This is a genomic window from Pseudoalteromonas sp. RWi3, assembly GCF_054960735.1.
In genome coordinates this window covers 1-57671 of sequence record NZ_JBHNYL010000013.1, presented here as the reverse complement: position 1 = coordinate 57671, position 57671 = coordinate 1, and the positions used below count along the sequence as shown (strand labels likewise).

At 39.6% G+C, this 57671-nt stretch carries 43 protein-coding genes and 1 tRNA gene; 11 read left to right on the top strand and 33 right to left on the bottom strand.

Annotated elements, in window-relative coordinates; translation table 11 throughout:
- Positions 1-15: 15 nt before the first annotated feature.
- From rpsA to gyrA, 5 genes are all read right to left on the bottom strand, one after another.
- Entirely contained in the window at positions 16-1683 is a 1668-nt protein-coding gene (gene rpsA, locus ACFI4Z_RS15015) for a 30S ribosomal protein S1 (RefSeq protein WP_058558687.1), read from the bottom strand.
- 98 nt (positions 1684-1781) lie between these two features.
- On the bottom strand, positions 1782-2492 hold the full coding sequence (gene cmk / locus ACFI4Z_RS15010) for a (d)CMP kinase (protein WP_462671294.1): 711 nt from the start codon (positions 2490-2492) through the stop codon (positions 1782-1784).
- A 106-nt stretch (positions 2493-2598) separates the two neighbouring features.
- Positions 2599-3876, bottom strand: a complete 1278-nt coding sequence (aroA, locus tag ACFI4Z_RS15005; protein ID WP_462671293.1) for a 3-phosphoshikimate 1-carboxyvinyltransferase — start codon at positions 3874-3876, stop codon at positions 2599-2601.
- Positions 3876-4958: a 3-phosphoserine/phosphohydroxythreonine transaminase gene (serC, locus tag ACFI4Z_RS15000; RefSeq protein WP_462671292.1), complete on the bottom strand. Its 1083-nt coding sequence runs from the start codon at positions 4956-4958 to the stop codon at positions 3876-3878. Before serC ends, aroA begins: the two co-directional genes overlap by 1 nt.
- 85 nt (positions 4959-5043) lie before the next feature.
- Entirely contained in the window at positions 5044-7740 is a 2697-nt protein-coding gene (gene gyrA / locus ACFI4Z_RS14995; protein ID WP_462671291.1) for a DNA topoisomerase (ATP-hydrolyzing) subunit A, read from the bottom strand.
- A gap of 188 nt (positions 7741-7928) precedes the next feature.
- On the opposite strand from gyrA, the gene ubiG reads away from it, so the two are divergent.
- The 5 genes from ubiG (at position 7929) to yfaE (ending at position 13458) form a co-directional block, all read left to right on the top strand.
- Complete coding sequence (gene ubiG / locus ACFI4Z_RS14990) at positions 7929-8639, top strand: bifunctional 2-polyprenyl-6-hydroxyphenol methylase/3-demethylubiquinol 3-O-methyltransferase UbiG (RefSeq protein WP_462671290.1); 711 nt, start codon at positions 7929-7931, stop codon at positions 8637-8639.
- Positions 8639-9322, top strand: a complete 684-nt coding sequence (locus tag ACFI4Z_RS14985) for an HAD family hydrolase (RefSeq protein WP_462671289.1) — start codon at positions 8639-8641, stop codon at positions 9320-9322. Before ubiG ends, ACFI4Z_RS14985 begins: the two co-directional genes overlap by 1 nt.
- Before the next feature lie 379 nt (positions 9323-9701).
- A complete protein-coding gene (nrdA, locus tag ACFI4Z_RS14980; RefSeq protein ID WP_462671288.1) occupies positions 9702-11987 on the top strand; it encodes a class 1a ribonucleoside-diphosphate reductase subunit alpha in 2286 nt (761 codons plus the stop codon).
- Between the two features lie 68 nt (positions 11988-12055).
- Positions 12056-13186: a class Ia ribonucleoside-diphosphate reductase subunit beta gene (nrdB, locus tag ACFI4Z_RS14975; protein ID WP_099295944.1), complete on the top strand. Its 1131-nt coding sequence runs from the start codon at positions 12056-12058 to the stop codon at positions 13184-13186.
- Positions 13186-13458 (top strand): class I ribonucleotide reductase maintenance protein YfaE, encoded by a 273-nt coding sequence (gene yfaE / locus ACFI4Z_RS14970; protein WP_462671287.1) that lies wholly within the window; start codon positions 13186-13188, stop codon positions 13456-13458. Before nrdB ends, yfaE begins: the two co-directional genes overlap by 1 nt.
- Positions 13459-13488: 30 nt before the next feature.
- On the opposite strand, the gene ACFI4Z_RS14965 is transcribed toward yfaE, so the two are convergent.
- A complete protein-coding gene (locus ACFI4Z_RS14965; protein ID WP_462671286.1) occupies positions 13489-14016 on the bottom strand; it encodes a YaeQ family protein in 528 nt (175 codons plus the stop codon).
- Positions 14017-14164: 148 nt separating this feature from the next.
- Between ACFI4Z_RS14965 and ACFI4Z_RS14960 the strand changes: the two genes are divergently transcribed.
- Positions 14165-16606, top strand: a complete 2442-nt coding sequence (locus tag ACFI4Z_RS14960; RefSeq protein WP_462671285.1) for a TonB-dependent receptor — start codon at positions 14165-14167, stop codon at positions 16604-16606.
- A gap of 125 nt (positions 16607-16731) precedes the next feature.
- Here the strand turns inward: ACFI4Z_RS14960 and ACFI4Z_RS14955 are convergent, their stop codons facing one another.
- From ACFI4Z_RS14955 to ACFI4Z_RS14935, 5 genes are all read right to left on the bottom strand, one after another.
- Positions 16732-17349 (bottom strand): FKBP-type peptidyl-prolyl cis-trans isomerase, encoded by a 618-nt coding sequence (locus ACFI4Z_RS14955; protein ID WP_394190720.1) that lies wholly within the window; start codon positions 17347-17349, stop codon positions 16732-16734.
- A 93-nt stretch (positions 17350-17442) separates the two neighbouring features.
- Positions 17443-17829: a hypothetical protein gene (locus ACFI4Z_RS14950; protein WP_462671284.1), complete on the bottom strand. Its 387-nt coding sequence runs from the start codon at positions 17827-17829 to the stop codon at positions 17443-17445.
- A 49-nt stretch (positions 17830-17878) separates the two neighbouring features.
- A tRNA-Ser gene (locus ACFI4Z_RS14945) sits at positions 17879-17969 on the bottom strand.
- 91 nt (positions 17970-18060) lie between these two features.
- Positions 18061-18438 carry a hypothetical protein gene (locus ACFI4Z_RS14940; RefSeq protein ID WP_462671283.1) on the bottom strand — a complete coding sequence of 126 codons (378 nt, stop codon included), beginning with the start codon at positions 18436-18438 and terminating at the stop codon, positions 18061-18063.
- Positions 18439-18632: 194 nt separating this feature from the next.
- Entirely contained in the window at positions 18633-19181 is a 549-nt protein-coding gene (locus tag ACFI4Z_RS14935; RefSeq protein WP_462671282.1) for an NAD(P)H nitroreductase, read from the bottom strand.
- A 206-nt stretch (positions 19182-19387) separates the two neighbouring features.
- On the opposite strand from ACFI4Z_RS14935, the gene ACFI4Z_RS14930 reads away from it, so the two are divergent.
- Entirely contained in the window at positions 19388-20905 is a 1518-nt protein-coding gene (locus tag ACFI4Z_RS14930; RefSeq protein WP_462671281.1) for a DUF3360 family protein, read from the top strand.
- 47 nt (positions 20906-20952) lie between these two features.
- Here ACFI4Z_RS14930 and ACFI4Z_RS14925 read toward each other — a convergent pair whose 3' ends face one another.
- The 3 genes from ACFI4Z_RS14925 to nhaD all read right to left on the bottom strand — a co-directional run bounded on the left by ACFI4Z_RS14925 (position 20953) and on the right by nhaD (position 24008).
- Positions 20953-21375 (bottom strand): MAPEG family protein, encoded by a 423-nt coding sequence (locus tag ACFI4Z_RS14925; RefSeq protein WP_394190710.1) that lies wholly within the window; start codon positions 21373-21375, stop codon positions 20953-20955.
- Positions 21376-21525: 150 nt separating this feature from the next.
- On the bottom strand, positions 21526-22104 hold the full coding sequence (locus ACFI4Z_RS14920) for an alpha/beta hydrolase (RefSeq protein ID WP_462671280.1): 579 nt from the start codon (positions 22102-22104) through the stop codon (positions 21526-21528).
- Positions 22105-22571: 467 nt separating this feature from the next.
- Positions 22572-24008 carry a sodium:proton antiporter NhaD gene (nhaD, locus tag ACFI4Z_RS14915; RefSeq protein WP_462671279.1) on the bottom strand — a complete coding sequence of 479 codons (1437 nt, stop codon included), beginning with the start codon at positions 24006-24008 and terminating at the stop codon, positions 22572-22574.
- A 500-nt stretch (positions 24009-24508) separates the two neighbouring features.
- On the opposite strand from nhaD, the gene ACFI4Z_RS14910 reads away from it, so the two are divergent.
- The gene (locus ACFI4Z_RS14910; protein ID WP_462671278.1) at positions 24509-25708 is read left to right on the top strand and encodes an Nramp family divalent metal transporter; all 1200 of its coding nucleotides are present in this window, start codon (positions 24509-24511) and stop codon (positions 25706-25708) included.
- Positions 25709-25776: 68 nt separating this feature from the next.
- On the opposite strand, the gene ACFI4Z_RS14905 is transcribed toward ACFI4Z_RS14910, so the two are convergent.
- Positions 25777-26241, bottom strand: a complete 465-nt coding sequence (locus tag ACFI4Z_RS14905) for a hypothetical protein (RefSeq protein WP_462671277.1) — start codon at positions 26239-26241, stop codon at positions 25777-25779.
- Between ACFI4Z_RS14905 and ACFI4Z_RS14900 the strand changes: the two genes are divergently transcribed.
- Positions 26226-27407, top strand: a complete 1182-nt coding sequence (locus tag ACFI4Z_RS14900; protein ID WP_462671318.1) for a PQQ-dependent sugar dehydrogenase — start codon at positions 26226-26228, stop codon at positions 27405-27407. The two genes, ACFI4Z_RS14905 and ACFI4Z_RS14900, sit on opposite strands and share 16 nt — an antisense overlap.
- A 57-nt stretch (positions 27408-27464) precedes the next feature.
- Here ACFI4Z_RS14900 and ACFI4Z_RS14895 read toward each other — a convergent pair whose 3' ends face one another.
- From ACFI4Z_RS14895 to ACFI4Z_RS14850, 10 genes are all read right to left on the bottom strand, one after another.
- Positions 27465-27968, bottom strand: a complete 504-nt coding sequence (locus tag ACFI4Z_RS14895; protein ID WP_462671276.1) for a GNAT family N-acetyltransferase — start codon at positions 27966-27968, stop codon at positions 27465-27467.
- 45 nt (positions 27969-28013) lie between these two features.
- Positions 28014-28550 (bottom strand): DUF924 family protein, encoded by a 537-nt coding sequence (locus ACFI4Z_RS14890; RefSeq protein ID WP_462671275.1) that lies wholly within the window; start codon positions 28548-28550, stop codon positions 28014-28016.
- Positions 28551-28684: 134 nt separating this feature from the next.
- The gene (gene recD / locus ACFI4Z_RS14885) at positions 28685-30628 is read right to left on the bottom strand and encodes an exodeoxyribonuclease V subunit alpha (protein WP_462671317.1); all 1944 of its coding nucleotides are present in this window, start codon (positions 30626-30628) and stop codon (positions 28685-28687) included.
- A 32-nt stretch (positions 30629-30660) separates the two neighbouring features.
- The gene (gene recB, locus ACFI4Z_RS14880) at positions 30661-34251 is read right to left on the bottom strand and encodes an exodeoxyribonuclease V subunit beta (protein WP_462671274.1); all 3591 of its coding nucleotides are present in this window, start codon (positions 34249-34251) and stop codon (positions 30661-30663) included.
- Positions 34238-37570 carry an exodeoxyribonuclease V subunit gamma gene (recC, locus tag ACFI4Z_RS14875; RefSeq protein ID WP_462671273.1) on the bottom strand — a complete coding sequence of 1111 codons (3333 nt, stop codon included), beginning with the start codon at positions 37568-37570 and terminating at the stop codon, positions 34238-34240. The genes recB and recC overlap by 14 nt, the downstream gene beginning before the upstream one ends.
- Positions 37571-37716: 146 nt before the next feature.
- Positions 37717-38769, bottom strand: coding sequence for an alkaline phosphatase D family protein (locus ACFI4Z_RS14870; protein ID WP_462671272.1), 1053 nt, complete (start codon positions 38767-38769; stop codon positions 37717-37719).
- Positions 38766-39893 carry an alkaline phosphatase family protein gene (locus ACFI4Z_RS14865; protein WP_462671271.1) on the bottom strand — a complete coding sequence of 376 codons (1128 nt, stop codon included), beginning with the start codon at positions 39891-39893 and terminating at the stop codon, positions 38766-38768. The genes ACFI4Z_RS14870 and ACFI4Z_RS14865 overlap by 4 nt, the downstream gene beginning before the upstream one ends.
- 61 nt (positions 39894-39954) lie before the next feature.
- On the bottom strand, positions 39955-42306 hold the full coding sequence (locus ACFI4Z_RS14860) for a TonB-dependent receptor domain-containing protein (RefSeq protein WP_462671270.1): 2352 nt from the start codon (positions 42304-42306) through the stop codon (positions 39955-39957).
- 123 nt (positions 42307-42429) lie between these two features.
- Positions 42430-44457 carry an EAL domain-containing protein gene (locus ACFI4Z_RS14855; RefSeq protein WP_462671269.1) on the bottom strand — a complete coding sequence of 676 codons (2028 nt, stop codon included), beginning with the start codon at positions 44455-44457 and terminating at the stop codon, positions 42430-42432.
- 148 nt (positions 44458-44605) lie between these two features.
- Positions 44606-45652: an alkene reductase gene (locus ACFI4Z_RS14850; protein WP_462671268.1), complete on the bottom strand. Its 1047-nt coding sequence runs from the start codon at positions 45650-45652 to the stop codon at positions 44606-44608.
- A gap of 138 nt (positions 45653-45790) precedes the next feature.
- Between ACFI4Z_RS14850 and ACFI4Z_RS14845 the strand changes: the two genes are divergently transcribed.
- Together ACFI4Z_RS14845 and ACFI4Z_RS14840 are read left to right on the top strand one after the other, a co-directional pair.
- The gene (locus ACFI4Z_RS14845; protein ID WP_462671267.1) at positions 45791-46372 is read left to right on the top strand and encodes a TetR/AcrR family transcriptional regulator; all 582 of its coding nucleotides are present in this window, start codon (positions 45791-45793) and stop codon (positions 46370-46372) included.
- A 77-nt stretch (positions 46373-46449) separates the two neighbouring features.
- Positions 46450-46845, top strand: a complete 396-nt coding sequence (locus ACFI4Z_RS14840) for a DUF2750 domain-containing protein (RefSeq protein ID WP_462671266.1) — start codon at positions 46450-46452, stop codon at positions 46843-46845.
- A gap of 169 nt (positions 46846-47014) precedes the next feature.
- On the opposite strand, the gene ACFI4Z_RS14835 is transcribed toward ACFI4Z_RS14840, so the two are convergent.
- From ACFI4Z_RS14835 to ACFI4Z_RS14800, 8 genes are all read right to left on the bottom strand, one after another.
- Positions 47015-47599, bottom strand: a complete 585-nt coding sequence (locus ACFI4Z_RS14835; protein WP_462671265.1) for a 4Fe-4S single cluster domain-containing protein — start codon at positions 47597-47599, stop codon at positions 47015-47017.
- Positions 47600-47602: 3 nt separating this feature from the next.
- The gene (locus ACFI4Z_RS14830) at positions 47603-48100 is read right to left on the bottom strand and encodes a hypothetical protein (RefSeq protein WP_462671264.1); all 498 of its coding nucleotides are present in this window, start codon (positions 48098-48100) and stop codon (positions 47603-47605) included.
- Positions 48100-48309 carry a DUF2997 domain-containing protein gene (locus ACFI4Z_RS14825; protein ID WP_462671263.1) on the bottom strand — a complete coding sequence of 70 codons (210 nt, stop codon included), beginning with the start codon at positions 48307-48309 and terminating at the stop codon, positions 48100-48102. Before ACFI4Z_RS14825 ends, ACFI4Z_RS14830 begins: the two co-directional genes overlap by 1 nt.
- Positions 48302-50476, bottom strand: coding sequence for a hypothetical protein (locus ACFI4Z_RS14820; RefSeq protein WP_462671262.1), 2175 nt, complete (start codon positions 50474-50476; stop codon positions 48302-48304). The genes ACFI4Z_RS14825 and ACFI4Z_RS14820 overlap by 8 nt, the downstream gene beginning before the upstream one ends.
- Positions 50473-52152: a hypothetical protein gene (locus ACFI4Z_RS14815; RefSeq protein WP_462671261.1), complete on the bottom strand. Its 1680-nt coding sequence runs from the start codon at positions 52150-52152 to the stop codon at positions 50473-50475. Before ACFI4Z_RS14815 ends, ACFI4Z_RS14820 begins: the two co-directional genes overlap by 4 nt.
- Complete coding sequence (locus ACFI4Z_RS14810; RefSeq protein ID WP_462671260.1) at positions 52149-55454, bottom strand: AAA domain-containing protein; 3306 nt, start codon at positions 55452-55454, stop codon at positions 52149-52151. The genes ACFI4Z_RS14815 and ACFI4Z_RS14810 overlap by 4 nt, the downstream gene beginning before the upstream one ends.
- Positions 55455-55460: 6 nt before the next feature.
- Complete coding sequence (locus ACFI4Z_RS14805) at positions 55461-57050, bottom strand: AAA family ATPase (protein ID WP_462671259.1); 1590 nt, start codon at positions 57048-57050, stop codon at positions 55461-55463.
- A 190-nt stretch (positions 57051-57240) separates the two neighbouring features.
- The coding region (locus ACFI4Z_RS14800) for a HEPN domain-containing protein (RefSeq protein WP_462671258.1) at positions 57241-57671 on the bottom strand (431 nt) is incomplete at its 5' end.

The following is a 57671-nucleotide window of genomic DNA, read 5'->3' as shown; positions in this document are numbered from 1 at the left end:
AATGAAGACTAATTATTAGTCTTTTTGTGCATTTGCGAATGCAGCAGCCATTGCGTTTTCGAACACTGGCTCTTCTTTCTTAAGCTTCTCTAATGCTTCTTTCTCTTCTGCTTCGAAAAGAGCTTTAACAGATAAGCTTAAAGTGCGGTTCTTACGATCAACACCAACATATTTCACTTCGATTTCGTCGCCTACAGAAACAACAGAAGTTGCATCTTCAACGCGCTCTTGAGCGATATCAGCTACACGGATGTAACCTTCAACGCCTTCGATAAGTTCAACAGTTGCGCCTTTCGCATCAACTTCAGTCACTTTACCTTTAACAATAGCACCTTTTTTGTTTGCATCAAGGTAGTTATTGAATGGGTCAGCTTCGATTTGCTTAACACCTAGAGAGATACGTTCGCGCTCTGGGTCAACTTGCAATACGATAGCAGTGATTTCGTCGCCTTTCTTGAATTCACGAACAGCGTCTTCGCCAGGTGTATTCCAAGAAATGTCTGAAAGGTGTACAAGACCATCAATACCACCGTCAAGACCGATAAAGATACCGAAGTCAGTGATTGATTTGATCTTACCAGTAACTTGGTCGCCTTTGTTTTGTAGACGAGCAAATTCCTGCCAAGGATTAGCAATACATTGCTTAAGACCAAGAGAAATACGACGACGTTCTTCGTCGATTTCAAGAACCATAACTTCAACAGTGTCACCTAGTGAAACAACTTTTGAAGGGTGGATGTTCTTGTTAGTCCAATCCATTTCAGAAACGTGTACTAGACCTTCAACGCCTTCTTCGATTTCTACGAAGCAACCGTAATCAGTAAGGTTAGTTACACGACCAGAAAGTTTAGAACCTTCTGGGTAACGACCAGCGATAGCTGCCCATGGATCTTCGCCAAGCTGTTTAAGGCCTAGAGATACACGAGTTTTATCTTTGTCGAATTTAAGAACTTTAACTGCGATTTCGTCGCCAACATTAACGATTTCTGAAGGGTGCTTAACACGCTTCCACGCCATATCAGTGATGTGTAGTAGACCATCAACACCGCCAAGGTCAACGAATGCACCGTAGTCAGTAAGGTTCTTAACGATACCTTTAACTTCTTGGCCTTCAACAAGGTTAGCAAGAAGCTCTTCACGTTCTTGTGAGTTTTCTGATTCGATAACTGCACGACGTGAAACAACAACGTTGTTACGTTTTTGGTCAAGCTTGATTACTTTAAATTCAAGCTCTTTGCCTTCAAGGTGAGTTGTGTCACGTACTGGACGAACATCAACAAGTGAACCAGGTAGGAAAGCACGGATTGAATCAACTTCAACTGTGAAACCGCCTTTAACTTTACCGTTGATAACACCAGTAACAGTCTCTTGCTCTTCACATGCTTTCTCAAGACGGATCCACGCTTCGTGACGCTTCGCTTTCTCACGAGAAAGGATAGTTTCACCGAAACCGTCTTCGATTGCATCTAGTGCAACATCTACTTCGTCGCCAACAGCAACTTCTAGTTCACCAGCAGCATTTTTGAATTGCTCTGCAGGGATAGCACTTTCTGATTTAAGACCAGCATCTACAAGTACAATGTTGTTCTCGATTGAGATTACTGTACCTTTAACGATAGAGCCTTGCTCTGCTTCAAAACCCTTTAGGCTTTCTTCAAATAACTGCGCAAAATTTTCTGACATACGAATATACGTCTCATATATTTAATACCAATAAGCAACCATGCTGCATGGGGTTGTTAAAATAGCACTGGCATCCTGCTGGTGCATGTAAAATGTGTTTAACTTCTTTTCGGAAGTTTACCCTCAGAAATAGCAGAATCTAACAAAGTCATAACTTTATCAAATACTTGCTGAGCATTAAGCTCACTAGTATCAAGCTCAAGAGCATCTTCTGCAGGCACAAGCGGCGCAACTTCACGATTCATATCGCGATCATCACGTGCTTGAATGTCTTCTAATAGACCACTTAGTGTAACATCAAGACCACGTTCATTCAACTCAACATAACGCCTGCGAGCTCGTTCTTGTGCACTAGCGGTTAAATATATTTTTAGCGGCGCGTCTGGAAACACTACAGTCCCCATATCACGTCCATCCGCAATCAAGCCATTTTCTGTGCGAAACGCACGTTGGCGACGAAGTAGCGCTTCTCTCACTCGAGGTAAAGCAGCTACTTTTGATGCCGCTGCACCAACATCTTCGTTACGGATCGTTGTTGTAACATCTTCGCCTTCAAGAATAACTTTACCGGCGTTCGTATCACTATCAACTAAAAACTGTACATCTAAGTTGGCAGCTAAAGGCACTAAAGCCTCTTCATTATTCAAAGCAATTTGATGATGAAGTGCCGCTAAAGACAACACACGATATATCGCGCCACTGTCTAGTACATCCCATCCTAATTTATCGGCTAACAAGCGACAAACAGTTCCTTTACCTGAACCACTTGGGCCATCAACGGTGATTACGGGCATTAATAACGCCTGCATTTAAACCTCCTGCAATGCACACCAAAATAAAACCGCCGTATTATACGCCAGATATTAAAATAGATCCGCTTTTTGTATGTAAGTTTTTATGTTTATTGATTTGAATCTATTCACTTACACTTTCTAATACCTTGAAAAAGGTAGGAAACGTTTTATATGTGCACTTAGGATCGTTAATTGTTATAGCTTTACCACCTACCGCAACCATTGAAAAACACATCGCAATTCGATGGTCGTCATAGGTATCTATTGCTACATCATTGAACTGTTTAGGCGGTGTAATTTCAATATAATCTTCACCTTCAACAACATCTGCTCCTACTTTGCGAAGCTCTGTTGCCATAGCATGTAATCTATCTGTTTCTTTAACGCGCCAATTGTAAATATTGCGAATGGCCGTTGGTCCTTTTGCGAATAAAGCTACCGTCGCAAGGGTCATTGCAGCATCTGGAATTGCGTTAGCATCGATATCAACCCCATTTAGCTGCCCTTTACGAACAACTAAGCGCTCGTCATACCAATCAATTTTAGCACCTACCTGCTCCATCACTTTGGCAAAACCAATATCACCTTGAACAGACTTAGCACCGACACCTTTTATTTCAATTTCACCGCCCGCTATTGCGGCGGCTGCAACAAAATAGGAAGCAGATGACGCATCTCCCTCTACCATAATCCGTTCTAAAGCTTGATACTGCTGTGAACCTTTTACTTTGAATGTCTGATAATCATCATGGCTAACCTGTACACCAAAACGTGCCATAACATCTAATGTAATATCGATATAAGGCTTTGATACTAGAGTGCCTTTTATAGAGATTGTGGTATCACCGTTAAATAAAGGTGCAGCCATTAATAGCGCGGTTAGAAACTGGCTCGAAATACTGCCATCAATTTCTACTTGGCCGCCAGCTATTTCACCACCACAAATTTTCAGTGGTGGATAATCTTTGCTTTTTAAATAATTAACATTGCCGCCTAGCGATTGTAATGCATCAACTAAATGACCAATTGGGCGCTCTTCCATACGCGGCTCGCCAATTAACTCATACTCGCCCTTTACCGCTGCAAGTACTGCAGTTAAAGGTCGATATGCCGTTCCTGCGTTACCCAAAAATAAAGGCTCTGACGGCGTTAAAAACTCTCCACCAACACCTTGTACCGTTGCTATTGTTTTATCTTCATTAAGTTCGACATTAACGCCTAATAGCTTTAGGGCACCAAGCATATGGCGAATGTCATCGCTATCAAGTAAGTTTTCAACAACGGTAGTCCCTTTGGCAAGAGCAGCTAATAAAAGTATTCTATTAGATAAACTTTTTGACCCTGGTAATGTAACACTGCCATTAACGCGTGAAATAGGCTCTAAACGAAGTTGTTCCATTAACTGTTCTCCTTCGCAAATTTAGCCATAAAGTCCACCAAGGCTTGAACCCCTGCAAGCGGCATTGCATTATAAATACTTGCACGCATCCCACCTACAATTCGGTGACCTTCAAGCGCAACTAAACCTGCTGCTTTAGCCTGACTTAAAAACTGCTCATTTAAGCTTTCGTCATTTAGCCAAAACGGTACATTCATACGAGAACGACAATGTTTAGCGACTTTATTAGTGTAAAAGGGTGACTCATCAATAAATCCATATAGCAGCTCTGCTTTCGCAATATTTTGCTGCTCCATCGCTTTCACCCCACCGTTTTGCTCAAGCCATTCGAATACTTCAGCGGCTAAGTACCATGCAAATGTTGGTGGCGTGTTGTACATGCTGCCTTGTTTAACTTCAAGCGCATAATCAAATACACCTGGCTTAGGGAGTCCTTGGCGTTCAAGTAGGGTTTTGCGAACTATAACAATGGCAAGCCCTGAAGGACCTATATTCTTTTGTGCACCGGCATAAATTAAATCAAACTGGTTAACATCAAATTCGCGAGACAATATAGTTGATGACATATCAGCAACAATAGGCGCAGTTGGATGACTTGGCACATCAAAGACTTCAATACCGTCAATGGTTTCATTAGGACAATAATGAATATATGAAGCATCCTTCGGGAATAACCATTCACTGACTGGTTTTATTGAAAACTGCTCACTCGTATCATTACGTACATCAAGCTCATTAACTTGGGTAAACTTTACAGCCTCAGCTACAGCCCCTTTAGACCACACACCGTTTTCACAATAAACAGCGGCTTTGTCATCTAAGTGTAAGTTTAAAGGGACAGCGGCAAATTGACCTCGACCACCACCGTGCATAAATAGTACTTCAAACTCGTCGCTTATATTCATTAATCGGCGAAGGCTTGCTTCACATTTTTCAGTTAGTGCTAAAAACTCTTTACTTCGGTGACTTATTTCCATCACCGACACACCTAGATTTTGCCAATCAACAAATTCTTTTTGTGCTTTTTCCATCACAGCTGGCGGTAGCATTGCTGGACCCGCACAAAAATTATATATACTCATTACCTTTCCTCATTCCAGTAATTACTTTTTTATTTTCAATACAGCCATAAAAAAAGCGGCCAAAGCCGCTTTTTAAAAGTTAAAATTATTCTTCTGGTGGGTTATCACCAGCGTCATCATTAACTGTTTCGACAACTTCTTCGCTTTCGCCCTCGATAGCTATAAGCTCATCGATTTCGATCTCTTCGATACGTTGTAAACCAACTACTTGCTCTTCGTCAATAGTTCTTATCAAAATAACACCTTGGGTATTACGCCCAACAGTAGAAACCTCGTTTACACGTGTTCGAACAAGCGTACCACGATTAGAGATAATCATGATTTCGTCATTGTCGTCAACTTGTACAGCACCGACAACAGCACCGTTACGTTCACTCACCTTAATCGATACAACACCTTGTGTTGCACGACTCTTAGATGGGTAATCTTCAAGTAATGTACGCTTACCGTAACCATTTTCGGTCACTGTTAAAATAGCGCCATCAGTCTTAGGCACAATCAAGGATACAACACGTTGCTCATCGGCCATCTTGATACCACGAACACCTGTTGCGGTACGACCCATTGGGCGAACACCTTTAAAGCGGACTTCAGGGTTACCATCTTCATCAAGTACAGGGTTACCATTTTCATCAACAACCGCTGTCTCTTCGGCTTCTTTAAAGCGTACCACTTTACCTGCGTCAGTGAAGAGCATGATCTCATTGCTACCATCAGTGATATCTACACCGATAAGGCTATCACCTTCATTCAGGTTTACCGCAATGATACCGCTCGCACGTTGGCGACTGTATGCAGTCAGTGGGGTTTTCTTCACTGTACCAAATGCAGTTGCCATGAAGATGTATTTATCTTCTTCGTATTCACGTACCGGTAGGATAGCGGTAATACGCTCATCTGCTTCAAGTGGTAACAAGTTTACAATTGGCTTACCACGTGCCGCACGGCTAGCTAGTGGTAATTGATACACTTTAAGCCAGTATAAACGCCCTGCTGTTGAGAAACACAATATAGTATCGTGAGTATTTGCAACCAGTAAACGTTCAATGAAATCTTCATCTTTCATTTTCGTTGCTGATTTACCTTTACCACCACGTCGCTGGGCTTCGTAATCTGATAATGGTTGATACTTCACATACCCTTCATGAGATAAGGTTACAACAACATCTTCTTCGTTGATCAAATCTTCAAGGCTAATATCATGTGCTGCAGCGTTAATTTCTGTACGACGCTCATCACCGTATTGGTCTTTAATTTCAACCAACTCATCACGAATAACTTCCATTAAACGCTCAGGCGATGCCAAGATATGTAATAACTCAGCAATTAAATCTAATAACGTTTGGTATTCGTTTAAGATTTTTTCATGTTCAAGGCCAGTTAGCTTGTGTAAGCGTAGGTCAAGAATTGCTTGGGCTTGCTGCTCTGAAATATAATATTGGCCATCACGAATACCTAAGTCGTCCGCTAACCAATCAGGGCGTGCAACATTCGCTTCACCCGCTTTTTCAAGCATCGACTTAACATTACCCAATTCCCAAGGACGGGCTGTTAACGCCGCTTTCGCTTCAGCTGGTGTTGGTGATTTACGAATAAGCTCAATGATTGGGTCAATATTCGCAAGCGCGATAGCTAAACCTTCAAGCGTATGTGCGCGATCACGTGCTTTACGTAAATCAAACACAGTACGACGAGTGACTACTTCACGGCGGTGAATGATAAACTCTTCAAGCATTTCTTTTAGGTTGAAGCATTTAGGTTGGTTATTGATCAAAGCAACCATATTCATACCAAACACGGTTTGAAGCTGTGTTTGTGCATACAAGTTATTAAGAATAACTTCGCCTACATCACCACGTTTGATCTCAATAACGATACGCATACCGTCTTTATCAGATTCATCACGTAATGCGCTAATACCTTCAATTTTCTTATCTTTTACAAGTTCAGCGATTTTTTCAATCAAACGCGCTTTGTTTACTTGATAAGGAATTTCATGAACGATGATAGTCTCTCGACCTGATTTTTCGTCCACTTCAATTTCAGCACGAGCACGGATATACACTTTACCACGGCCAGTTAAATAGGCTTGTTCAATGCCTTTTTTACCGTTAATAATTGCCGCAGTTGGGAAATCAGGGCCAGGAATGTATTCAATGAGCTCATGAATAGTTAAATCTGGGTTTTGAATTAAAGCCAAACAGCCATTAATTACCTCAGATAAATTGTGTGGCGGTATATTTGTCGCCATACCAACCGCAATACCTGACGAGCCATTCACTAACAAGTTAGGAACTTTTGTTGGTAACACGTCTGGGATTTGCTCAGTACCATCATAGTTAGGTACAAAATCCACCGTCTCTTTCTCAAGGTCGGCTAGTAATTCATGCGACATTTTTGCCATACGTACTTCGGTATAACGCATAGCTGCCGCAGAGTCACCATCAACAGAACCAAAGTTACCTTGGCCGTCTACTAACATGTAACGTAAAGAAAATGGCTGGGCCATACGAACTATGGTGTCATAAACCGCACTGTCGCCATGGGGATGGTATTTACCAATTACGTCACCGACAACACGTGCCGATTTTTTATATGGTTTATTCCAATCATTACTAAGCTCGTTCATTGCAAACAAAACGCGGCGGTGAACTGGTTTTAAACCATCACGCACGTCTGGTAATGCACGCCCAACAATTACGCTCATCGCGTAATCTAGGTAGGACGTTTTTAACTCGTCTTCAATATTGACTGGCAGAATTTCATTGGCGAGATCAGTCATTTGATATCACATTCCTTCAGTATTAACTCTTAACGTACCATTTTAACGGTCTTCAGAGTATTTGTTGTTATTAAACGTATTCTAATAGACCATGCTATCACAATTAATTTAGATTTACAGGCGCTAAATCTTTGCGATTTATTAATTTAGCCCTATATAATGGCCTCAGATTGACGAGGAAGTATTTTATGACCGAACATCAAAATGTAGATAGTGCAGAAATTGCAAAGTTTGAAGCCATTGCCGAAAGGTGGTGGGATTTAGAGGGTGAATTTAAGCCTCTTCACGAGATTAACCCGTTACGGTTAGATTTTATCACCAACAAAACACAAGGCTTATTTGATAAGGAAGTGCTTGATGTGGGCTGCGGTGGCGGCATTTTAACCGAGAGTATGGCACGAATGGGTGCCAAGGCAACAGGCATTGATATGGGTCAAGAGCCTCTGACAGTGGCAAAACTTCATAGTTTAGAAACGGGTGTAGATGTAGATTACATAAAAGTACCTGCAGAAGAGTATGCCCAAGCAAACCCTGCTCGCTTTGACTTAATTACCTGCATGGAAATGTTAGAGCACGTACCCGACCCAGCTTCTATTATTCATGCGGTAGCTGCGCTTGCTAAACCTGGCGCAGATGTGTTTTTCTCAACTTTAAACAAAACACCAAAAGCGTATTTATTTGCCATTGTAGGGGCTGAAAAACTACTAAAAATGGTGCCTGAGGGCACGCATGACCATAAGAAGTTTATTAAACCGGCACAATTGATTGCTTGGGCTGAGCAAGCAGGTTTAAAAGTAAGAGCCAGTACTGGTCTCAACTATAATCCATTATCTAAACAATACACGCTCAATAACGATGTAAGCGTTAACTATATTCTCCATTTTGAGAAGCTTGCATAATGGTTATTTCAAACAAGCAGATCCACGATATAGATTATGAAGCCTTTATTTTTGACTTAGATGGCACGTTACTTGATACCGCCGACGATTTAGGAGCAGCACTAAACACAGTATTAGTGTCGCATAACTTACCCAAAGTCAGCGCTGATATATATCGTCCTGCAGCTTCTAACGGCGCGGTTGCGTTATTGCAAGCAGGCTTTGGTGAGCGTTGGCTTAATCAAGAAGACCAAAATGCGCTTCGCCAGCAACTACTTAGCGCTTACAGTGATAATATTGCTGTTCACAGCCGCTGCTTTGATGGTGTTGCGCAACTATTATTGGCACTTGAAAAGAAAAACATAAAATGGGGGATAATGACTAACAAACCCAGCTTTTTAACGATCCCACTGATTGCAGAGATTAAAGCGCTTCAAAATGCACAAGCAGTTGTCAGTGGTGACACGCTTGAGGTAGCAAAACCCTCACCTTTACCTTTGTTACACACAGCCGAACTATTAGCAGTAGATCCAAGGCGTTGTTTATATATAGGTGATGCCGAGCGTGATATTCAAGCTGCAAAAGCCGCAGGTATGAGCAGCGCGACAGCACTGTGGGGTTATGTACCTAGTGAATCAGACGCATTAGATTGGAATGCTGATTTTAATTGGCAAAGTCCAATTGATGGATTTAACCACATATAGTGTATTATTAGCATTAAAACACTATATATTGTGATTAGGCTAATTTTAACTCAAACTATGATGATAAAAAAAGCAGCCTAAATTTATTTTTGAAATGACTAAATTTAGTAGATCTTGAGTTGCTTTTTATAAATTTCATTTTAATCAAAAGGTCAAAGGTTAATGGCTACTAACACAATCATGTTATCCCAAACTTATCCACAAAGGGGCCCCTTTATGCCTCTTGCAAATGATCGCAGACCACACTATCTTGTGATCTAGAATTTGAAGAGCACCAGATATTGTGGCTAAATGTTATTCAATTAAATTCGATTTTAACCTTAATAAATAGAATAATAATTTTCTAAGACTATATTTCCCAAGGAATACAGGCAAAACTATGAACCAACAGCTATCTGTAAGCAAACGTGACGGCCGTAAAGAGTCACTTGATTTAGATAAAATCCATCGCGTCATTGCTTGGGCCGCCGAAGGTCTGAATAATGTGTCTGTCTCGCAAGTTGAATTGAAATCTCACATTCAATTTTATGATGGTATTCGTACTGAAGATATTCACGAAACAATCATCAAAGCAGCCGCAGACCAAATTTCTAAAGACAGTCCTGATTATCAATACTTAGCGGCTCGTTTAGCTGTATTCCATCTACGTAAAAAAGCGTATGGTCAATTTGAGCCACCTCGCCTTTATGACCAAATAACAAGACTAGTAGAAGACAAACGTTATGACGCACACCTACTAGTCGACTACACTGAACAAGAAATTGATGAGCTTGACAACTACCTTGATCATAGCCGAGACCTAAACTTCAGCTATGCTGCTGTAAAGCAGCTTGAAGGTAAGTATTTAGTACAAAACCGTGTAACAGGTGAAATCTATGAAAGTGCACAGTTTTTATATATCCTTGTGGCTGCAAGCTTGTTCTCAGATTACCCTAAAGAAACGCGTTTAGATTACGTTAAACGCTTTTATGACGCGGTATCGCAATTTAAAATTTCTTTGCCTACACCTATTATGGCAGGTGTGCGTACACCAACACGTCAGTTTAGCTCGTGCGTGTTAATTGAATGTGGCGATAGCCTTGATTCAATCAATGCAACATCTTCTGCTATTGTTAAGTACGTTTCACAACGTGCTGGTATTGGTATTAATGCCGGTCGTATCCGCGCATTGGGAAGCCCTATTCGCAATGGCGAAGCATATCACACAGGATGTATCCCGTTTTATAAACACTTCCAAACAGCGGTTAAAAGTTGTTCACAAGGCGGTGTCCGTGGTGGCGCAGCAACGTTATTCTACCCACTATGGCATTTAGAAGTTGAAAACCTACTGGTGCTTAAAAATAACCGTGGTGTTGATGACAACCGTGTTCGTCACTTAGATTATGGTGTGCAATTTAATAAGTTAATGTATTCACGTTTAATAAAAGACGATTACATTACATTATTTAGTCCATCAGACGTGCCTGGTCTATACGATGCTTTCTTTGAAGACCAAGATGAATTTGATAAATTGTATGTTCAATATGAACAAGACGAATCAATTCGTAAAAAGCGTATCAAAGCCATTGAGTTGTTTTCTATGTTTGCACAAGAGCGTGCAAGCACAGGCCGTATTTACCTGCAGAATGTTGATCACTGTAATACTCACAGCCCGTTTATTTCAAAAGTTGCGCCAATTCGTCAATCAAACTTGTGTTTAGAAATTGCATTACCAACTAAGCCATTGAATAACGTAAATGATGAAGAAGGCGAAATCGCTTTATGTACATTATCAGCGTTTAACTTAGGTGCAATTGAGTCACTTGATGAATTAGAAGAACTTGCTGAACTTGCAGTCCGTGCTTTAGATAACTTACTTGATTTCCAAGACTACCCTGTTCCAGCAGCTAAAAATGCAACTATGGGACGTCGAACGCTTGGTATAGGTGTTATCAACTACGCATACTACCTAGCTAAAAATGGTAAGCGCTATTCTGACGGCAGCGCGAATGCTCTGACCCATAAAACGTTTGAAGCTATTCAGTATTACCTTATGAAAGCATCAAATGAACTAGCAAAAGAGCGCGGTGCTTGCCCTAAGTTCAATGAAACAACGTATTCTCAAGGCATAATGCCAACAGATACATACAAAACTGACCTTGATAAGATTTGTGATGAACCACTGCATTTAGATTGGGATGCACTACGTGCCAGCATTAAAGAGCATGGTATGCGTAACTCAACATTATCAGCACTGATGCCATCAGAAACATCGTCACAGATTTCAAATGCAACAAATGGTATTGAACCACCTCGCGGTCATATCAGCGTTAAAGCTAGTAAAGATGGTATCTTAAAACAGGTCGTTCCTGAGTATGACCGTCTTAAAGATAGCTATGAGTTGTTATGGGATATCCCATCGAACCAAGGTTATTTGCAATTAGTGGGTATTATGCAAAAGTTTGTTGATCAAACGATCTCTGCTAACACTAATTATGATCCAAACAAGTTCGAAGGCGGTAAAGTACCTATGAAGGTGTTACTGCAAGACTTGCTTGCTGCTTACAAGCTGGGTGTTAAAACCTTGTATTATCATAATACCCGCGATGGCGCATCAGATTCACAAGATGATACAGCTGTTCAAGCGGAAGATGATGATTGCGCAGGCGGCGCATGTAAAATTTAAGCACTGTTTTTAAATATATTCATAGCGGGTTTTGCCCGCTTTGCCCTGTTAGTTTTTTGAGTGATCCTATGTCTTATACTACTTTTAGTCGAAACCATAATAACCAATTACAAGAACCGATGTTTTTCGGCCAAACAGTAAACGTTTCTCGTTATGACCAACAAAAATACCCTATTTTTGAAAAATTAATTGAAAAACAACTTTCTTTCTTTTGGCGCCCAGAAGAAGTAGATGTTAGTAAAGACCGCTTAGATTTCCAAGCACTACCAGAGCATGAAAAACATATATTTTTAAGTAACCTTAAGTACCAAACACTGCTCGATAGTGTTCAGGGTCGTTCACCAAATGTTGCTTTGCTGCCAATTGTCTCAATCCCAGAGCTTGAAACGTGGATTGAAACGTGGGCATTCAGTGAAACTATTCACAGTCGCTCATACACACACATTATCCGTAACGTGACTCAGTCACCAGAACTGATATTTGACGATATTGTAAGTAACGACAAAATCAGTGAACGAGCTGATGCCGTGACTAAATATTACGATGAGCTGATCAATAAAGTAGCTATCTACAATTTATATGGTGAAGGTAAACATGAGCTTAACGGTGAGACCGTTAATATTAGCTTATTTGAACTTAAAAAATTACTTTATCTAGCCATGATGTCTGTAAATATCCTAGAAGCAATTCGCTTTTATGTTAGTTTCGCATGTTCTTTTGCTTTTGCAGAGCGTGAGCTTATGGAAGGTAACGCAAAAATCATCAAACTCATTGCCCGTGATGAAGCGCTTCACTTATCAGGTACTCAGCATATTTTAAATATTATGCAAGATGGCAAAGATGACCCTGAGATGGCTATTGTTGCAGCGCAGTGCAAAGACGAAGCGATTAAAATGTTCGTTGATGCAGCAGAGCAAGAAAAGGAATGGGCTGAGTATTTATTTAAAGATGGTTCAATGATTGGCCTTAATAAAGACATCCTTTGTCAATATGTTGAATACATTACAAATGCACGCATGAGTGCAGTAGGACTTCCTACCCAGTTTGAAAATAATAGTAACCCAATTCCATGGATAAGCTCTTGGTTAGTATCAGATAACGTACAAGTAGCCCCGCAAGAAGCTGAGATTAGCTCATACCTTGTTGGTCAAATTGACTCTCAAGTCGATGCCTCTGACTTTGGTGATTTTGATCTGTAATGTCTGACAGTAACACTGTCAGGCTTGACCTTGCAGAGCACAGCCAGAATATTAACTTTGATTCTGGCTGCCCTTCCCTCTTAGCTTGTCTAGAAAACCACAAATTTGCCGTGTCATATCAGTGTCGAGAAGGATACTGCGGTGCATGTCGTGTAAAGCTCAAAGAAGGCCAAGTGGTTTATAATCAAGAGCCTTTAGCGTTCGTCCGAGAAGGCGAGATATTATTGTGCTGTTGCAAACCAGATGGTGATATAACATTAACGTTAGAATAATTTTTGGTAAATAAACTCAAACCGATTAGGTTAATTCCAAACAAATTCAGTAGTCTGATAGTAATGCGCTTCATCACTAATACTGACACTGTGTTGATCAATAGTGATATTCCAATACAAATTTCGGGTTAAATTAGACTCTAGTTTATCAATGAACTGCTTATCAATTTCTATAAAGTGGCTATTGGGTAATAAAGATAAACGTGGTTTGACCTCCGAAAGCCATGGACTTTGAGCAATCGTTAAGATAATTAGCTCATCAACAGTTTTTGCTACTTTTAATAAGCGGTGTAAATCAGCACTATCTACACACATCCATTTTTTATAATGCTCATCAAGTGCCTTGATGCTGACATCAGGCATAAATTTATTAAACTGATTATTCAGGCGAGCAGCATCATCGTATGACAAAAAACTGTAACCTAATAGCTTTAATATAAAGTGCTCTAACGTTTCACCCTTAGTCAACGAAGTTGTAAAGACTTCACTGTGATTACATTGTTGGCGCAAATCAGCAATTGTGAAACGAGCTTTGAATATTTGATTCTTATCACTCATAGTATCACCAAAAATTGAGCGTCTTTACTACAGTGTAGTTTACTTATTCAAAAATAGAACTATAAAGCTATGGTATAACATTATTGATATGACAACACGGTGTGTGTTATATTATATCACAACATCGAAACCAATAAATGTAGTAACTATGAACCGATACTCTATTCTCTCAGGCGCAATAATTTCAGCTCTTAGCTCGTATTCAGCTCAAGCGGCTATCGTTAATGGTCACGTCGTTGACCCTAATAACCAGCCGATTGCTAATGCAGATGTGCATATTCACGGCAAAACACAATCAATAAAAACTGATTCAAATGGTAAATTTAGTATAGATATTGATGCAAAAAGCCAACTGCATATCAGTAAAAATAACTTTGTTGATGCACGCCTTGCTGTCGATGAAGATAGCGAATCAATCAATGTTACATTAGCCCCTACTTCTGTAGAAACCGTTGTTGTGTATGCCTCTGCTTTACACAAAAATAGTCTTGAAATGATTTCACCTGTCAATGTATTAGCCGGTGATGAACTAAAAAACAAAGCTAAACCTACTTTAGGCGAAACACTTAAAGGTTTACCGGGTGTTAATGCAAGCTACTTTGGACCTGTTTCATCAAGCCCTATTATTCGTGGATTAGATGGACCGCGCGTTAAGATCACACAAAATGGTTTAGACAGCAGCGATGCTTCTCGAATTGGCCCTGATCACGCTACATCAAACGACAGCCTATCGGCAGAACAAATCGAAGTACTTAGAGGACCTGCTACCCTTTTATATGGCTCAGGTGCAATAGGTGGTGTCGTAAATGTAGTTGATAACAGAATACCTACAGATAATATTGACCAATTAACAGGTGCTGTGCAATACAACCACGACACAGTTTCAAATGCTAATACATATGTAGCAAAGCTAGAAACTGGCCATGAAAACTTTAACTTCCACTTTGATGGCACAAAAAGAATGGGGGATGATTACCAAACACCTCGCTTTGAGCTTCCAGAAGAAGGCCATGAAGAGCACCATGAGCATAAAGAACATGAAGAAGAAGCCCATGAAACAGCTACATCTGTTGCAAATACCTTTATTGATAGTCAAACAGTTAACTTTGGTACCAGCTATGTAAGTGAACATTTAACAATGGGCGTCGCATATGGTCGTATTGAAACAGATTATGGTATACCTGCACATGAGCATCATGGTCATGATGAGCATGATGAGCATGATGAACATGATGAGCATGATGAACATGATGAACATGATGAGCATGATGAAGAAGCCGTTTATGCACGCGTTGAACAAGACCGCTGGCAAGCACTAATCAGTTACGCACTTCATAATAACTGGATTGAAACTATAAACCTTCGTCTAGGCTATACAGATTATAGTCATGCCGAAATCGAAGATGGCAAGATTGGTACTATCTTTAGTAATGAAACTACGGAAGCACGCTTTAATGTCGAACATAAACTTGGTAATTGGCACGGTATCGCTGGCTACCACTTCAGTGAGTCTGACTATGATGCCAATGGTGAAGAAGCGTTCACCCCAGCGAGTAAAACAACAACCAATGCCCTATTCATTCTTGAAGAACAAATGATTGGCGATGTCACCGTTGAATTAGGCGCCCGTGTAGAAGATTATACTATTGATAGTAATATTATTTCCCGTGACCATGACCATGACCATGATGAAGGTGAAGACCACCATGATGAAATTGAAGAAGATCATGATGAAGTAAATGCATACAGCAAAAGCTTTACTAACTTAAGTGCCTCTGTTGGTGCAATTTGGCAATACACACCAGGTCAAAGTGTTTCTTTGAGTGTTTCACACTCACAGCGAGCACCACTATCGGCTGAACTACTCTCAAATGGACTTCATATTGCAACAGGTACTTACGAGCTTGGTTTAGGCTATGTAATTGAGGATGGAGAAGCACATTTTGAACCAGAAGATATTAAGCAAGAGACAGCCAACAACTTTGATTTAAGCTTTAGGCAGTTTAGCGGTGACTTTGGCTATACAGTAAACTTTTTCTACAATGATATTAAAAACTTTTACTATCAAAAAAGTACTGGTTTGATCTACGACGAAGATCATGGCTTTGAAGAAGTCCAAACAGATCACGAGCACGAAGATGCGCTTGCTGTTTACCAATTTGTTAGTAAAGATGCTGAACTATACGGTGTTGAGTTTGACGCTCATTATCAAGTTAACAGCAATGCCATGGTAAAGGTATTTGGTGATTCAACAACTGCTAAGCTCAAAGACGAGAACTTACCTCGTATACCTGCAAATAAGTTAGGCTCTGAGTTGCAATATACACTTAATGATTGGCAATTCACACTAACAGGCACTCATTACTTTGAGCAAAATGATATTACTCAGTATGAAACAAAAACTGAAAGCTACTCGCTCTTTGATGCGCAAGCTAACTATCAACTAAGTGTTGGGCAAATAGATACACAGCTTTATATTAACGTTGATAACATCACCGATGAACTTGGTTTTGTTCATAGCTCATTTATTAAAGAAAAAGCGCCGTTACCAGGTCGTAACTTTAGTATTGGTGTACGCGGTTACTTCTAACCAAAACACTGTTAACCCAGTGTGTATAATGACTGGGTTAATCAAAAATTAAGCATAAAAAAACCACTCTTAAATAATTAAGAGTGGTTTTTTATTATGAGCATTAAACGCTCATAAAAAAGCTATTAAAGAATAGCGTGTAACTCAACATCAAATACAAGAGTTGAGAAAGGTGCGATTGCAGCACCAGCACCACGTTCGCCATAAGCAAGCTCATGAGGAACATAGATACGCCATTTAGTGCCAACAGGCATCATTTGTAGCGCTTCAGTCCAACCTTTGATTACACCACCAACTGGGAATTCAGCAGGTTGACCGCGCTCGTAAGAGCTATCAAAAACGGTACCATTGATAAGAGTACCGTGGTAATCAACACGTACTGTTGATTCAGCTGTTGGCTTTTCGCCTTCACCCGTTGCTAGAACTTCATATTGAAGACCAGACTCAGTTACAGTGATTTCAGGGCGCTTTGCATTTTCTTCTAAGAATGCGATACCTTCAGCAGAAAGTACTTTTGACTCTTCTTCACGACGAGCTTGGATTTCAGCATTGATTTTTTCGAATGCAGCTTGGATCTCAGGGATCTCAACTTGAAAATCACCGCCTGAGTAAGCATCTTTCATGCCTTCAAATACTGAATTTAAGTTTAGGCCTTCAAAAGGGTTCGCTTTAAGTTGCTCGCCCATTTGTAAACCAATACCGTAACTTGCTTTTTCAGCATCTGTAGTAAAATTATCTGACATAATGTGTTTCACGTTTTTATGTACCAGCTTAGTGTGCACTGATACCAGTTAAAAGACGCGTCTATGCTAACATAAATAAAAACGCTTTTGGGCCTAGTTTTTATTGAGTTTTCGCTTTATTAGGGTCATTCCAAAGGTAAAGACTGGCAAGCTGATTAATATTCCCCCAAGCAGTTCTTGACTTAATAAAGCATGCGTACCTACAAACAGGATTGGCACAACAATCAAACCAACAACACCGATTATTAAAGCAGCAATAACGGGCCAATAAGCATCATATTTTGTAATTAAGTGGGCACTTAATAAATTAAAACCCAAGCAATAAAGTAAAGATGTGATTAAAGGTTGATCAGGCTGCGCATCCAATGCCATTTTGACCAGTAAATTAATTGCACTGTGATAACAATATGCAAACACAACCCACAATAAACTGTGTTTTAAGATCCGCTGAAATGTATTTAATTGACGAGGCTCTGACATACTAAACTCCAGATAGCAAAAAGCCGCCCAAAAGGCGGCTTTTCAAATATGGTGGAGAGATAGGGATTTGAACCCTAGAGGGGCTACAAACCCCTGCCGGTTTTCAAGACCGGTGCATTCGACCACTCTGCCATCTCTCCGTACGGCGCGAATAATAGGCCGAAGCAGAACAGTTGTAAACCCCTAAAAGTAAAATAAATAACAATTAAACAGGTTGCGAATAAAATTCAATCAATAATATTGCTTAGGGCGTTTAGCTATCCACGAACATACTAAACACACTAATAGACTCAGTGTTGCAAAACTTAAGCACTGAAATATTAAATCAAAGCGACTTAAATCATCGCTAGGCATTATAACAAGCACAAACGCAGGCAAAATACTTAACATTAAAACGTAGCAACACACCTTAAAAGCGCGGCCAAAGTCAAATCGCTTGCTTCGCTGCATCCACCAAGTAAGAACCACAAGAATTGATACAGACGCAATTGCGACTAAATGAGGTGTTTGAGTGTTAAAAGCAGTATATAAAGTCAGCACCGCTCCCACTACACCCCAGAGTGACCACGTTAGCCATTGTTCTTTTTCACGTAAAAATAAATTTCCCATTGTTCTCGTCTTCTTTGTTGTTTTTGTTAAGACGTTCCATACAGTAGCAAAAACCAACAGATTAAAAAACAGACTGTGAAGAAAAATACTTTAAGTGTCCTTACATTTCTTACAGTGAGCAGTAATAAGTAGCTTAATAACTGCGACCTTAATCTAATCTGACTAAACAAAGAAGGTAAAGTTCAATTTGTCTATTATAAATATGTAAAAAACTGTTCTGGCTTATGTTTGGCTGATTTTTTACACTCTACAGCGGGCGTACCCAAGTATAAATACCCAACTATTTCGTCTTGTTCTGTCAGCCCTAACGCTTCTTTGACGCTTTTGCTTTGTGCAAAGTAACCTGTACGCCATACACCACCTAATCCTTGTGCAAAAGCTGCTTGTTGCATTGCAAGTACTGCACACCCTGCACTTTGAACTTGTTCAATACGAGGAACTTTAGGGTGCTGTTTATATTTTGCGATAGCAATAATTAACATTGGCGCTCTTAAAGGTAACTCTTTTGCTCTGTTAATTACTTTCTCTTCTTGTTGCTCAGAAATAGCACTTTGATAATAGATTTCACCTAAACGGCTTCGTCCGTCTCCAGTCACAACAATGAACTGCCATGGAGCGATGCATCCATGATCAGGTACTCTTAATGCAGCTTGCTTAATAATTTCAAGCTGCTCGCTAGTTGGCGCAGGTTCAACTAGACGTGGGTCAGATTGCCTTGTTAATAAAAGCTCGATAGCATCCATAATTTTTCTCGTATAAAAAAATATAGCATACCATCTATAGCTAATGCCTAGAAAGGGTGTTGTATTTAAGTTTTTTAATAACCTAGACCTTTGACTAATCCCAACTTGTTCACGCTTGCTTTACTCTAAGCACTCAATATTTAGTGCTTTGCAAAAAGCCGTATTTAAGTTTGAACAAGCGCAATGTTTATGTTGCCGGAGAAGTTATGACAACGTCAAAGCAAAATACTATTTTAAAAAAAGAAAACCTTGAGGGCACACAAGATAACGTGTCTGCTAGCTACCAAAGCTTGCATAAGCCCAGTTCACAATTTCCCACTCGCGACGAGTACCTTGAACACGAACTGCAAATAATGCAGCCAAAACGCTGGCGGCCTAATCTTCCATTTAGAGATTATCGTTTTGAATTTGAAGACACCATTCCCGCAATGGCAGGCACTATTGGTAAAGTCGTCATGGTGGGCGCTATTGCCGCAACATTTGCTGCGCCTTTAGGTTTAAGTGATGCATTTGTACTTGAAAATGTCCGCTATGAATTGTTGATTGTCGCGCTATTTATTATTTTATTTTCTGGCTTTATATTACCTACAGCCAACTTGGCTGGTACACATGGCCCATTAATTCCACTTATTCCGATTGTAGTTGCTGCAGGTGGCCACCCTATGGCATTTGGTCTATTAATAGGTGCTTTTGGTTTTATTCTTGCGATCAGTAAAGGCGGTAGTTTACTCGCACGTTTAACCAGTAAAGGCGTATGTGGCGGGTTGCTGCTTTATCTTGGCTTCATCGGCACATTATCCCAAGTCAAAAAGTTATTTGCATGGGCTGAAAGCATCAACATGAGCCATATTGCATTTATTGTTATCCTTACCACCATATTACTTTATGCACTTTTAGAACATTTTAAAAAGCGTTGGTTAGCAGTGCCATTGAGTTGCATTATTGGCGGAGTCACTGCATTTGCCTTAGGCGCGCCATTTGAATTTAAAACCGCACCAGGCTTACCTAATATGAACCCAATGTATTGGTGGGGCGAAAACACAGGTTGGATGCTTGGTTTACCGACACTGGAAAGTTTTGTAGTTGTGCTACCTTTTGCAATTTTAGCTGTTGCAATGTGGTCACCGGATTTTTTAGGACACCAAGTTTTTCAAAAAATAAGCTACCCTCAACGCACTGAAAAAGTACAAATGAATATTGATGATACAATGCTCAGTGCTTCCGTTAGACAAACATTTGGCTCTATTTTAGGCGGCTCTAACTTTACCTCATCATGGGGGACTTATATTGTTCCTGCCGCTATTGCTAAACGCCCAATCCCCGCCGGGGCAATTTTAACAGCTTTATTTTGTATTATAGCTGGCGTATGGGGTTATCCGATGGATTTGGCTATTTGGCAACCCGTGTTGTGCGTTGCTTTAATTGTTGGCGTATTTATTCCACTGCTCGAGGCTGGAATGGAAATGACCCGAGAAGGTAAGACAACCCAATCAGCAGCTATTGTGGTATTTGCATCTTCCTTAGTAAACCCTGCATTTGGTTGGTCACTTACCATGTTACTTGATAACTTAGGCCTTATAGGCTGTAAAGAGCGAAGTGCAGATTTAACACCTATGAGCCGCTGGAAAATTCCATTATTAATGTTTGTACTTTTAACGAGTGTCATGGCCATGGTAGGTATGCTACCTGGTATTCCTGCTCTTTTAAGTAGTTTTAGACACTAAATACAAAAAGCAGCAAGGTAAACTTGCTGCTTAAAAACTACGTAGCCTTAGTAAGCAATTAACCGCAACCCTATTAGTACCAACATGACAAAATTAGCGACTACACCCACTAAAAAAAAGTAACTTCGTGGACTTGGGTTCTTTTCTGTGGCAATAACATAATAAAGCGTCATATGAATTAAGCGTGAGATTACATAAACCCACATACACATAGCAAATATTCCACTGTGATAACCCATTGTGAAAGCAAACAATACACAGCCTAAAAACAAAGCACTGTTTTCGAGAGTATTATGGAACGTTCTGTGCGCTCTAAAAACAAAGCTTTCATGGCTTAAATCAGCATCAAGTTTACCAGGCACTGCATTGTCTTGACTTGCCTTACTAAAAGTAGCAACAGCCCATTGTACGAAAATCATAATCAAATAGATGTAAAGTGCAAAATATGCAGATAGAGCAAGTTCAGTCATTGTCATTCCTATTATTTTTGAGGTAAACAATATGAGCAAAAAACAAGCCAAACATAACCCATTGAATAGTAGCAACTTTAAATTTTGAAAATCTTTTTAATGTAAATAGTTACCGTCAACCTATAAAATCTACATAAGGTTAAGCATTATTTAATCACTGAAATTTGCATCTCTAAACTGATAATACTCATGTAATGCTTTGGGGACAGATACGTAAGGGTTTTTATTGTGGCCAGCGCCTTCACTATAACTAAATTTCCACGTTATAGTGTGCTCTTTATTTTGCTCTAGTGCGGCTATTAAGCCTTTAAATGATCCTGTGATGATTGGGTTTTCATCTGCACCTAGACTTAAATATAAAAAATTATCGGCCTCATTGAGCGCAGATAGACTTTTAGCAAACTCATTTACCACAACGCTGTCGTCGTACCACGCCGCCGGGCTAAAGGCAAAATAACCATCAAACAGCGCAGGCTTTGTACTCAATGTGTATAACACAAAACTACCGCCTGCTGAAAACCCAGTTAAAATACGATTATCATTTAAGCTGTAATTAGCCTCTAAAAAAGGCAGTAACTCTTTTTCAATAAATGATAGAAATACATCGGCTCGACCAAATATCGCAGGGTCATTTTCAAACGCTGGTCGAGCTCCAATACTAACCTCTTTACGGGCATATGGCGGAACCAAATCGCGATTACGGGTATCTGTCCAAAATTGATTTGGCAATGCAACTAAGATTGACCCCCTCGGCTATACCTTGCTCGGCATATATAGTTAACGTGTTATGCCAACGGCTAAGGTTGAAGTTACCGTCCGTTTTTATAATTAATGGGTAAGTTTTACTAGGATCATAATTGGCTGGTAGTCGAATGAAAAACGTTCTGTGTTCATCTAGCAGCGCAGAATATAAGGTATGATCTTCAAACTCAGATGCGCTATTTTTTTAAATAAGCACGGGTAGTTAGACCCAATGCAATCACAACGATGCACCCAAGGGTTATAAAAAATATTTTGTGTTTAAGCGCCATGTTAAGTTCTATTTTAAATTTTATATTAATTAATTTAAAACAATAACTTAATCATGTGAATAGAAGTGTTTTATAAAAGTGTAAGCAAACATGTACCTTCGCCAGAAAGAGAATTAAGCAATGAAGCACTCTGCTTCATTGCTTTGTTTTAGTACTTTATCAATTTTAAAAAAGTGATGCATTTAACCATAAATGTAGTGCGATACTTGCAGCGTAACCAAGTGCAATAACTGGAGCCCACTTTAAATGACCAAAGAAGGTATAATAACCGCGCGCTTGACCCATCAATGCCACCCCAGCCGCTGAACCTATCGAGAGTAAACTGCCGCCAACACCTGCGGTCAGGGTGATTAAAAGCCACTGCCCGTGAGACATATCAGGTTGCATTGAGAGCACAGCAAACATAACAGGAATATTGTCTATCACAGCCGAAATAACACCTAAAAATATATTAGCAGATGTCGCAGACCAGTTACCGTAAAGCATTTCAGACATCAGGTTTAAATACCCTAAAAAGCCGAGCCCGCCTACGCACATAACAATACCGTAAAAGAATAATAGCGTATCCCACTCAGCACGTGACACCTTACTAAATACGTCAAACGGTACAACACTTCCCAGTTTAGCTAAACGATCATTATCACCAATTTGTTCAGCGTGTGCCTTTTTACGTGCTAATGAACCAGGCAACGTCATTCTTAAAAAATAACCAAAAAATTGCAAATAACCTAATCCCATCATCATACCTAGTACCGGCGGTAGGTGTAAAAAGCTATGACATGCAACGGCTGTTGCAATTGTTAATAAGAATAAAGTTAAAATGCGAAGTGCTCCTCGTTTTAGCTCTATTTCTTCGTACTGCGCTGAAGGCTGCTTATCAGCAACGTAAAAACTCATAATTGCAGCGGGTACCAGGTAGTTTGCTAATGAAGGGATAAATAGCACTAAAAACTCATTAAAATGAACAAGTCCTGCTTGCCAAACCATTAATGTAGTAATATCGCCAAATGGACTAAACGCACCACCAGCATTAGCAGCAATAACGATATTAATACAACTTAGATTTATAAATGGCTTATCACCCTCAGCAACCTTCATAACCACAGCACACATCAGCAGTGCCGTGGTTAAATTGTCAGCAATCGGTGAAATGAAGAAAGCTAAAAAACCTGTGATCCAAAACAGATTTTTATAATTGAACCCTTTTTGAATCATCCAAGAACGTAAAGCATCAAAGACTCGTCGCTCTTCTAATGCATTAATGTAGGTCATGGCCACTAACAAAAATAACATCAGCTCTGCAAATTCTAACAAATTATGCCTAAATGCAGATTCGGTTATAGCGGGTATATCATTTTTTACATAATAAGCGCCAATTAAAATCCAAATAAGACCTGCGGCAACGAGCACTGGCTTTGATTTACGTAAGTGGAGTTTTTCTTCAAGCATGACTACAGCATAAGCAATACAAAATATAAAAATGCACAGTATGCCGATGGTTGAGCTGGTTAGATCTAATTGTCCCTCACTCGCCCACGCTGGGGAGCAAAATAAAAGTAACACTAAGCTAAATAAATTAAAGCCTCGTAGTAAGTTTTTCACACGGTACGTCCTGTTTTAATTTCAAAAACGGTATTTTTATAACTATTTTTATTATTAATTCTTATGAATGATGAGTTGTTATAAAAAAGTTGCTGTAAGTTACCATGATTTAACGTTAAGGCAATTATACTCAAGTCTAAATATTCATAGTTAACTGCTATGTTTGCGATAAATACAATGAATATACCCAAACCACTTCAAGATGCAGAAGTCAGCGTTTCTCAGGGGCTTAATATCAAGGCGTTACTTTGCAACAATGGCCATCCCTTTTAAGAAGTAACAACGATGAGAGTAAGTGCCTGTGAAGCGCCCAACGGGTTGGTTAAAAAGCGATATATACTGCGTTATTGCTTTTAACAATAGAACCACTATTATTTGCAATCAATGCCTTGCCTAAATCGCTTTTAATTCCAAATGAAACTCGCACCTTGAGGTGGTCTGGGTATATATGTATGCTCTGCAGGATAAACTCAATGTAAATAACAACTTTAGGGTATTGTATGCGATTTGGACCAGGCCTCTTAGTCACTGCCGCCTTTATCGGACCAGGCACAATTACTAGCGCAAGTATTGCAGGAGCAAACTTTGGTTTTACTTTAGCATGGACTTTATTATTTTCAGTAATAGTAACCATCTCATTGCAATCAATGGCGGCACGATTAGGTGTTGCAACAGGACAAGACTTAGCACAAGCATTACGTGCTCATATACACACACCGATATTTAAAGTAATTGCAGCTATATTAGTGATCAGTGCCATTGGTGTTGGGAGTGCTGCTTATGAAGCCGGCAACCTTAGCGGTGCAAGTTTAGGCTTGATAGGTATTTTCCCGCAGGTTAACTCACAAATCTGGACACCCTTGATTGCCATTTTTAGCGCTTTGCTTCTTTATAGCGGAAAACACAAAGTGGTGGAGTCTGCTCTCATAATACTCGTACTTTTGATGAGCTTAGTATTTATCTCAACATTGATTATCGCAGCGCCCCCTATTGAACAATTATTGAAAGGGTTTATACCGAGTATTCCTGAAGGCTCAATGACCACCGTACTTGCATTAATAGGGACCACCATTGTGCCTTATAACTTATTTTTGCATTCGGGTATTCTTGCTGCAAAACACAACGGAAACAACGATACTGACAAAGTCATAAAACAGACCAATCTCGATACAGGTATATCAATTACTTTAGGTGGGGTTATTACGCTAGCAATATTATCTACAGCGTCGGTAGCATTTTATGGTACCGATGCTGGTAAGGTAAGCGCAGCCAATATGGCTACACAATTAGAGCCATTACTTGGTAATGCTGCGCAGTACTTTTTTGCGGTTGGTTTATTTGCCGCAGGCTTAACAAGCGCAATCACAGCACCATTAGCGGGTGCGTATGCCGTTTGTGGCATGCTTGGGTGGTCAAATGATATGAAGAGCCGTCAGTTTAAGTGGGTGGCGCTGGTTATATTAGTATTTGGGGCAACAGTCGCTTCTCTTGGCATAGATCCTATTGCAGTCATCATATTTGCTCAAGCTGCTAATGGCTTGCTTTTACCTATTGTTACTTTTTACCTTGTTTGGCTGGTAAACCAAAAGGCGGTAATGGGAAAATACACGAACTCACTACTTGTTAACCTACTAACATTGCCAATGTTATTACTCATACTGGGGTTAAGTAGCTACAAACTTATAAATATAATTGTTTAACAATAATAAATTAGGGCCAACATGAGGCCCTTATTTAGCTTTATGGACTAATTAGACTTGGCTACACACTACTGGTTATAAATAGTCAGCGCCTTTTTTAGAGGGCGCTGAGTTAACAATGAAAAAGCAGAACCGCCCACAGCACCTGCTAACAGTTGAGTATAAAACCCCCAACCTCTTGCGCCAGCAATAATATGTATATTCATAATTGATTCTATGGCAATGAGGACGGTTGCAAAAGCGACTATTCCTGCCACTATAAATAATGGAAATCTAAAATTATTATTTTTTTTCGCAAACCATTGTGCAACAGTAAACGCTATAGCTAGTGCAATGGCGATGATCGCGCCATAAGTCGGTAGCAACCCTAACCAATCAGCCAACACTAGATTGCCCCGATCACTTAAACTAATTACAACATCTACATTAACTAATTGATTGACAACGTATTGACTATGAAACAAGCTAGCAAGCGTGAATGTAAGTAACCAGGAAGCTAAAAATGAAGGCAACAAACGTGTTAAAAATGGCATGGTTTTCTCAACTTAAAATGTATCATCTTATTCACATTACCAAAGGCTTAAACACTAAACAATGTATCAGTTTGTTATTGCTCTTTGGCCTCTTTACAGCCTCAGTAAACGCAGCTTCTATATTACCCACAAAAAAGTACACCATTACAACAATTGCAAGTGAGTTAAAGTCTCCATGGAGTATGGTAAAGCTTCCTGATGGCACGTGGTTAGTTACCCAGCGCGATGGCCACATAGTTGTTGTAAAAGAAGGCCAGCAGTTACATAGTAAATTAGACTTACCGGGGCTATATGTTGGCGGACAAGGCGGCTTACTCGATATAGTACTATCGCCAGACTATAAACGTTCTAAAGAAATTATATTTACTTATGCTCAAGGTGAACTTGATACAAATCGCTTAGTTATCGCTAAAGCTGTATTTGATGGCATTCAATTTTCAAAGCCAGTGATTATTTATAAAGTCGCGACAGATAAAAATACACCGCAACACTACGCTGGCCGTGCACTTGTTTTACCTGATAATACATTATTGATTTCAAGTGGTGATGGCTTTGACTTTCGCGAACAAGCACAAGTAATAACGAGTCAACTTGGCAAAATATTACGCATAAATTTAGATGGGACTATACCTAAAGATAACCCGTTCATTGATCATGAAAATCGCCGTGCTCATGCTGTTTTCTCACTTGGCCATAGAAATACACAAGGACTTGTTTATGACTACGACGCTAATCACATTATTAGTCATGAACACGGACCTGCAGGTGGCGACGAACTAAATTACTTAAGCGCAGGCACCAATTATGGCTGGCCGGTTATAACCTATGGTAAAGATTACTCACAAGCACGCATATCTCCCTTTCAAGACTATCCAGGGATGAAAAAACCATTAGTCGACTGGACACCTTCAATTGCGCCTTCAGGTATGGTTTATTACGGCTCAAAACACTCGGCATTCCCTTCATTACACAAGCATGCACTGATCACCACATTAGTCGATAAAAAACTCTACGTCGTTGATTTAACTACAGGCCAGTTTGAACAATCGGCTGTATTTCCTGAAGTATCTGGGCGTTTGAGAGATGTTTATCTCACCCCCCAAGGCAACATTGCCATACTAACCGACGGAAAAAACGCCAAATTAATACTCATAAAACCTGAATAAACTAATTATAAATATGCGCTGAGGTGATTAAGCAAGTACTGTGTTTTTAAATTCTAATTAACGTAAAAGGTATCGATAAAAGATAACGCCTTGCTTACTTATTGGCTGTTGCGAAAATCCGCATTTTTCTAGTAGTTTTATCGAACCATTATTACCCTGGTCAACGCATGCGATAAGCGATGACCATGTTTTTATAACCTCTGCTTCAGCGACAAAGCCATTTAATAGTTCACTAGCAAAGCCTACTCCCCACTCCTCTTGGGCAAGTAAGTAACCAATATGCACACACTGTTCAATACCCGTAGAAATAAATAAAAAACCAATTATATGCTCAGGTGTTGTCCTGACTACCAAAAAGCGGCTTTGTGAGAGCATGTTTTTCAACCAAATATTAGCTGAATTAACACAATTAACACCTTGAAAATGTGGTGGTAAACATTTTACGACAGCAGGGGTTAAAATATGAGGTACCCGCTCTAGCAACTCATTGCACTCTAGCAAAGGTTGGTCGTGATCAATTTCTGTAACAATCAATCTGCTTGTTTTAAACTCGATAGCCATACTAATTTCTCTTTTTATAACCAAACTAGCAAAAGATTTCCCATGTTAAAAACCTGAATTGGGTTGTTTCAAAAATTCGATTTCAGCAGCTGTAGAACTTCGCTTTAATATGTTGTTTCGATGCGGATAGCGGCCAAATTTATCAATAATTGCTTTATGTTTATATTCAAAGTCAATATTACTTTGAATACCAAGACGATTAAATAACTTAACGGCTTCTTGATGTATTGCCATTGATTCGCTGTGCATAAATGGCATATACAAAAATACACGGTGCTGCGCAGAAAGTTGCGTGTCAAACCCTTTTTCAATGGCGCATTGCGCCAATGCTAGTGACAGTGAATCTGAAGCAAAAGAGGTGGGAGTATCGCGGTAAATGTTACGTGAAAACTGATCCAACACAATAACTTCAGCCAAACTACCTAGCTCAGTTTCACGCCAATGTGCCAACTCACATGCAACCGCTTGATTATGAAGTTTACCAAATCGGGTTTTAATCATTTGATCAAACTCAGTACCTTTTTGCCACCATTGTTTAGGTTCAAGTTCAGTAAACCAAAAATCAATAATTTCTTTATACATAATAATGCCCTATACACTAAAGAGCCGAGCCTAAGCTCAGGCTTTATAAATATTGCAATTCGATACTAACTTTGCCGCAAACGTGAAAAAGCTAGTACAAGTAAAAAAGTATTGCTTGTTCTGGTTCTATGCATTTACGCTAAACGCTCATACAACCCTGATGCGCGGCTGACTGATTTATTCATCGCCATGAGTAATACTTTTTTGTCAGCCACCAGCTCAAAGGTTTGTTTTGCCCGAGTAATACCCGTGTAAACCAATTGCCGATTTATACCTGCGGTTGCTTGGTTTACAGGCGGTAAAATCATGGCGGTGTAGGCAAATTCTGAGCCTTGTGATTTATGTATAGTCATTACATACACTTTGTCATGAGCAGGCAACCGTGCGGGTGAAAATGCCCGTTCATTGCCCTGCTCATCTATAAATACTGCTTTGAGTTGATTATTTTCATCGTGCAGTAAAATGCCAATATCACCGTTGAACAGTTTTAATTGATAGTCGTTTTGCGCAATCATAATAGGCAAGCCTAAATAATGGCGGTTATTTGCATGGGTGTTAATCAGGCCAAGGTTATGTAATTGCTTTTCAATCCGAAGGTTTAAGCTGTTTACGCCGTAATCACCTTCACGCACGGCGGCGAGTAATTGGTATTGAGTAAATGCGTGATGAATGTCCGCACTCGGCGCACCTTGTTTAATGAGGTTTAAATACTCACTGTAATGGCGAGCACAGCTTTGCACCAGCTTTTCAATTGGCTTAGTGACAATATCATAATCTAAAACAACGTCATTAAATTTACCGGAATAGATTTCCTGCTCAACATAATTGAGCTTACCCGTATTGTTGGTGTTCACCGCAAAAGCCAGCTCGCCAATGCCGCTTTTAGCATCAAAACGATAACTGTGTTGTAAAAACGCGATGCAATCGGCCAGTGCAAATGGGCTTTGCTGTGATTGTAGTTTTTGCTCGCCATTAAAACACAGCTGATTAAGCTCGGTGCAGCGCGCATCAGAATAACTCGGCGTGTGCCCAAGAGCCAAGCCTTGGCATAAGTCGCTCATCACACTACCGGTATCTACCGATGCTAGTTGGTCTTTATCGCCGAGTAATATTAATCTTGCGTGAGCGGGTAATGCCTCGATTAGTTTAGCCATCAGTGATAAATCTACCATCGACGCTTCATCGATGATCAATACATCAACATGCAATGGGTTACTGCTGTTATGTTTGAACTTATTGGTAAAAGGTTTAACCCCTAGCAAACGGTGAATAGTTTGCGCCGTTTGCACAATATTTGGCTCAACATCACTTGGGATCAACGCTTTTAATTGCTGCTTAGCCCCTAAAATAGATTCACTTAACCGCGCAGCGGCTTTGCCTGTTGGTGCCACCAGCTTTATGCTTAACGGCGCACTTTGATACAGTGATTGTAATATGGCTAATAGCTTGGTCACTGTAGTGGTTTTACCTGTGCCTGGGCCACCCGTGATAACACTAAAACCTTTTGTGGCTGCCATAGCACAGGCTACTTTTTGCCAATCGAGCCCTTCTTTGGGGGCTTTAGCTTCAGGGAAATAGTCATTTAGTAGCTTAGCAAGCGCTGCTTTATCTATTTTTATTTCACGCTTGCTCATAGCTAATAAGCGTGAAGCTAGCGTTTGTTCGTACCCTGCAAGGCGGGCAAAGTAGAGCCTATTACCAAATAAACACAATGGTTGTTGCTCACCCACACTTGGGTGCGACTCTAAACAGCGAACTGCTTGAAGAATATCAAACTCATCACTAAATGGGCTAACTCTCTCGGGTGATGAGCCTTGTGCTTTATTAAAGTCAGACTTTCGTAAGTTAAAAGGATTTTGCCAATTTACATCATCTAAATTTAAACAGCTGTGTTGGCTTTGCCCTGCTACGCACAGCAGTAAAATTAAATTAAATACATCGCTATTATCAGCACTGCTAACTACATCCCCAGTTAAAAGTTCAGCGAGCTTTACATCAACCACTCGTAGGCGCCCTTCACTCACTAAGTAATCAATTAACGGTACAGTATCTCCTGTGTTATCAGGCTCAGCGGCCATTAATGGCAAATCATTTATTGCATCGACTTCGCTCATGATGCCTCTCCTTTTATAACCGCGGGTTGAGTAAATAAGCCATCTAAAATGGCCACTTGATCTGTGGTGAGTTTATTAAAGAAGATGCCTTTCCCTTCACCCATACCCCTTAAAAAGGTGTAGTACACGCCGCCTAAGTGCTGCTCTGGGCTGTAGTTTGCAATGCGCTGTTTTAACAATCGATGCAGCGCCACAGTGTAAATTAAATACTGTAGATGGTATTGATGGCTGCTCATGGCTTGCTCAAGGGAATCTTGCTCGTAGTCGCTTGACTTGTTCCCTAAGTAATTCGATTTATAGTCCAAAATATAATATTGCCCTTCAAAGCAAAATATTAAATCGACAAAGCCTTTTAATAAGCCTTTAACATCAAAAAACTCTAAGTTACTTTGGTTAAAACCAAAATACTTTATAAGCACAGCATTAAGCTGTTTGGCGTTTAGGCTCTCAAGAGGTAAATTAAACTCCATCTCCACTAAGCAATCAGCCGGTGGCAGTACACTTAAGCTTAACCCTTCGTTATTGAGTGGGCATTGCAGGGCGCTGAGTATCCACTGCTCTGTGGTTTCTTGCCAGCTGCTATCTATGTGGTATTTTTTTAAGCTCTTTTCTACCACACACGCGAGGTTTTGCTCACTGTTTGTCGGGTGCGTGATGGGGCTGGTAAAATCAATTTGCTCAAAAATTTCATGTAAGCAACTACCGGGCTTAGCACCTTTAGGGAAACTGTATGGCGATTTAACGTCTTCTTGCTCTGCGGCAAACTCGTCTTTTTCGTGATCTTCGTCACTGCGACCTGGTTGTATATGATCAGTGTGTTTTTTAAAGCTCAGGGCACTAAAGCTAGTCGCGCGCCAATCTTTCTCAATGTCTACGGTCACATTATTAACGCTGAGATTGTAATCTGAGCTTTGCATTGATGCCAATTGCAACGTGCCCTGCTGTTGCAATTCATCACTGGTAAATTCAGTGTATTGCATCGCTTTGCTTTCATCACAGAATGCTTTTAGATGATTTCTCCATACTTCGCTACTGGTAATATCAAGCCCTGCAAATAAAACATGACCCAGCGAGCTACTTTGAATAGCCAATCGCTTGCTCTGCCCTTGCCCTAAGTTATACATGCCAATGGCGCAAAAATGAATGGCTCGTGTGAGTGCCACATACAATAAGCGTAAATCTTCAGCTAGGCGCTCTTGCTCAGATTTTTGCAGGGCATCATCCGCTTTACTTAAATCGTAAATAAGTTGCCCATCTTGATGATACAAAGCTTCTTTAGTTTCACGGTAACCACTGGCAAATGGCATGAACACCAGCGGGAACTCAAGCCCTTTTGAAGCGTGCATGGTCACAATGCGCACTAGGTTTGCGTCACTTTCAAGGCGTACTTGCACCGCCTCACCATCTTGCTGGCTAACCTTTTGTGCAAACCAACGTAATAGCCTTAATGTACCTTCAAGCTCGATTTGCTTTTGCTGGAGTATTTCACTTAAATGGCGGTAATCGGTGAGCCAACGCTCTACGTTATAGCCTAAACCTTGCCATTTCGCGCTTAATTGATTGTGGCTTAATAGGTGCTCTAGCATCGCCATGGCACCTTGTTTATGCCACAGTGCCGTTAAGTAGGCAAAAAAGTTAAGGTACGATTGCCATTGCTCTTCATCATCAGCTAGCGCGTAAATCTCGTTATAACTTAAACAAAACAAGGGACCTGCCAATACACCGCGTAATAATGATTCATTGTATTGACCATGTAGCGCGGTTAAAAAGTTAAGTAGATGATGGCTAAGCTCTTGGCTAAATACGCTGTCGCGGGATAAATACACACTGGCAATTTTAGCGTCGCTCAGTGCTTTTTTAATAATTTGCGCCTCTAATCGGTCGCGTACCAAAATGCAAATATCAGCAGCGGTTACCGGTGTTTCACCAATGCAGGCACGGCCTTCCTGCGCTTGGTTGAGTAAGGTGACAACTTTGTTGGCAAAATGGCTTGCTAAATGATGTTGCCCAACCCCTTTGCTGGTGGGCTTTTTACTATCATCGGCCGCTGTGTCAGCAAAAACACAAAACTCAAAAGCCTTGGCGGGTTTACCGTCGATTAAAAATGATTCATCAGCCTTTTTACCTTTGGCTTCAACCGGATTAAATGGAATAGCCTCATTATAAATAAAGCTGTTGTTGTGCTTAGCAAATAGCTTATTTACACTGCTTACCACATCACTACTTGAACGAAAATTAGTGCCTAAGGTAAATTGTTGCTCCTGCGCAACTGCATGCTTTGCGCCAATATAGGTAAAAATATCCGCGCCCCTAAAGCCGTAAATGGCTTGTTTAGGGTCACCAATCATCGCAAGTGTTGTATTTTCTTGGTCATAAATTTTACTAAAAATACCGTATTGAATTGGGTCGGTATCTTGAAATTCATCAATCATCGCCACGGGGAATAACTGGGCTATTTTTTGCGAAAGCGTATCGCCTTGTTCACTGTTAAGCGCATTATGTAAATTACTTAATAAGTCATCCGGAGTGATCACGCTTTGCTCAGTTTTACGTTTGACGATGGCTGTTTTAACCCAGCTCGCAGCATGTTGAACAATCGCTATACTGAGCCCTTGATTAATGGTACTACTGAGCTTTGCAAGTTCATCAAATTGAGGCAGTAATTCATGGCTAAATAAAGGCTGATTTTTTTTATAGTTACCCGCGTCACTTAAGTTATCGCTACTCCAAACCTCAAACGAATACTTACTTGTGCCAAATTTAAAAAATAGTTCATCGCCACGGCAAAAATCCTCAAGCGCTTGTAAGCTGCCTTTGCGCCCTGGTGTTTTAGAGCCACTGAGCCCAGACGCTTTTACTGCTGCAATAAACTCGCTATTTAAGCACACTTCTTTAAAGGTAGGTACTTTAGCTAGGTACTCTTCACGTGCTTGCCATACATCATCAAGTTTGATCGTAGGTGTAATGAGCGCATTGCCTTTATTAAGCAAGCTCGATACCTGACTAAATAAAGATTCAGGTGTAGGGAATACTTCCAAAATGGCATCAGTTTTTTCTTTATTTAGCGGGTAGACAAAAGTACGCCAAAAATCTTTAATGGTCTCAAGTAATATTTCGCGCTCATCAAGTATAAATTCTAAATTAAACGCCACGCCAGACTCAAACGCATGTTGCTTTAGCATGCGCTGACAAAATCCATGAATGGTAAAAATAGCCGCTTCATCCATCGATTTTGCCGCGGCATCGAGTAAGTCAAAGGCGCGGTGTTTATCGTCGATGTTTTGGATGAGCTCGCTTACCAAATCATCTTTGGTTTTTAAGCCAAGTAGTGCATCGCGCGCAGCAATTATACGAGCGCGTACTCGGTCTTTTATTTCTTGCGTTGCAGCCTCAGTAAAAGTTACAACTAAAATTTGCTCCACGCTTAGTGGTTTATTTACCTGACAAAGCGGTTCATCCGCTATTTGCATGCCGAGCAAGTAACGTAAATACAAGCCAGTAATCGTATAGGTTTTACCTGTGCCAGCACTGGCCTCAATTAAACTTTGCCCCGTAAGTGGCATTGTGAGCGGGTTAAGCGCTTGCATAATCGCTCTCCTTAGCGTTGTCGATTAATGACGTAAGGAGTGTATTACTCCACTGGGTAAATTCATCTTGGCAATCTAATAATGACTGTGTGGTTAGGCGAATATAAGGGTTTTCTCCCTCACCGCGGCCAATATATTGCGGGCTAAATTTATTAATCGCTTTATTAATATCACCCTCGGATTTTACGTATTCATAACTACTGGCCGGAAAAAACACCACCGGCGATTGCCTCAGTGCCGCGTATAAACCAAACCACTGGTTTAATTGTTGCTGTGCGTATTTTGCACTTAATGGTGCAAAAGCGATTTGTTTATCTAACCCTAAAATCAAGGTTTCAACAGGATGACCCATCACTTGAGCCGTTAAATGATAAATAAAACCTTTAATAAGGTCTTTAGCTTTAATACTGGCACTTCTGTAAAACACTTGTTTTTGTAAATAAATATGATTGAGCCAACCTTCAAGTTGGCTGCTTTGCGTTTTACCATCAGCATCCTCACAGTTGAGTGTTAAAGACACTTCAACGGGCTCATGTTTGCCATTCGCAATATGTGCTTTTACTTGCCCTGCAAGCGCGTCAACCCGGTGCTCCATACTTTCAAAAATCAAGTCACCTACATTCGCTTGAGGTAACTCGCCTCGTTGCAATATTTGTTCACGACTCAGGGGTATATCAAAAATGGCCGCTTCGAGTATTTCATCTAAATAAAAATAACGTTTCAGTGCATCAACACTAAACGGCTCTTCATCTTTGGCCACATCGTTAAACTCAGGTAAACGCAGGCCCAATGTTTGCTGATAAAAGCTTTCATGGGGGTTACACACACTGCGAATAAACACATCAAGGTCGAGGCTTTCAGGCATTGCCACATCAAGTTTGCTAAGTGGCTCTGGGGTTATAGCCTCTGCCGGCAACCACACTGGATTATAGCTGTGCTCATTAAACGCCAATTGCGTAGGTGTTTGCTCGCTGGGCATATAATAATGGTGATTAAATGGCTGTAGCCGCTGCGCTTTTACTAAACAATCTGGCAAGGTTTGTTCACTTTGCTCAGCAAAAGTAAAGCTTCGGCCAATGTATTCTAACAACTCACTCACCAGCGTTGATGGCATGCGGGGTTGGTTGTCAAAACACGAACGGCCAATATAGCTCATGTATAAGTTATCACGAGCACTGAGGAGCGCTTCTAAAAATAGATATCGATCGTCTAGTTTTCGTGATCGGTCACCTTTTTGCTTTTTAGAGTACGGCACTAAATCAAAACCTATGGGTTGTACTGTACGTGGGTAATCGGCATCATTTAACCCTAACATACACACCACTTTGAATGGCACGGCGCGCATTGGCATCAGAGTACAAAAATTAACTTGGCCAACTAAAAAGCGTTGGCCAACGCCTTTTTCTTGAATGCCTTGTTTGATTAAATAGCTGACTATACGCTGCGAAACGACCTGAGTGTAATCACCGTTTTCATGGTGTTTTTTCAGATCATCAAGCACTTTTTTCAGTACTAAAAGATCCCAGCTGTCATCGCTTTCACTTTCATAAATGGCTTCAAGTAGCTCATCTAAAATATCGGCTTTATTAATCAGGGTGTCATCTGGGCTCAAACGCTCTTTGAATGTTTGCAGCACATCAATAAAATGCACCAGTTTATTGAGCGTATCGAGTGCCATGCCTTCAACTTCATCGGCGCTGTAAATGCCCTCAAACGGGATTTGCTCATCACGCTGTGCAATACCGAGCAATAAACGGTTTAAGCCATGTTGCCAAGTGTTTAAATCTATTGCCGGTAAGTCAAAACCACTTTTATGCTCGGCATTAATACCCCATTTCACCCCTACTCGCTCAAGCCAGTATTGAATTTGCTCGTACTCATGAGGCTCTAAACTAAATCTTTCGGCAATTTGTGTAACTTGCAGTAAGTCTAAAATGTCAGACACGCCAAAGCGCGAAAACGGTAAATTGGCTAAACTGGCAAACGAGCTTAGTACTGGCTTTTCTTGTTCTATGGCTAAATCGGCTAACGCATACGGAATATGGCGTTTACCATGAGCACCACCAAATACCGCCTCAATATAGGGGCTGTAGGTGCCCACATCGGGCATCATCACGATAATGTCTTTTGGGGTGAGCTCTGGGTTTTGATGAAATAAGTTAAGTAAATAATCATGCAGGCGCTCTACTTCACGAAGTGGCGTATAACAATCGCTTACGATAATGCTGGTGTCACCTACGCGTACTGGCAGTTTGCCTTCATCATTGATAAACCACTCTTTATCTAGCGTTAATGATTCACCTTTAAATGCGAGTTGGTATATTTCGCTTTGTATTTTACCCAGTAGTGAATCATCAAAACTGTCAGTGAAACCGTCAATCCAACGGGCATCTAATTGTACTAGTTGCTCAAAATAGTCACGGCCTAATTTACCCCATGACGATAATAGCGGATTACCAATAAAGTAATATTCATCGTCTGGTTTACTCGGCGTATGCTGAGCAGCATCAATTAACGGGGTTTTAGCGTATTTAGCGGCAATTTTTGCTGCGGTTTTTTCATCAACCACATCACCCCAATAATGTTCACTGGGATTAAAAAAGAATAAAAACACCTGTGTTTTTTTACTTAATGCATCAAAAATTTCCAGTTGAGAGCTGGCTATGGCCGATATACCAAATAGGCTAATGCGTTTTGGCAATAAGCTCTCGTCCATAGTCTCAAGTGCTGCTAGTAATTTACCTTGCATATTGGCACGATGAAACTGGCTTTGGCCAAGCTCCACACTTAAAGCAACAATGCGCCGCCATAAATCGGGCTGCCAAGGAGAAATACTAATATCTACGTCATCAAGGGCATCTTTACCGCTATCCCACGTTGCAATCCAGTGTGGCCGATACATTAAATATTGGTCGTACACATCGGCTATTTTTTCACACAGAGCAAAGGTTTTTTGCCCGTCTAAATCACCTTCAAGATACGTTTTAAGGGGTAAATATAATGGTTCATCAATGCAATTTGGTAAAATCGTAAATATTTTCCATGCAAGATTTGGTTTATTAAACGCAGACTCTTTGGGCACGTTTGGCAATAATTGCTGATAAAGCTGCCAAATAAAACTTGAGGGTAAAGGAAAGTCCACCTGCGCTGCAATACCGAGGTTTTCACTTAAGCCTATTTTTAGCCACTGCGACATACCTGGCGATTGCACAAGTACTACTTCTTTTTCAAACGCGCTGGTGAGTGGGTCAACGGTTAATAAATGATGAAACTGCGCTTGCAGGGTTTCCATTCGGTTAGATTGAATAATATTGAGCATTGCGACACTGTCCTTGCATGAGATAAAAACAGTGTAAGATATTTTCAATTACAGGGGTAGCCATTAACGGTTAATGGCTCAAATAAATCAGGTGGTTAGCTTTAAAGTTAATCGCACAGAGCAACATTTACCCTGTGCGTAGCAGTTTATTTGTATGGACTTATATTTGATAATGAAAAATTAGTTTGCATTATTGTTTTACCATCAAGCCCTTTTAATTTAAGTGAAATCGCAGGATCAGGCTTTTGCCAATCAATGCTTAAATCACCATAGTTCACTTGATGCGTAAAATCGCCGACACGATGTTTATTTGGGCTAACGTCTTTCCATTTCTCTGTTAGGCCAGAGCTGGTCATTTCAACTAGTGGATAATCTAGGTCCTCACTATACTTTGATATTTCACCCCAGTGTGTATCACCACTTACAATAATGACTCCATTCACTTTATGTTTTTTGATCAGAGTAAATAAACGATTTCTATCCTCTGGAAAATTAGCCCAAGATTCCCAGCCCGTAAAGTCTGGTAGTAATTGTAAACTCGAGCTAATCAACTTTATTGTTGCTGGCTTTTTAAGCTCTTGTTCAAGCCAGAGCCACTGGGCCTCTCCCAACATTGATGCACCCTTAACCTCTGTTGAGCTATACGGTCCTTGATTATTCGCTTTGCGCTGAGTGTAGTACTGCGTTTCACTCACGTGATTAAGTTCGTCCCGGTTCCAGCGTAAATCAGGCATTATCACCTGCACTGTTTGCTCTCCCTCGCCATACGTGTACGAGGTATAAATACCATCAGGACGGGTGCGCCGTATTGAATCTTTTGGTTCATCAAAAAAGTCGAGCATGATTTGACGTGACTGCTCTTTGTGTGGGTACTCTTTCCCGGCATCGTTTTGACCAAAATCATGATCATCCCACATGGCAATAATCGGTGTGTTCGCTTTTAACGTTTTAAACCCTGGCTTTGCACCCAACTTTCGATATTTATTAGCAAGCACGGTCATATCATTGGTATCACCGTAAATGTTATCCCCTAAAAAGATAAACAAATCGGCATTTTCTTTATTGATCGCATCAAATATTGGAATTGCTTTATCTTGATGGCCACACGAGCCAAACAGAATTTTGTGCGGAGCTATTGCAGCAGCTGCGCTAAAACTGAAAAATACACAGGTTAAGAGGGCTGTTTTAAGTTTTATCATTTTAAAATCTCGTTAATCGCAGGTGCCATATTTGGGTTAAGTTGCTCTGGGTTTTGCCCTAAGGCTTTTAATACAGTAGCTGCAACTTGTGCTTGTTTAAATTCTTGCTCTGCTCTCACTAAACCAGCTTGCTTTATAGCCGGCCCCATTGCTGCCAGCCATATGTGCTCAGAGCCAACAATCCCGTCAGGAAACGTTTTACGACCTTGTTCTGATTTAGCCAGTGCACGTTTTGAGCTATGGTGCTGCCAATTATTGGCATGACTGCCACGGCCATGATCTGTAGTAACAATCAAGGTAGTGTTATTCTTATAGCCATCGGTTGTTTGTAGCGTTTGCCATAAGTCCTTAATAAACGCATCGCTTTGCTTAGCCGATTTTAAATAGTGATCGTAGTGGCCGTCATGGGCAAAATCATCGGTTTCACCAAGACTTATGACTAATAACTTGGGCTTTTTAGCAAGTAAATAGGCTTTAGCAAAGCGATAAGTAAAACTGTCTAAACGTACATTATGCCATGGACTGGGGATCTCATTTTGCATGGCATTGAGTAAGTGCGCATCATCTGATAATTCATCGTCGATAGGCATAAAACCCGCGTTTACGTACACGCCGCTGCGCTTATCATTAACGATATAAGGAAACACATCCCAGCTACCAAATAATGCCGTTTTATTTTTGTATGCAGGCTGCTCGTGTAAAAGCTCCAAAATGGTTTTATTTGGGTTATAGTTTTTATCGTTACTGTTAATGCTCTCATCAACAGTACCGGTTAAAATTTCGTTATACCCTGGGTATGAAAAATACCATGGGTTACTCACCGACACACGCGAGCTATTTTCTCTATCGCCTATAATAACGCCCTTATTTGCCATTGTTTGAGTTATAAATGGCAGCAATAATTGCTGGCGTTGTTTAGGGTTGTTATGCCAAAACTCATTGTTTAATTGTTCTTTATTTTTTACAAAATCCACGTTGTTTATTAATGCTATGTCAGCGCCAGTAAACACTTCTTGCCAACGTACGCCATCGAGTGTTACTAACACCACATTTTGTGCGGCATTTGCCAATGTACTCGTTATAGTAAGTAGCCCTAGCACTGTTATTTTTATTAATGTGTTCATGTTATTACCTTGAAAAGTAAAAAGCCCATCATTGATGGGCTTCATGATTTATAACTAATCTTTAAAAGTTAGCAGTAAATGTCAGTGCTGCAGTACGTGGCGCACCAATAAAGTAGGTAGAGCCATTACCAGTACCGCCGCTTAGGTATTGTTTGTCTGTAACGTTAGTTACTGCAAAGGCAATATCAATTGAGGTAAATGCGCCTGCATTTACTTCTGCGTAGTAGCCTGCGTTAAAATCAATCACTGTGTAACCATCAACTTCGTTACGAGCGCGAGTTTGCTCGTCAGTCCATGAGCCTAAGCGCTCACCAGTGTATTTAGCCGAAATACCAAAACGAAAATCACCACTGTAGTAATCAGTAGAGAGCACAAACATGTCACTGGGTGAGTCAATTACATCATCACCGGCTCTAAAGCTTGGGCCTGCACCATCAATGAGTTCGCCATTAGCGTATGAGCTTGGGTCATCTGATGCATATTCAGAGCTATTATTAGTATACGATGTATAGATATTCCACTCGTTAGTTAGCATATAACTCGCGGATAACTCAAAGCCTTGAGATTCAATACCACCCACATTTATGTATGAACCATTAGTACCAATAGTGTAATCAATACCGCTGGTGTCACTGCCTGGGGCAATAAAAGTAATACGATTTTCAAATTCAATTGAATAAGCAGTGGCTGTTAAACTTAAGCGGTCAACTTTGTAACGTACACCAAAATCAATATTTTCAGCCGTTTCTGGCTCTATGTCTGTTAGTGCTGAGCTATCCCGTTCTAAAACACCGTCTTTAATTGCAGCAAAGTTTTCGCTGTAGCTGGTAAATAACTCAGTGCTGCTATTAAGTTGATAAAGCACACCGGCGCTAAATAATACGTCTGAATCACTATTGATTTTATCCGAGGTTATATCGTTAAAGTGATCGTATTTTTGTAATTCAACCAAATATTGCTTAGCACCTAGGTTTAGGGTGAAATCCCCTAATGCCATTGAGTCTTGGATATACCATTTAAATGTATCAGTATCAAAGGTGTTTTTGTATTGTGTCCAGTATGGCGTGCTATCAAAGTGATGATATACCCGAGCATCAATGACCTTGTGCCAATCACGCGATTCATCACGCTCTGATTGCTCATACCAAATACCCGCTTCAATGTCATGCATACCAAACGTTACGCTATAGTCTGCAGTTAAACCTAAACGGTTTTTATCATAATGAGTATGGCGATACGACATAACCGGGGTTGCTGAATCGTCATAACACGCTGGGTTTAAACCAGGGCCTGACTCCCACGGCCAACTTAGGCTCTGCGTGCAGTTAGCATCAGCTGCAAGTGGGTTACCGTCACTGTCTGCAAACCCGTATGAACCTGCATTCGAGCCGCCTTCTGTTGTAGGGTTTCCTTCACCATCAACTGGAGATGTTAAATACGGCGGGATCCAATCTCCTCGGCCCGAATTTTTATGATAATAAGGGCTAATTGTCAGTAATGATGAAGGTGAAATCGAATACTCAAACTTTACGTAACCAAGCGTATTTTCACGCAGTGTTCCCCAGCCTTCGGCAAACATTTGGTCAAAATGAGGAGTGCCCGTCCAATTCCAAGTTAATTGATCCCAATCGGGTGTTTGGGCAAATTGCTCAAGACTGACACTGTTGTAGTTAGTTTCGCTAACATCATCATACGATAAACGGCCAGTAACCGTTAATGCATCAAAGTTAGAAACAAACTTAGCTTCAGCGTGTTGATTGTCTTTACCGCCATTACTGCCATCGCCAATCCAGCGGCTGGTGTCTGTTTGTGAATAACTCACATAAGCTTGGGTGTTATCAAAAATAGTACCGGTTTCATGCTTAAAGTAATAACGCGTGGCGTCGTGATCGCCATTGGTGTAAGCAAATGTGGTGCTTTTATCAAGACTTGGGTCTTTACTCACAAAGTTGAAAGTACCGCCCAGTGCTTCAAGCGATGCAGAGGCGATATCAGAGGTTCCTTGACCTACTTCTACAGTGGCAAGGTTCTCACTGTCTAGGTAACGGTTCGCTTTTGCACCGCCACCGTAATTTGAGCCACCATTAGGTATACCATCAATGGTCATACCCAGTTGTTGTTGGTTCGCGTCAATACTAAAACCACGCATGGTAATCGTTGTTGACCAATCATCACCGCCAAAGGCGTCACCTTCGTTTATGCTGATCCCAGGTAAATTATCGATCACCGATAACACACTAGACACCGAACTTTGCTGCTCAAGCATTGCAGGCTCAATAACGTTATTTGCATAGCTGGTGGGTTTTGCTACCACCGTTACTTCTTCTATTTCATTATTAGTGGCAAAGCTATTTGAAGAAAAAGCTAATGCGATTGCTAAGCTCAGTGTGCTTTTATTTTTAAGAGTGTACATCATTGTCCCATTTGCAATTATAGTGTTGTAAACGGGAACATTATGGTGATAATAAGTGACAGAAAAACGTGTTTTTATTTACGTAACAGTTACCAAAATATGTACTATTTATGGCATAAAGAGTTATTTATTCAGTTTTGACGCAAAATCATGAATCTCACTCTTTGGTAGTGCAGGTGCATAAAGCCAACCTTGTGCTGTTTGAATACCTAAACATTTTACCCAAGCAAGCTCCTCTTCAGTTTCAATACCTTCAGCTACAACCGAAAAACCAAGCTGTGCAAAGATCTCTGCAACTTGCTGGTAAAGCACCTTGCCAGCGGGTTGTTCACATTGCAACAAAAACTGGCGATCTAGTTTGACATGTTTTACTGGGAAGTTAGCCAACATTGATAAGCTTGAATAGCCTGTACCAAAGTCATCAAGTACAGTTTCTATTTTACTATCGCGCAGTTTTTCAATGTGTTTAGTCACTAAAGATTGTTGCGTTAAATAGCTTGATTCAACAATTTCAATTTTAACTTGATCAGGAAAATCAGTGAATAAATCACATATTTTATTGATCATTGATTCACTGGTTAATACATCAGGATTAACGTTGATACTGATCACTGGCTCAAAACCTATATTCTGCCATTGCCGAAGATCTCGCTGAGCTTGTTCGATAACCCAGTGATCTATAATTGCTGTTTGCTTATGGGCGATTAAGGTGTCTAAAAAGTAAGGCCCCGTTATTGTACCATCTCTTTTTACTAACCGTAGCAGCGCTTCAAACCCATTCACTTGGCCTGTATTGATATCTATTTGTGGCTGATAATAGAGCGCCAAGCGAGATTTAGAAATTGTATTAAGCACATCGGTAAGGCGACCCATTGAGTTATTTGTTTCTCGTTGCTGTTGAATAAACCGCTGTTCAGATTTTGCAGCGAACCGCTCGCTTACGTTCAATTGGCCACTGAGTTTATTAAATGCTAGCTGAAAGTCATTGCGTTCACTGCTTAACTTTAAAAATGGATAGTAAATACATGCATTACAGATTATTAAAAAAATCTGCAATATCGGCGCAACAAGATCGGTGCCAACCAGGCTGCCGTTTATAATTGTAGGGGTCATCCAGCTTATAGACACTTCTTGATAACCTACAGCGCCAACTGAAATTAAAAAATAACTCACAATAAAGTTAAAACAGGGTGCCAGTATAAAAGGGACTAATAAAAGCGGATTTAAAAATACAGGCAATGCAAAAAGAATGATCTCACAAAAATTAAACACCGAAAAAGGCAAAGATAAACGCGCTATATTTTTCTCATGACTGGCATTTGACATAAAAAATGCGGCAAGGATCAAACCAATAAAACAACCAGTTCCCCCTATTAGTACAAATGTGTCGTAAAAAGTTTTTGCTGTTAAACCGGGAAATATATCAGCATCTAAAAATGCTTGGTTAAACATCATTGAGTAAACGTTGTCGCCATGTACACCGAAAAACCAAAAGCCATGTATCATCACCATACGTTTAAATAGTTGCTCAGAAACAGAGCTGCCACTTTCCATAGGAACTAAGTAAACTAGTAATGTCTGCATTACCTGTTCAATGATCGGCACTATTACAAACAGAGCAAAAAATGCGACTGTAAACGGCATGATCAGCATTAACTTTTCTTTCAAAAAACCACTAATAAGGCTTGAATCAAAATACTTTTGTGGCAGGAGCCGATAAGATAGCATTAACAAGTAACTCGTCAATGAAGGGATTAAAATGGCGTATGCTGATGCACCAGCAGCATCAACATAGACGCCATCAGTACTAAAAACGAGAAAGTTACTATGAATAGTAAAAGAGATTATTGCCAACATGCTGCCAACAACAGCACTGTGCCCTAAATTTTTTGATAAATGATAACCAACAGATAACACCACCATAACCGGAAACAACAATAAAATTGCACGGGAGCTCTTTTGGACTATTCCATAAGTTGAATCTGCTGATGACAAAAAAGAAAAATTAAGGGCAACATTGAGAGCGAGAATAGCTAATGCAGAGCAAACAAAATAAGGTAATAAAGCGATAAAAGATTCACGTAAAGATAGAACAAATCGCGAATGCGCAAAGCGTGTAAAACCATTATTTATGTACGTAATAGCCGCCAACTTTTATTCTCATTGGAATGTTTTATTAGATTATAAGTTAATTATCTCTAAAAAGTTAGTTAATAGCTTGGCAGTAAATAAAAATCCCCTTTTAGTATCAATCAAGTGCAGTATTTTTGTACTGCACTTAGTGATTAATTCTCGCTATTTACACTAATTCACTCAACATAGAATCATCATAAGCCACTAACTCTTCATCATTAGTCACTTTGCTGATGTAATCAGGGTTTGCAATAAATGGACGTCCAATTGCAATCAAGTCAAATTTATTGTCGCTAATTGCCTGCTTTGCTGAATCAAAACTGTAACTACCAACGCCAACAAGATTACCAGTATAATGGGCTCTTAAGTATTCTGAAGTCGTTTGATTATCTAAGCTTGCAAAACGCATGCTGTCGTCAAAAATACCGCCGTGTACGTACGCTAGTTCACGTTCATTAAGGGCTGCCAATAAATAGTCAAATACCGCTTTGTCACGGCTATCTTCTTCCATGTTAAAATAAGCACCAGGAGAAAGTCTTAGCGCTGTTTTGTCTTCACCGATAGTCGAGATAACAGCATCAACTACTTCAAGCGCAAAACGCGACATATTTTCTGGCGTTTGTCCGTACTCATCTTCACGAGTGTTTGCTGTATAATGTAAAAATTGATCAATTAAATAGCCATTGGCTCCATGAATTTCCACACCATCAAAGCCTGCTTCAAGCGCGTTTTCTGCTGCTTTTGCATAATCTTCTACCAATTGCTTTATCTCATCAACGGTCGCGGCTTTAGGCGTTTGGTAAGTTAACTCGCGCATTCTTGGCACAGAGCCTTCAACACCGATAGCCGAAGGAGCTAACACATCACCACCGTCAAAAAAGTAAGGGTGTGCTACACGGCCAACATGCCACAGCTGAGCAAACATCTTACCGCCTTTCGCATGGACTGCATCGGTTACCTTTTTCCAGCCTTGTATTTGTTCACTGGTAAATAACCCCGGCGTATTTGGATAACCTTGGGCATCTGGACGAATAATTGTAGCTTCGCCAATTATAAGACCGGCATCTGCACGGCGCGCATAATAATCTACCATAGCCTGTGTTGGCACTAAATTATCATCGCTCATGCAGCGGGTGAGTGGCGCCATCATCACGCGGTTTTGTAGTTCAATGCTGTTATTTAACTTGTAGGGAGTTAGCAAATCGGTAGTCATTCTTGTGTTCCTTATCTTGAGTGTACATTCAAGATAAGGTCGTTAAAGCAATTATTCAAGTCTATTTTGAATATTTGTTCAAGATTAAGTAAACTGATACCTTTTATTAAGTAAACATATTAATAGTAGCGAGAATTTATGAGGGTAGCCGAGTTTGACCGCGAGTTTGTGTTACGACAAGCTATGCTTGCATTTACACAATGCGGGTATGCAAAAACAAGCATGCAAAAGTTAACCCAAGTAACTGGGTTGCATCCGGGTTCTTTATATGCGGCTTTTAAAAATAAAAAAGGCGTATTCTTAGCAGCTATAGAACAATATCAAACCGACAAAAATCAGCAATTCAATGCTTTATTTTGTGCAAACACACTCGTTTTACCAAGCTTACGCGCATACTTAGAATTAGTAGTAGCGGAGTGTTTAGGGGGTGATAGCATGAAAGTATGCTTACTCACTAAAAGCATTACAGAGGTAGAAGGACAAGATAGCCAGATTAGCAAAGTTTTAAGCGATAACTTAAATGTCTATGAACAAGCCCTCGCTTTTCAACTTAACCGTGCAATAGAGCAGCAAGAAATAAGTACAAAGCGTTCAGCTGAGCAACTTGCTCGCTTTTTTGCAATGAGTTTATACGGACTTAGAACTTACGCCTTAACAAATAATAACCCCAAAGACATTAACCAGCTAGCTGATGATTTATTCAACGCCATTAGCAATTAATTTTTAAGCAATCGACAAGCTGTCATATTTTTCAATATACTAATTAAGACGACAGCCAAACAAAAGTGAGCCTTTATATGAATAACGCAACAGCGAGCGCAACCGAAAAGTTTGAAACTATCTTGGGTTTAGGAGCAAAAAAAAGACTGGCATTTATGTTTGAAACCGTACAAGAGTTTAAACAAGTTTGGATATTAAACGACGATGATGGATGTGTAATGCTCGCAAACGAAGATGACGACTGCGTTCCAGTATGGCCAGAACGAATTTACGCAGAAGCATGGGCAACTGGGGAGTGGGAAGGCTGCACAGCAAAAGCAATTAGCATTAAAGACTGGCAAAGCCGATGGACCCCGGGCCTAGAGCAAGATGAGTTACTGATTGCCGTATTCCCTACAGAAGAAGATGACGGCACTGTCTTGTTTCCTGATGAATTTGACTCACAATTAAGAGCGAAAAAGAAACGCTTTTAATTTTCCTAATGTAAAAAGCAAAAAAGCGACCTAAGGTCGCTTAATCTTATTAACACTTAAACAATAACAGATAGAAAAGCTATTTGAGTAGACACGAGCCTGACACAGAATTCTGAACACCCTCTTAAAGACACCATAATTGAATGGGTAAAGTCTGAGCTAGTACATATTATGTTTCGTTTATCTCCGGATAGCCAAGAGTTGTCATAGAACCCAATTCATCAATAATTATTTCAACTTCATTACCTTCATCACTTTCCTTCATAAGCCTAGAGCCCACTGGATAAATAAGCCTTTGATTTGTTGAACCTCGAAGCCTTAAATATGTGTTTCGTAATGCTTGTTGATAGCGCCCTGATATAATTAAGTCGCTATTTTCATATAAAGTTGTCCAATAACCTTTAAGCTCGAGTTCTCTTTGTTCAAAGCCGGTATAAACAACGCTTGTTAAATCCGTTTTTTCCTTTATCCTTTTAATTAACCAAAGTGTGTTATCAGCTTGTTCAAGCGGTTCACCTCCCAAAAAGGTAACACCACTGATTTCAGGCGTATTTAAAATTTGTTGATATAACTTTTCCCTATGTACAAGGCTATTTTCTCTATGTGGCCACATTTGAGTATTCCAGCAGCCTTTGCATCCTAAGCTGCAGCCTTGAAGCCAAATAGTAAAACGAGTACCTGGCCCATATATATGCGTGTGTGGCTCTATATGGCTTAGATTAAATGAACTTTTAAACTTGGGTGTATTAAGCATAAATTAAATGTGCCTAATACAAACAAGCTGAACTTTGCCATTAATGTGCTTTTCTTTTACGCTAAAACCCTGAGCTTGAGCTTTTGCTATTGCTTGTTGCCGAGTTGCTTCTACCCTAGCCTTTCTTTGCTCTTCAATTTCTTTTCTTTCTAATTCGGCAAGTTCTTCTAAGTGACGCTCATATTCACACAAATATTCTTGCTCCAGCTCTGATAAGAATTCAGCAACTTTTTTATAATGCTTCGAACCTAGAACTCGTGCATTATATTGATCAGAATCATGCCTCAATACCCAAAGTTCGCCTTGCTTTCTAAAGTGCTGATGTCCATTGTAATCAACCCTATTAGTAGCTATGTCACCACACTCGATATTATTAAACCCCATAAAATCGTTTACGTTATTTTGACAAACATATTGGGGCTCACACCCCAACTTAATTAGTGCCTGAAAAAGTGCAGTATCTAGTACAAAAGGCGTGGTGGTTTTAATAACAGCACTCATTAGTCACCTCGCTTATTTTCGACAATATTAAGTGCTTTAACCGTTTGTGATTGGTGATATTCATCAGTCTTTTTTAAATTAGTAATATTAATCTGTTCACCAAGAAGCTCAACAACTGCAGCTATACAAGAGTCACCTTGAAACCCTTCAGTTTTGGCATTGATTTGGCCTTGCTCATCAATCGTTATAATAATTTGTTGCTCAGGCATGAATATCACCATTTTTTAATATGCAAATTGTTGCTTCTAATCGAGATGCCTCTTTGAGCGCAACCTCATATTTATCTAATGATTTAATCACTAAGTAGCGTTTACCTTTATCTTGCATTAATGAAAAATCATCAACTGGTAAATCTTCTGAAGGCCAAGTAATTTTTAACTGTTTTTTATCTTTTAGCCCGAGTTGTTTATCAAAAGATTCATTTAAGCTTTGTACTTTTGGTTTGTTTTGCTCATGACGCTCAAGTTCATCAATAACCGTTGCTAAACGTTTTTCAAGATTATCGGTATTTTTCTCAATATCTAGCAGCTCTTTATAAACTTTGCTGTGTTTAGTAAATAGATGGTTGTGGACTTGGTATAATTTAGCGTGCTTCTTTCGATTTTCTTTATTAGCAAAGAATTGTTTGGCGCTTTTTAACTCTTCGGCCTCTTTTGGCAATGTCGCTGTATTGCCTTCTATTTCCTCACTTCTGTAAGTTTTAACTTCCTCACGGTACTTGCTTTCTATTTCTCTGAGTAATGTTTCTAGCTCTGGTCGCTTATTGTTAATACGTTCTTTCGCTTTGCTCACGTCCTCACGTGCTTGTTGTTTATTCGCCGATAACTGCTTATTTTGTTTATCCCACATATGTTCTTTTTCAGCCAAATCGATCTGCTGAGCTATTTGCATTTTATTCTGATTTATTTCTAATGATATTTGAGAAAAGTCATCTTCTGCCTTTTTTCTCTCAGCAGGTGTTGAATGTAAAAGGTTAAAATTTTTGAGCTCATCTATTCTTCCAATCAGTTTTTTACGCTTCTGATCTTGCCCCAAAATAAATTGCTCCAATAAACTTGCAAATGAGCGGTCGCTACTTTCAGTAAGTTGTTTACTTAAGTTATTTAGCATGCTTTCTACTTCGGACAATGATTGATGCCAATGATTATTTACTTTATCCCACTTACCTACCAATTCATCATCAGTTGCGTTTTTAGGGCAATAAGGAGGATGAATAACTCCTGTGAACATAATATGTTGTGCAGCAAACTTATCAGACCAATTAGTTTGATTCGCAAACAAAGTTTCTGGAGTTTCACTCAAAAACTCTTCGATTGATTGGCAATATTTTTCTTCCAAAGTGATAGCTTTACGTTCATCTATGGTCATAAGCTCTTCATTTGAATTATTAGCAGACACAAAGTTAACATCAACAAGCTCAGATACTTTTGGTTTTAACGCCAGCTCCCAACAAGCCAGCTCAGTAGCTTTATTAATTGATTTAGTCACATTATTTTTTTGAGGTTCATCAAGCTGAATCGCCCAATTTACTTTATCTGCAGAAAATTCGTTAGGGAGTAACCAAACGACTTCTTCACTTCTTTCATCATCTTTAGCTTCATAAACAATATTAGGGTAGTTAAAGTCAGTTAAAACTATATTTACTGAATTTTCTTTTGCGATACAATTTAGAACAGAAAATTGCCGATTTGAAATCAAGGTAGCGTACTCTTCAAGCTCAATTTTATTTGATAAAGCTAATGCGTTAACTGTCGATATCGCTGTTATAAATGATTTCTTATCGAAATAACTATCTAATTGATATTCATCGTTTAAGACAATTTTGACATCTGCTCGTTGAGCCTGACACTTTGACTCACCTAGGTATTCATGCTGTGCATTATCCCAAAAGTGTTTGCAGAAACTGCGGTAACTATCATCAATTTGATCTAGTGAAAGAGCCACACAATAGCCATTGTCATTTAACTCTGTGATAACTACACCGCGTTTATTAAAGTACTGATGATCACTTAAAAATATTGCCCCTGCCTGAGCAACCCCGGTTCGAACTAAACAACGCGATTTTAGCCGATCGATCGCTGTTTTGTTTTGTGCATCATCACCTAAACATAAGTACACGCGTATGGCAGGTTGATTATCAACGAGTAACTGTATCGTTTTGATAATCTCACTATCAAACAGGACATCTGCAGAAATAATTAAAGTATGCTTTGTCTCTTCTATCTGCTGTATCAATTTAGCTTTGTTAAATACAGTAACAACATCACAATCATAAACCGATTCGGTATTAGTATTTTTAGCTACGAATTTACTGCTAAGCTTTTGTTCACTGAAATCTTTTTCAAATTGAATTTCTTTTGGTGCTAATGTTATCATTCCACACATTCCCTGTTATATTCTTCAACAATGTCTTGAAGATATTGTGGTAAATCCCTCTTGTCTAAGGGAGTGAAAGTCGGTGTGCCATGCACGACCCACTGCCCATGTTGCTCGCGAGCAAAGTCTAAACTTGCACTGACCTTCCAGCACTTTAAACCTGCCAATGTGAAAAATAACCAGTAGCGATCATGGTTATCTGGAGATTTATTAATAAATTTAGGCTGCCAACTTTCAGGCAATTCCTTTTTGTACATTTGCTCAAGTGTTACAAACACCCCATCAGATACACCTGTTTTTTTCGCTATGCTTGTTAAAAGGGCTTGTTGATGAGCGGTTGTGAAATAGCGATCTGAAATAATAATATTTTCTATGGTTCTATCATTGGTTAAATGGTTGATGAGTTTTGTCAATTCGAACTCGGCGTTATCATCTAATGTTAAAGCAACGCCATAATCAGCTGCTATGTGTGGCATTAAATCGAAGCCTGCTGCTGCTTGCCAATAGGCAGTGGTTTTACCTTCAGCTCCTAATATTGCTAGCATCTTATCAACCTGAATAGGTGTAATATCATGTGCTATTAGTTCTGGTTGAGAAAGCCACTCCAATTGCGATTTTTCTGCATGTATCAACGCTTTATGTTTTTGCTGATAATAATGTTTGCACCATGCTTCTAACCATTTTTCTCCATCACCTGAATTCATGGGTGAAATTGACAATGGCTGATGCTCTTCTATCTCAAATGAGCCAAAACTAGTTGAATTAACTGTTTTAAAAGGGAGTTTTTTTAACGATAAGTCGTTAAGCGTATTTTTCTCATCAATAGTTTCATTAAAAGGAATAACAAAAAACTGCTTCTGATTATCCCACTTGCCATTTAGCTGCTTACCTATACTGTCCATTACTTCCATATACTGGTTGTGGCTGGTTGGTAAATTAAAAGAAACTTCTTTTTCAACAATAGTCGTTTTGCCTCCTTTTCCATTATTTGGTATCTCAATATTTAATTTACCACTAAGAGTAGCTTTACTGTGATCTTGTAACTGCCACTTTAAAGGCAAGCTTGAATTCCCTTGCGTATCACATAGCACTTCAATGCTTTTAATTGCAACCTTAACCGACTCAATTGAGATCGATTTATTATTTTCTATCGCTAGGTTGGTAGTAATAGCCTGCTCAGATAAATATCGATTGATATCGCCGCGATAACGTCGATATTTATTAAGCTCTTTCGTGGCAAAAGCATCAATACGTTGTATTAAAATTGGGGCTTTAAACAATAATTGGTCATTTTCTGCAAACCAAATGTGATACAAGCCCCGCTCCAATGTTGGTAACAATGCTGTATTCATAAATTCTTGGCCCTTGGCCGTTAACTCATTATTGCGATCGATTAAAGCTAATTTTTTTAAGTACTCAACTAATCTAATAGGCAGTTCTTCTACTTTTTCAAGCGCATCAGCAATATCCTGTCGCTTAACGTAAACCTCTATCGTTCCCAACAAAGGGAGGCATACTAAATTAACCTTTCGGCTTAATGTAAACAAAGGACCATTAGATTTACTACGTGTTTTTTTAGAAGGGTGTCGCATGTTTTCAGGATGACCTGTTCTAGATCTATCCTTGGCAATATCTGGTTTTATTTTCTGTAATTGTTCTTGCAGTGACGAATTCATTTTACTTTCCTTGGTAAGAGCGCTTTAGCCAGATTCTTAAGCTCAGTAGTTCGGCTATTATTCGCAAAATAATCATAACAACCAACAATCGCTAGCTGATAACGAGCACGTGTAATCGCAACATTAAGACGATTAGGTGAGTCTAAAAAACCATCGCGATAATTATTCACCATAGATAAAAAAACCAAATCAGCTTCTTGCCCTTGAAAATAATCAACCGTAGCTAATTTAATAGGCTGTCCTTTATACTCAAATTGACTATATTTTTTATTATTCCCCGGGAGTTTTTGTAACTCTTTTCTTAACGCTGCTTCTTGCCCCTTGTAAAAGGTTAGAATAGCAATACTATAAAGCTGCCCTTCGTCATTTACACGACCTTCCCCCCAATCACAGAACTGTTTTAATTCTTTAAGGATCTTATCAACTTCTGCTTTATTTTTGTTATGACTTACTTGTGCATGCTTACTATGTTTAGGAATATCCAGCCAAGTCGCATGTGATTCAAACCCCTGATATTCCCACTCTCTATCAATAGCAACACTATCACCGTTTTTAAGTGACTCACCACGATAGAATTGCAGCCCCGGGAATTTAGAAATAGCTGGATGCATTCGATGTTGGTAGCTTAGCGTTGTATGACGTTGCTGCTTAATACTCGGGGTAAAACCTGAGTTAAGCGTATGCGAGATATCTTGTTTTCGTTTTTGTAATCCATTACCTGATAACGCTTCTAGTACAGAGGGAAATGCCACTTGTTGCAGCTGAAAAACTCGCCCTTCGCAAGTTTCACTTTTCGGCAAAAGGCGCTCTATAGTTTCCTTATAATTTTTAGTTTTGTTATCAAAATTGTGTGATAAACGTAGCCAATATAATCTTTCTAATCGCCAACAGACCTCCTCAGCCCAAGATTTTTCTTTTAATTGTTTATTAAAGTGCTCTGCCACCTCTGACATTCCGTTGATATTAGCGCCACGACTATGAAGCCTTTGAACGTTATCAAATAATGCCTTATGTGAAAATGCGTGAGCACTCGAATGCCAATCATCTGATAGCCAAATGCTATCAGCGGGTACAAAGCCATTAATTTTTTGCAAGCAATTATCCGCAACAAAACACAGGTTATACACCCAAAGTAAAATTGGATTCGAAGCGTATTTCTCTATATTTGATGTGTCGATCACTAGGATACATTTATATTCTTCGTCTATTTTTATTCTTTGCGCAAGCTCGACCTTTAAGGCTCTAGCTTCTTGTGGTGAAACAGTTTTAATTAATTGATTTGAATATGCATGATGGCTTTTCTGCCCTGCTCTTAACGTTTCCAGTAAAAAGCATGCTGTTTGCAAGTTTTTATCTAACGTTTGCGAAGCGTGCCCTTTTCTTCCAGGGTTTAATATAAGGTTTTCGAGGTTTGCGACTATTTGCTCTCTATCAGTAAATGGGGAGAGTTGGCGGATATCTCCAACTAATATATGTTTAGCCGCATAGCGGGCGGGTACCAAAAATTCCTGAAAAGGGGTTTTACTACACTCGTCTATAATCATCACATCGAAAGCTGGTTCATAAAGAGGTAAATTGACCTCTTTATCGTTAAATAATCTCATTATACCTATGGTGGTTCCACATATGAGGTTCGCACTTTCGACTAATATCTGTTTACTAGTATTTTCACTTTGAACCAAACTATCAAATTGGTAATGTTCAAGTCCTTGAGCGTTATGAGTATCTCCTATTCTAAGTGCAAACACTTCATTAGTAAGTTGTTTACTGTCTATCCGCTCTAGAACATTATTTATTGCAGCATGAGTTGATGCTGTTAATAGTATTTTTTTACCTTGGCGAACTAACTGAACAATAAGCTCTAAAATAGACGTCGTTTTCCCTGTACCGGGAGGGCCATCAAGAATTGCAAAATCAGGGGTAGCTAATGCTTTTTCAACGAACTCACGCTGTTCTTGACAGCCTTTAAAGCGAATATCCGTCAAAATCTTCCATTCGTTCTCTTGAAGAGGCTCCGGCTCTATATGCTGCCAAGGTTTACTCGTTTGGTCTTTAAATAAATTAAGTAATCCATGCTGTTTTGAGTGAGGAGCAGACGTTAGAGCAACTAATGCATCTTGTTGCTTACGTAGTTGAGAAATATCAGCTTTGGCCTTTATCGTTTTATGCCTAGGCAAAATGCTTTGCTGCTTAGTTTGTTTTGATTTAGCCAGTAATAACTGTTTCTCTTCACTATTACTTTTTATTACGTGAAATGATTCGCGATTATTATTCTGGTTAGATTCCAAAATAATCGCGTTCTCACTAAAAAAATAATCGAGTGCAGATAGACCACTATCATCGCTATTTTTTGGTTCAATTAACTGTATCCACTGCTCTTTTGTATTTTCTTCTTTAATATCAAATTCAAGATCTGGATGAGTACCTAAACTACAATGACTTAATTTTGTTAGATTGCTTCGTTGTGCGGTAATAGTGACGTTAGTACTGTTTAAAGAGAGCTCCCAATCACATTGTTTTAATGATTTTCCTTTACTATCAAACAAGCTCTCAAACGTTAAGTTTTTAAGCTCACGTGCGGTGATATCTTCAATTTTAGCGCAATCATAATTAGGTTTCTTCGCTGAAATAACTAACCAGTTAGTAGCTTCCTTTTTTACATGTGTTGCCAATTCGGCATCCGAAAAAGCTTTTATGGTCTCAAACTTTACGGTTAAATCATTGAGCTTGGCTATTCCTTCTTTTTCATTTAACTGCCCAAACAGATTTACAACTAAATCATTACAAGTATCGATACTGTAACTTTTTTCATCCACTATTACTTTGTCCGTGGTTATAACAGTAAGGCTCAAGGGTACTAATGAAATTGTATAACCTAGCCAAACTATTGAAGTAATAACTTCACTGTGTTCTATTTTAATTTCACAAAAAGTATTACGCACTCTGGAATCAGTTACTTTAATTTTTTGGCTTTTTTTACCTTTGCCCACTGTTACGGGCTCATCAAGGTCAACTTCAAAGTCATCATCCAAGTCAGCGCTGTTTAATCGATACCAATCTTTATCTGGGTTGATTAAGCGAATTCGAGTAAGGGGTACTATTTGATATATTTTTTGCTTTGGCTTAATAATAAATTGCTGTTGGGCAAGCGCTTCCCATTCACATGTGACTTCTTTATCTTTAAACGCTGAAATACTGTTAGATAAATAATTACGAAAAGGGGTTAGACCATCGCGCACTTTGTCTTGAAATTTCGACGACTCTGACTCATCACCGCAAAGTGATAGATAAAATGGATTCATAACAGATTACTCGAAAGGATTTTCTATTTCAGATTTTAAGCGAGTCATTGATTTTGATTTATCAGTGATTACTTCAGGTGTTTGTGAGCTTGCGCGCACTGCTCGCCCTTTGACCCAAGAACGAGTTTTATCGATCAGTTCGTGCATAGTCATTGATATGGGCGTAGTTACTTCAATCGCTGATTTGATATGTTCAAAGTTAATATCGATGCCATCGTCAAAGGCCATAAACAAAGCCTCTTTGATTACTTCCTCTAACTCAGCTCCAGTAAAGCCGAGTGTGAGTTGAGCAACTTCTTTTATCTCAACTGGAGTTAAATTATCTTCTCTATTTCTCTTTTTTAAATGGACATTGAGAACATCTTCGCGCTCTTGTTCAGTGGGTAAATCGACAAAGAAAATCTCATCAACACGGCCTTTTCTAAGTAACTCTGGGGGCAACTGCGCAATATTGTTAGCTGTTGCAACAACAAATACAGGCTTTTTCTTTTCTTGCATCCAAGTCAAAAAGCTGCCAAGCACTCGCGCTGAAGTACCTCCATCTGATGAACCAGAATTTTGAATCCCTGATAATCCTTTTTCAATTTCATCTATCCATAAAATGCTCGGGGATAATGTTTCTGCTAACTGAAGTGCCTCTCGCATATTCGATTCTGATTGACCTACAATACCACCAAATATTTTGCCTATATCTAATCGTAGTAAAGGTAATTGCCAAGCATTCGCTATCGCTTTAGCTGCTAAGCTTTTACCTGTACCAGGCAAACCTAATAAAAGTAAACCTCTTGGCTCCTCTAAACCAAACTCTTTTGCGCTTTCGCCAAAAGCAAGCTTTCTTCGTTTAAGCCATTTTTTTAAGTTGTCAAGACCACCTATATCATCCAACGTGGCACTTGGATGAAAGTACTCTAAGTGTCCTTGCTTTCTTATGACTTGTTCTTTTTCTCGAACAATAGTCGAAATATCAAGTTCATTTAATCGCTGATTTTCGCAAGCAATCTTAGCAAATGCTAACTGCGCTTCACTTGTAGATAACCCCAATGCTGAATTAAGAAACTCAGTACTGAAAGAGCAATCTCGCTCATCTAACTCAAACTTTTGTTTTGCCTGCTCAGCCAGCTTTTTTAGTTCTGACTGGTTAGGTAAAGGCATTTCAAAAACTTGGGTATCTTTTACCAACTCTGCAGGTAAATCAAAAACAGGTTGTGACATGATTATTGTTACGTTCTCAATTCGACGGCCAGCAACCGCTACAGCAAAACTTCGTAAACGTGAAATATTTTTATGATCGTGAGTGCCTATATGGGGATGAAAGTCCTCAAGGAGTAAAATACAGTTAACTGGAGTGGGCAAATCATCATTATCTCCAATTACCCACTCAAGTACTTCGGAGGGGGTATCTACATCTTCCATTAGTTCTTGTTGACTAACCCCTTTTCTTAAACCTTTACAGCTATCCCAAATGAAAGCTTCACAGCTCAAAATATCAGCAATTGAGTTAACTGCGGCCCTAATTCGAAGGGTATCATGACTAATAATTTGTATAAGGGGTGCACCGGCTTTCACAGCAAGTGTTATTTGTTTTTTGAAATCCATAGCTATCCATACAACATAAAAAGATAAGTTTTATAGCCAAGTAATATTCCTATTTCCATTTGGCCTTTCAGAAAAAATACTAAATTCTTTATAACTATTCAATATTTAATTTAATTATAATAAGTACTTAAGAAAAATGTCATATAAAAAATATTTTTTATTCTTGTTTGTAAACATATTACTTATTCCTTTACATTACTGCTAATGCTTTGTCCGTTGCTTGTGCAAGCGCTTTAAAAAAACGCAAACACTTTTCAAGCTCATCTTTTTTAATTATTTGTGGTTGAGTAGTATCAAGCTGTGCACGGTGTACGGCCTCACCCCGTTTAAAAATCCATTTATTCAGCTGCTCCCTGGCATCTTTCGGTAACACGTTTGGCCATATCCACTGCTCGGTAATATCTACACCAAAAAACTCTTCAAAAAGCTTTTTGGTTTTATTTGAATTTGGATTATGAAAAAACTTCAAACGCTCATGTAATTGTTTTTCTGCAAAGTCGCCAAATTGAGAGCCTTTAATTAAGCTAAACTTGGCATCAAAAATTTCAGTTACCACATCTTCAACATAGGTTTCCCATGCTGTTAAGGTCATTATCAAGCTCGCTTTTTTTAAAACATCAT

Coding starts and splice junctions, on each gene's coding strand:
- aroA (WP_462671293.1), bottom strand. CDS start 3,876: ATGGAACAACTTCGTTTAGAGCCTATTTCACGCGTTAATGGCAGTGTT.
- cmk (WP_462671294.1), bottom strand. CDS start 2,492: ATGCAGGCGTTATTAATGCCCGTAATCACCGTTGATGGCCCAAGTGGT.
- ACFI4Z_RS14815 (WP_462671261.1), bottom strand. CDS start 52,152: ATGAATTCGTCACTGCAAGAACAATTACAGAAAATAAAACCAGATATT.
- rpsA (WP_058558687.1), bottom strand. CDS start 1,683: ATGTCAGAAAATTTTGCGCAGTTATTTGAAGAAAGCCTAAAGGGTTTT.
- ACFI4Z_RS14930 (WP_462671281.1), top strand. CDS start 19,388: ATGACAACGTCAAAGCAAAATACTATTTTAAAAAAAGAAAACCTTGAG.
- ACFI4Z_RS14810 (WP_462671260.1), bottom strand. CDS start 55,454: ATGAATCCATTTTATCTATCACTTTGCGGTGATGAGTCAGAGTCGTCG.
- recB (WP_462671274.1), bottom strand. CDS start 34,251: ATGCAAGCGCTTAACCCGCTCACAATGCCACTTACGGGGCAAAGTTTA.
- ACFI4Z_RS14925 (WP_394190710.1), bottom strand. CDS start 21,375: ATGACTGAACTTGCTCTATCTGCATATTTTGCACTTTACATCTATTTG.
- nrdB (WP_099295944.1), top strand. CDS start 12,056: ATGTCTTATACTACTTTTAGTCGAAACCATAATAACCAATTACAAGAA.
- ACFI4Z_RS14905 (WP_462671277.1), bottom strand. CDS start 26,241: ATGCCATTTTTAACACGTTTGTTGCCTTCATTTTTAGCTTCCTGGTTA.
- ACFI4Z_RS14840 (WP_462671266.1), top strand. CDS start 46,450: ATGAATAACGCAACAGCGAGCGCAACCGAAAAGTTTGAAACTATCTTG.
- ACFI4Z_RS14950 (WP_462671284.1), bottom strand. CDS start 17,829: ATGTCAGAGCCTCGTCAATTAAATACATTTCAGCGGATCTTAAAACAC.
- ACFI4Z_RS14910 (WP_462671278.1), top strand. CDS start 24,509: ATGCGATTTGGACCAGGCCTCTTAGTCACTGCCGCCTTTATCGGACCA.
- ACFI4Z_RS14830 (WP_462671264.1), bottom strand. CDS start 48,100: ATGAGTGCTGTTATTAAAACCACCACGCCTTTTGTACTAGATACTGCA.
- ACFI4Z_RS14955 (WP_394190720.1), bottom strand. CDS start 17,349: ATGTCAGATAATTTTACTACAGATGCTGAAAAAGCAAGTTACGGTATT.
- ACFI4Z_RS14890 (WP_462671275.1), bottom strand. CDS start 28,550: ATGTATAAAGAAATTATTGATTTTTGGTTTACTGAACTTGAACCTAAA.
- yfaE (WP_462671287.1), top strand. CDS start 13,186: ATGTCTGACAGTAACACTGTCAGGCTTGACCTTGCAGAGCACAGCCAG.
- ACFI4Z_RS14850 (WP_462671268.1), bottom strand. CDS start 45,652: ATGACTACCGATTTGCTAACTCCCTACAAGTTAAATAACAGCATTGAA.
- recC (WP_462671273.1), bottom strand. CDS start 37,570: ATGCTCAATATTATTCAATCTAACCGAATGGAAACCCTGCAAGCGCAG.
- ACFI4Z_RS14870 (WP_462671272.1), bottom strand. CDS start 38,769: ATGATAAAACTTAAAACAGCCCTCTTAACCTGTGTATTTTTCAGTTTT.
- nrdA (WP_462671288.1), top strand. CDS start 9,702: ATGAACCAACAGCTATCTGTAAGCAAACGTGACGGCCGTAAAGAGTCA.
- ACFI4Z_RS14965 (WP_462671286.1), bottom strand. CDS start 14,016: ATGAGTGATAAGAATCAAATATTCAAAGCTCGTTTCACAATTGCTGAT.
- ACFI4Z_RS14940 (WP_462671283.1), bottom strand. CDS start 18,438: ATGGGAAATTTATTTTTACGTGAAAAAGAACAATGGCTAACGTGGTCA.
- serC (WP_462671292.1), bottom strand. CDS start 4,958: ATGAGTATATATAATTTTTGTGCGGGTCCAGCAATGCTACCGCCAGCT.
- ACFI4Z_RS14985 (WP_462671289.1), top strand. CDS start 8,639: ATGGTTATTTCAAACAAGCAGATCCACGATATAGATTATGAAGCCTTT.
- ACFI4Z_RS14820 (WP_462671262.1), bottom strand. CDS start 50,476: ATGATAACATTAGCACCAAAAGAAATTCAATTTGAAAAAGATTTCAGT.
- ACFI4Z_RS14860 (WP_462671270.1), bottom strand. CDS start 42,306: ATGTACACTCTTAAAAATAAAAGCACACTGAGCTTAGCAATCGCATTA.
- ubiG (WP_462671290.1), top strand. CDS start 7,929: ATGACCGAACATCAAAATGTAGATAGTGCAGAAATTGCAAAGTTTGAA.
- ACFI4Z_RS14845 (WP_462671267.1), top strand. CDS start 45,791: ATGAGGGTAGCCGAGTTTGACCGCGAGTTTGTGTTACGACAAGCTATG.
- ACFI4Z_RS14825 (WP_462671263.1), bottom strand. CDS start 48,309: ATGCCTGAGCAACAAATTATTATAACGATTGATGAGCAAGGCCAAATC.
- ACFI4Z_RS14865 (WP_462671271.1), bottom strand. CDS start 39,893: ATGAACACATTAATAAAAATAACAGTGCTAGGGCTACTTACTATAACG.
- ACFI4Z_RS14895 (WP_462671276.1), bottom strand. CDS start 27,968: ATGGCTATCGAGTTTAAAACAAGCAGATTGATTGTTACAGAAATTGAT.
- gyrA (WP_462671291.1), bottom strand. CDS start 7,740: ATGACTGATCTCGCCAATGAAATTCTGCCAGTCAATATTGAAGACGAG.
- ACFI4Z_RS14960 (WP_462671285.1), top strand. CDS start 14,165: ATGAACCGATACTCTATTCTCTCAGGCGCAATAATTTCAGCTCTTAGC.
- ACFI4Z_RS14835 (WP_462671265.1), bottom strand. CDS start 47,599: ATGCTTAATACACCCAAGTTTAAAAGTTCATTTAATCTAAGCCATATA.
- ACFI4Z_RS14805 (WP_462671259.1), bottom strand. CDS start 57,050: ATGGATTTCAAAAAACAAATAACACTTGCTGTGAAAGCCGGTGCACCC.
- recD (WP_462671317.1), bottom strand. CDS start 30,628: ATGGCCGCTGAGCCTGATAACACAGGAGATACTGTACCGTTAATTGAT.
- ACFI4Z_RS14935 (WP_462671282.1), bottom strand. CDS start 19,181: ATGGATGCTATCGAGCTTTTATTAACAAGGCAATCTGACCCACGTCTA.